Annotated in this window: 54 protein-coding genes, 1 other RNA gene and 1 riboswitch (1 of these 56 running past the window's edge); of the genes, 41 read left to right on the forward strand and 14 right to left on the reverse strand. The window is 47.2% G+C overall.

What is annotated here, in order from left to right; all coding sequences use genetic code 11:
• Positions 1–329: phytanoyl-CoA dioxygenase family protein (locus ATL39_RS14005; protein ID WP_211326998.1), on the reverse strand; the 329-nt coding region annotated here is incomplete at its 3' end.
• A gap of 725 nt (positions 330–1,054) precedes the next feature.
• Between ATL39_RS14005 and ATL39_RS14010 the strand changes: the two genes are divergently transcribed.
• Together ATL39_RS14010 and ATL39_RS14015 are read left to right on the forward strand one after the other, a co-directional pair.
• The gene (locus ATL39_RS14010; RefSeq protein ID WP_170146939.1) at positions 1,055–1,819 is read left to right on the forward strand and encodes an alpha/beta fold hydrolase; all 765 of its coding nucleotides are present in this window, start codon (positions 1,055–1,057) and stop codon (positions 1,817–1,819) included.
• A 227-nt stretch (positions 1,820–2,046) separates the two neighbouring features.
• Positions 2,047–2,460: a DUF2512 family protein gene (locus ATL39_RS14015; protein ID WP_170146940.1), complete on the forward strand. Its 414-nt coding sequence runs from the start codon at positions 2,047–2,049 to the stop codon at positions 2,458–2,460.
• A gap of 90 nt (positions 2,461–2,550) precedes the next feature.
• On the opposite strand, the gene ATL39_RS14020 is transcribed toward ATL39_RS14015, so the two are convergent.
• The 3 genes from ATL39_RS14020 to ATL39_RS14030 form a co-directional block, all read right to left on the reverse strand.
• On the reverse strand, positions 2,551–2,925 hold the full coding sequence (locus tag ATL39_RS14020; RefSeq protein WP_120193998.1) for a DUF2512 family protein: 375 nt from the start codon (positions 2,923–2,925) through the stop codon (positions 2,551–2,553).
• A gap of 312 nt (positions 2,926–3,237) precedes the next feature.
• Complete coding sequence (locus tag ATL39_RS14025) at positions 3,238–3,699, reverse strand: Hsp20 family protein (RefSeq protein WP_120193999.1); 462 nt, start codon at positions 3,697–3,699, stop codon at positions 3,238–3,240.
• 179 nt (positions 3,700–3,878) lie between these two features.
• Complete coding sequence (locus tag ATL39_RS14030) at positions 3,879–4,715, reverse strand: YihY/virulence factor BrkB family protein (protein WP_120194000.1); 837 nt, start codon at positions 4,713–4,715, stop codon at positions 3,879–3,881.
• A 441-nt stretch (positions 4,716–5,156) separates the two neighbouring features.
• Here ATL39_RS14030 and ATL39_RS14035 point away from each other — a divergent pair, with 441 nt between their 5' ends.
• Positions 5,157–6,032: a manganese catalase gene (locus ATL39_RS14035; RefSeq protein WP_120194001.1), complete on the forward strand. Its 876-nt coding sequence runs from the start codon at positions 5,157–5,159 to the stop codon at positions 6,030–6,032.
• 248 nt (positions 6,033–6,280) lie between these two features.
• On the opposite strand, the gene ATL39_RS14040 is transcribed toward ATL39_RS14035, so the two are convergent.
• Complete coding sequence (locus ATL39_RS14040; protein WP_120194002.1) at positions 6,281–7,207, reverse strand: bile acid:sodium symporter family protein; 927 nt, start codon at positions 7,205–7,207, stop codon at positions 6,281–6,283.
• Positions 7,208–7,416: 209 nt separating this feature from the next.
• Here ATL39_RS14040 and ATL39_RS14045 point away from each other — a divergent pair, with 209 nt between their 5' ends.
• From ATL39_RS14045 to ATL39_RS14055, 3 genes are all read left to right on the forward strand, one after another.
• On the forward strand, positions 7,417–9,552 hold the full coding sequence (locus tag ATL39_RS14045) for a glycoside hydrolase family 3 protein (protein WP_120194003.1): 2,136 nt from the start codon (positions 7,417–7,419) through the stop codon (positions 9,550–9,552).
• Positions 9,553–9,588: 36 nt separating this feature from the next.
• Positions 9,589–11,043 carry an N-acetylglucosamine-specific PTS transporter subunit IIBC gene (gene nagE / locus ATL39_RS14050; RefSeq protein WP_120194004.1) on the forward strand — a complete coding sequence of 485 codons (1,455 nt, stop codon included), beginning with the start codon at positions 9,589–9,591 and terminating at the stop codon, positions 11,041–11,043.
• 138 nt (positions 11,044–11,181) lie between these two features.
• Complete coding sequence (locus ATL39_RS14055) at positions 11,182–12,171, forward strand: class F sortase (protein WP_120194005.1); 990 nt, start codon at positions 11,182–11,184, stop codon at positions 12,169–12,171.
• A gap of 52 nt (positions 12,172–12,223) precedes the next feature.
• Here the strand turns inward: ATL39_RS14055 and ATL39_RS14060 are convergent, their stop codons facing one another.
• Entirely contained in the window at positions 12,224–12,934 is a 711-nt protein-coding gene (locus ATL39_RS14060; RefSeq protein ID WP_120194006.1) for a GntR family transcriptional regulator, read from the reverse strand.
• A gap of 174 nt (positions 12,935–13,108) precedes the next feature.
• Between ATL39_RS14060 and ATL39_RS14065 the strand changes: the two genes are divergently transcribed.
• Together ATL39_RS14065 and bglA are read left to right on the forward strand one after the other, a co-directional pair.
• Complete coding sequence (locus ATL39_RS14065; RefSeq protein WP_120194007.1) at positions 13,109–15,022, forward strand: beta-glucoside-specific PTS transporter subunit IIABC; 1,914 nt, start codon at positions 13,109–13,111, stop codon at positions 15,020–15,022.
• A 13-nt stretch (positions 15,023–15,035) separates the two neighbouring features.
• On the forward strand, positions 15,036–16,475 hold the full coding sequence (gene bglA / locus ATL39_RS14070) for a 6-phospho-beta-glucosidase BglA (RefSeq protein WP_120194008.1): 1,440 nt from the start codon (positions 15,036–15,038) through the stop codon (positions 16,473–16,475).
• A 41-nt stretch (positions 16,476–16,516) separates the two neighbouring features.
• Here the strand turns inward: bglA and mobV are convergent, their stop codons facing one another.
• Positions 16,517–17,731, reverse strand: a complete 1,215-nt coding sequence (mobV, locus tag ATL39_RS14075) for a MobV family relaxase (protein WP_120194009.1) — start codon at positions 17,729–17,731, stop codon at positions 16,517–16,519.
• Between the two features lie 309 nt (positions 17,732–18,040).
• On the opposite strand from mobV, the gene ATL39_RS14080 reads away from it, so the two are divergent.
• The 3 genes from ATL39_RS14080 (at position 18,041) to ATL39_RS14090 (ending at position 19,681) form a co-directional block, all read left to right on the forward strand.
• Positions 18,041–18,793: a sugar phosphate isomerase/epimerase family protein gene (locus ATL39_RS14080; RefSeq protein ID WP_120194010.1), complete on the forward strand. Its 753-nt coding sequence runs from the start codon at positions 18,041–18,043 to the stop codon at positions 18,791–18,793.
• Between the two features lie 22 nt (positions 18,794–18,815).
• Positions 18,816–19,388 (forward strand): thioredoxin family protein, encoded by a 573-nt coding sequence (locus ATL39_RS14085; protein WP_120194011.1) that lies wholly within the window; start codon positions 18,816–18,818, stop codon positions 19,386–19,388.
• Positions 19,389–19,462: 74 nt separating this feature from the next.
• Complete coding sequence (locus tag ATL39_RS14090) at positions 19,463–19,681, forward strand: WYL domain-containing protein (protein WP_120194012.1); 219 nt, start codon at positions 19,463–19,465, stop codon at positions 19,679–19,681.
• A 23-nt stretch (positions 19,682–19,704) separates the two neighbouring features.
• On the opposite strand, the gene ATL39_RS14095 is transcribed toward ATL39_RS14090, so the two are convergent.
• The 3 genes from ATL39_RS14095 to ATL39_RS14105 form a co-directional block, all read right to left on the reverse strand.
• On the reverse strand, positions 19,705–20,574 hold the full coding sequence (locus ATL39_RS14095) for an SDR family oxidoreductase (RefSeq protein ID WP_120194013.1): 870 nt from the start codon (positions 20,572–20,574) through the stop codon (positions 19,705–19,707).
• A gap of 113 nt (positions 20,575–20,687) precedes the next feature.
• Positions 20,688–22,208, reverse strand: a complete 1,521-nt coding sequence (locus ATL39_RS14100; RefSeq protein ID WP_120194014.1) for an NCS2 family permease — start codon at positions 22,206–22,208, stop codon at positions 20,688–20,690.
• Positions 22,209–22,229: 21 nt separating this feature from the next.
• A complete protein-coding gene (locus ATL39_RS14105) occupies positions 22,230–22,820 on the reverse strand; it encodes a xanthine phosphoribosyltransferase (protein ID WP_120194015.1) in 591 nt (196 codons plus the stop codon).
• Positions 22,821–22,910: 90 nt separating this feature from the next.
• A riboswitch (purine riboswitch) is annotated at positions 22,911–23,012 on the reverse strand.
• Positions 23,013–23,152: 140 nt separating this feature from the next.
• Between ATL39_RS14105 and ATL39_RS14110 the strand changes: the two genes are divergently transcribed.
• The 6 genes from ATL39_RS14110 to ATL39_RS14135 all read left to right on the forward strand — a co-directional run bounded on the left by ATL39_RS14110 (position 23,153) and on the right by ATL39_RS14135 (position 29,661).
• Positions 23,153–23,575 carry a hypothetical protein gene (locus tag ATL39_RS14110; protein WP_120194016.1) on the forward strand — a complete coding sequence of 141 codons (423 nt, stop codon included), beginning with the start codon at positions 23,153–23,155 and terminating at the stop codon, positions 23,573–23,575.
• Between the two features lie 64 nt (positions 23,576–23,639).
• Positions 23,640–24,446, forward strand: coding sequence for an ABC transporter ATP-binding protein (locus ATL39_RS14115; RefSeq protein WP_170146941.1), 807 nt, complete (start codon positions 23,640–23,642; stop codon positions 24,444–24,446).
• Between the two features lie 90 nt (positions 24,447–24,536).
• Positions 24,537–25,334 carry a SurA N-terminal domain-containing protein gene (locus ATL39_RS14120; RefSeq protein ID WP_120194018.1) on the forward strand — a complete coding sequence of 266 codons (798 nt, stop codon included), beginning with the start codon at positions 24,537–24,539 and terminating at the stop codon, positions 25,332–25,334.
• Positions 25,335–25,470: 136 nt separating this feature from the next.
• Positions 25,471–26,358: a chemotaxis protein CheV gene (locus ATL39_RS14125; protein ID WP_120194019.1), complete on the forward strand. Its 888-nt coding sequence runs from the start codon at positions 25,471–25,473 to the stop codon at positions 26,356–26,358.
• A gap of 90 nt (positions 26,359–26,448) precedes the next feature.
• Positions 26,449–28,752, forward strand: coding sequence for an EAL domain-containing protein (locus ATL39_RS14130; protein ID WP_120194020.1), 2,304 nt, complete (start codon positions 26,449–26,451; stop codon positions 28,750–28,752).
• A gap of 84 nt (positions 28,753–28,836) precedes the next feature.
• On the forward strand, positions 28,837–29,661 hold the full coding sequence (locus tag ATL39_RS14135; protein ID WP_120194021.1) for an MBL fold metallo-hydrolase: 825 nt from the start codon (positions 28,837–28,839) through the stop codon (positions 29,659–29,661).
• 47 nt (positions 29,662–29,708) lie between these two features.
• Here ATL39_RS14135 and ATL39_RS14140 read toward each other — a convergent pair whose 3' ends face one another.
• Entirely contained in the window at positions 29,709–30,011 is a 303-nt protein-coding gene (locus ATL39_RS14140) for a rhodanese-like domain-containing protein (RefSeq protein WP_120194022.1), read from the reverse strand.
• Between the two features lie 18 nt (positions 30,012–30,029).
• The gene (locus ATL39_RS14145) at positions 30,030–30,413 is read right to left on the reverse strand and encodes a DUF302 domain-containing protein (protein WP_120194023.1); all 384 of its coding nucleotides are present in this window, start codon (positions 30,411–30,413) and stop codon (positions 30,030–30,032) included.
• A 159-nt stretch (positions 30,414–30,572) separates the two neighbouring features.
• Here ATL39_RS14145 and ATL39_RS14150 point away from each other — a divergent pair, with 159 nt between their 5' ends.
• The 12 genes from ATL39_RS14150 to ATL39_RS14205 all read left to right on the forward strand — a co-directional run bounded on the left by ATL39_RS14150 (position 30,573) and on the right by ATL39_RS14205 (position 43,198).
• Positions 30,573–31,799: an acyl-CoA dehydrogenase family protein gene (locus ATL39_RS14150; RefSeq protein WP_120194024.1), complete on the forward strand. Its 1,227-nt coding sequence runs from the start codon at positions 30,573–30,575 to the stop codon at positions 31,797–31,799.
• Positions 31,796–32,569, forward strand: coding sequence for an SDR family oxidoreductase (locus tag ATL39_RS14155; protein ID WP_120194025.1), 774 nt, complete (start codon positions 31,796–31,798; stop codon positions 32,567–32,569). The genes ATL39_RS14150 and ATL39_RS14155 overlap by 4 nt, the downstream gene beginning before the upstream one ends.
• Positions 32,570–32,588: 19 nt before the next feature.
• Positions 32,589–33,446: a 3-hydroxyacyl-CoA dehydrogenase family protein gene (locus tag ATL39_RS14160; protein ID WP_120194026.1), complete on the forward strand. Its 858-nt coding sequence runs from the start codon at positions 32,589–32,591 to the stop codon at positions 33,444–33,446.
• Positions 33,447–33,456: 10 nt separating this feature from the next.
• On the forward strand, positions 33,457–34,521 hold the full coding sequence (locus ATL39_RS14165) for a phosphotransferase family protein (protein ID WP_120194027.1): 1,065 nt from the start codon (positions 33,457–33,459) through the stop codon (positions 34,519–34,521).
• Complete coding sequence (locus ATL39_RS14170; RefSeq protein ID WP_120194028.1) at positions 34,518–35,234, forward strand: 2-phosphosulfolactate phosphatase; 717 nt, start codon at positions 34,518–34,520, stop codon at positions 35,232–35,234. The genes ATL39_RS14165 and ATL39_RS14170 overlap by 4 nt, the downstream gene beginning before the upstream one ends.
• Positions 35,235–35,256: 22 nt before the next feature.
• Positions 35,257–37,026 (forward strand): acyl-CoA dehydrogenase family protein, encoded by a 1,770-nt coding sequence (locus ATL39_RS14175; RefSeq protein WP_120194029.1) that lies wholly within the window; start codon positions 35,257–35,259, stop codon positions 37,024–37,026.
• A 12-nt stretch (positions 37,027–37,038) separates the two neighbouring features.
• Positions 37,039–37,797, forward strand: coding sequence for an SDR family NAD(P)-dependent oxidoreductase (locus ATL39_RS14180; RefSeq protein ID WP_120194030.1), 759 nt, complete (start codon positions 37,039–37,041; stop codon positions 37,795–37,797).
• Between the two features lie 18 nt (positions 37,798–37,815).
• Entirely contained in the window at positions 37,816–38,808 is a 993-nt protein-coding gene (locus ATL39_RS14185; RefSeq protein WP_120194031.1) for a quinone oxidoreductase family protein, read from the forward strand.
• Between the two features lie 25 nt (positions 38,809–38,833).
• Positions 38,834–39,409, forward strand: coding sequence for a TetR/AcrR family transcriptional regulator (locus tag ATL39_RS14190; RefSeq protein WP_120194032.1), 576 nt, complete (start codon positions 38,834–38,836; stop codon positions 39,407–39,409).
• Between the two features lie 154 nt (positions 39,410–39,563).
• Positions 39,564–40,520, forward strand: a complete 957-nt coding sequence (locus tag ATL39_RS14195) for an ABC transporter substrate-binding protein (protein ID WP_120194033.1) — start codon at positions 39,564–39,566, stop codon at positions 40,518–40,520.
• Positions 40,521–40,536: 16 nt separating this feature from the next.
• Positions 40,537–42,261: an ABC transporter ATP-binding protein gene (locus ATL39_RS14200; RefSeq protein WP_120194034.1), complete on the forward strand. Its 1,725-nt coding sequence runs from the start codon at positions 40,537–40,539 to the stop codon at positions 42,259–42,261.
• 406 nt (positions 42,262–42,667) lie between these two features.
• Entirely contained in the window at positions 42,668–43,198 is a 531-nt protein-coding gene (locus ATL39_RS14205) for a macro domain-containing protein (RefSeq protein WP_120194035.1), read from the forward strand.
• Positions 43,199–43,399: 201 nt separating this feature from the next.
• Here the strand turns inward: ATL39_RS14205 and ATL39_RS14210 are convergent, their stop codons facing one another.
• A complete protein-coding gene (locus tag ATL39_RS14210; RefSeq protein WP_120194036.1) occupies positions 43,400–44,275 on the reverse strand; it encodes a LysR family transcriptional regulator in 876 nt (291 codons plus the stop codon).
• A 121-nt stretch (positions 44,276–44,396) separates the two neighbouring features.
• Between ATL39_RS14210 and ATL39_RS14215 the strand changes: the two genes are divergently transcribed.
• From ATL39_RS14215 to ATL39_RS14260, 10 genes are all read left to right on the forward strand, one after another.
• Positions 44,397–45,491, forward strand: coding sequence for a citrate synthase/methylcitrate synthase (locus ATL39_RS14215; RefSeq protein WP_120194037.1), 1,095 nt, complete (start codon positions 44,397–44,399; stop codon positions 45,489–45,491).
• 232 nt (positions 45,492–45,723) lie between these two features.
• Entirely contained in the window at positions 45,724–46,971 is a 1,248-nt protein-coding gene (locus tag ATL39_RS14220) for a YeeE/YedE family protein (RefSeq protein WP_120194038.1), read from the forward strand.
• 419 nt (positions 46,972–47,390) lie between these two features.
• Positions 47,391–49,688, forward strand: coding sequence for a DEAD/DEAH box helicase (locus tag ATL39_RS14225; protein ID WP_120194039.1), 2,298 nt, complete (start codon positions 47,391–47,393; stop codon positions 49,686–49,688).
• Positions 49,678–50,925: a ribonuclease H-like domain-containing protein gene (locus tag ATL39_RS14230; RefSeq protein WP_120194040.1), complete on the forward strand. Its 1,248-nt coding sequence runs from the start codon at positions 49,678–49,680 to the stop codon at positions 50,923–50,925. The genes ATL39_RS14225 and ATL39_RS14230 overlap by 11 nt, the downstream gene beginning before the upstream one ends.
• Position 50,926: 1 nt before the next feature.
• Positions 50,927–51,472: an SLOG family protein gene (locus ATL39_RS14235; RefSeq protein ID WP_120194041.1), complete on the forward strand. Its 546-nt coding sequence runs from the start codon at positions 50,927–50,929 to the stop codon at positions 51,470–51,472.
• Between the two features lie 97 nt (positions 51,473–51,569).
• Positions 51,570–51,908 (forward strand): cell division regulator GpsB, encoded by a 339-nt coding sequence (gene gpsB / locus ATL39_RS14240; protein ID WP_120194042.1) that lies wholly within the window; start codon positions 51,570–51,572, stop codon positions 51,906–51,908.
• 9 nt (positions 51,909–51,917) lie between these two features.
• Positions 51,918–52,325 carry a reverse transcriptase-like protein gene (locus ATL39_RS14245; RefSeq protein ID WP_120194043.1) on the forward strand — a complete coding sequence of 136 codons (408 nt, stop codon included), beginning with the start codon at positions 51,918–51,920 and terminating at the stop codon, positions 52,323–52,325.
• Positions 52,326–52,382: 57 nt separating this feature from the next.
• An RNA gene (rnpB, locus tag ATL39_RS14250) (RNase P RNA component class B) lies at positions 52,383–52,764 on the forward strand.
• 116 nt (positions 52,765–52,880) lie between these two features.
• A complete protein-coding gene (locus tag ATL39_RS14255) occupies positions 52,881–54,023 on the forward strand; it encodes a THUMP domain-containing class I SAM-dependent RNA methyltransferase (protein WP_120194328.1) in 1,143 nt (380 codons plus the stop codon).
• Positions 54,024–54,128: 105 nt separating this feature from the next.
• The gene (locus tag ATL39_RS14260) at positions 54,129–54,437 is read left to right on the forward strand and encodes a hypothetical protein (RefSeq protein ID WP_120194044.1); all 309 of its coding nucleotides are present in this window, start codon (positions 54,129–54,131) and stop codon (positions 54,435–54,437) included.
• Between the two features lie 31 nt (positions 54,438–54,468).
• On the opposite strand, the gene ATL39_RS14265 is transcribed toward ATL39_RS14260, so the two are convergent.
• Positions 54,469–54,771 carry an iron-sulfur cluster biosynthesis family protein gene (locus ATL39_RS14265; RefSeq protein ID WP_120194045.1) on the reverse strand — a complete coding sequence of 101 codons (303 nt, stop codon included), beginning with the start codon at positions 54,769–54,771 and terminating at the stop codon, positions 54,469–54,471.
• Between the two features lie 131 nt (positions 54,772–54,902).
• Here ATL39_RS14265 and ATL39_RS14270 point away from each other — a divergent pair, with 131 nt between their 5' ends.
• A complete protein-coding gene (locus ATL39_RS14270) occupies positions 54,903–56,420 on the forward strand; it encodes a carboxypeptidase M32 (RefSeq protein WP_120194046.1) in 1,518 nt (505 codons plus the stop codon).
• An 87-nt stretch (positions 56,421–56,507) separates the two neighbouring features.
• Positions 56,508–57,671, forward strand: partial view of an acetyl-CoA C-acetyltransferase gene (locus ATL39_RS14275; RefSeq protein WP_120194047.1) — the 5' portion only. Its footprint extends 15 nt past the window's final position; 1,164 of the gene's 1,179 nt are visible here — the first part of the coding sequence; the start codon lies at positions 56,508–56,510; the stop codon falls past the right edge of the window.

Raw genomic sequence — 57,671 nt, forward strand, 5'->3', positions numbered from 1 at the left:
ATGCGCGACTGCGTAATGTATACCTCACTGCCCAGAAGCTGCTGAGCCGCCTGGACGATGCGGTCGTTTTGCGCGAGCGACTCAAAAAAGCCGCTGTCTTTATGAATTTCAAACACGGTACGGATATCGTTGCTTTCCGGCTCTTTGATCACTTCGACCGAGTCGCGGTCCTGGTTGCGCTCCATCGTCTGCTTGAGCTCGCGGATCATCGCTTTGATTTCATCAGGCTCAAACAGGTTTTCAAACAGCAGGTAGCCGTTTTCGTCGTAGAAGTCCTCGTCCGCCTTCGTCAGCGGTCCCTCGGAAAAGTCGGGGTTTCGGTAAGTCACCGGGTCCTTGCGTTCTGTGATGGACGCCTCGGCCTGGTGACGGGATGGGTATCGATCGGTAGTCATAATGTGATGCACTCCTTTATTTTTATTTTACCCTTAAAGGGCTTCACCGTTTGACACTGCTTTAAACGGCAGGATTCATTTCGGCCGGCCGGAGTTTTCGAGTAGTCTGCGTGAGCCACAGATGAGGTTTGTATACCACGTAAAATCTCTTGTGTAACGAAAAAAAGCCGAAAAGAAGCAAGGCTTCTTTTCGGCTTATGGTCAACTCTATGTTTGACTCACTGCTGCCGGCGGTTATAAAAATGTCGGTAGGGTGGGTGGATGATTGTGCTTATGGACATGCATACGTTAATTATATGCCTGCTCTTCTATGGATACCTGCTTTTAGAGGAAAATAAACATAAATATTAAAAGCTATAGGTTTATCAGGAAAATAGAGAGGGGAATAATGTACTTTTACGCAGGCAGTACTAAGATAAATGCTGGACAGCTTTCCGTAAAAAACTACAGACGTAATTAATATGAATGTTTTTTAAGTCGGAAGGAAACGATAGATGCTTCTATTTGATAAAAGCCGCCTGAAGGTGCAGAATATAGAAGTCAAAGAAAAGAATGATACTTTTAGAAAGACTGGTTCCGGATGCTATAGCATCATAATAAAGTAGTTGATTTTTTAATCAAAACATATCAGCTGACTACAAAAACAGAGGATGAATGATTTGCCATATTTTAAAGCAAAAGATGCAAAAGTATATTATGAAAAAAGAGGAAGCGGACCGCTTCTATTGTTTATATCCCCTCCTGGTTTAGGAGCTCCGGTATTTGAACAGCAGAGGGATCTTGAGAACGATTATTGTGTCGTAACATTTGATCCTCGTGGAAATGGAAAAAGCGAAAGCGGAAATAATCATACCTCTGCTTTGGAAAACTGGGTGGAAGATACAGCGGACTTGATCGATCACCTTGGCGGAAGTGTGATTCTCTGCGGTTATTCGCTCGGCGGCACGCCGGCGCAGATCACAGCGCTTCAGTATCCCGAAAAAGTAAAAGCCCTTGTGCTTATTAATGCTTTTCCTGTCGTCAATACGCTCCTGCTGTTTGTGAAGTTCAAACTGGGAATCTGGAGTTCCTATGAAGATCTGCGCAGCGTGATAGCGAAAGTGCTGTCGATTTCCCATACGAAAAAAAAGGATCAACAGCAAAGAATTTCAGCTAATATCAAAAAAAGCAGTTCAACTGTGATGAAAAAAATGTATAAGGAAGGGAAAAGTTACGACGGGCGGGTAAATCTCCCCAATATTTCCTGCCCGGTATTTGTAGTCTATGGAAGTGCAGACATACTAACGCGTAAATATGTCAAAGATTTCCGAAGGGCCATTCCTTTGCTTTCTACTATCTGCATAAAGGGCGGCACCCATCAGCTGCCTACAAAAAATGCAGATGAAATGAACGGAGCTATAACGCAGATAAAAAACAACTTATAACAAATGAATGCTTTCCTAAATATATGTGTTCGTGTTTTATTTAGCAGCCAAGAGGGGAAAAGATTACTATATTTTACATTACTTCAGGCGGAAACCCGGAGACTAAAAGAGCTGGCGGGTAAGCCGGAAAAAGACATGTGTCTTTTTTCGGCTTTTTTATGCGATGAACTTTATAAATCGGCCAGCTTGTCAAAAGGTACTGCGATGAAAATAAAAGGAGGGGTTTTTTGCATCACGTTATCGCATTATTAATAAAAATTGGATTTACTGTTTTTCTTATAGGAATAGTACTGCTTATTATTTTAAATGAATTTAATATTGCTGAAACAGCTGCCGTCTCTCTTTTAATCGCTTTATTTTTGTATATTTTTGATTTAACGATCATGCCCCGGATCAAAAATATTTATTCTGTGCTTGCAGACACAGTGACTGTTTTTCTCCTGCTTTGGTTCCTAGGTTCGTGGATGGGAAGAGAACCCGTGGAATATTATATAGGATTTGCGATTGTATCTGTGAGTTTAGGGGTATTTGAATTTTTTTACCACCGCTTCTTACTAAGCCGGATTTTTCCGAAAGACGAAGAAGGCGAACAGTCCAGGTACGGCGAAACACGCGAAAATACTAATAAAATAAACGAATAAAATAATGAAAAAGAAAGACGACTGTATCAAAGTCGTGCTAAAACCATAAAAAAAGAACCCGGCCGGGTTCTTTTTTGAAGCTTAATCGAATCAACGACCGACTCGCACCACATTAGTGGCCGATAAAACATGAGTGGCTAAATAAATATGAAAAAAATATTCGACGATCGACATACCTACTGTGACAAGCAAAGCAGCTGAAGCGATAGAAGCTAAAGAAGAAGAGAACAGCAGCATGCCTAGAAATATGATAATAAACGTTATAATTCCATCAAGCAGTAAAGCGGTGGTATTTCCTTTTTTCGGAAGTACCGATAAATCGCCAAGAGGGTAGGACACTGCACCGAGCACAAGAGCAAACCCAACTACGTACAAAAAAGAAATATTATAAATGATCGTTAATACTAGAAACAATACAACCAAAGTAGCTGCGCTTTTTAATGTTAATGCCTTTAAATGAGCCATAATTATTCCTCCTTTCTTTAAGTAATAAAAAAAGCCAGAACAAGACGTGGTCTTGGTTCTGGCTTATGCACCGGCTCTGCTGTCCGGTGATCGACGCCGCAGTTATTATTTTCTTTTCAGGATACTGCTTATTTAACCTGAAAAGATGGAAGCTAAACATCTAGTTTTTCTGAAACAGAGTGCTTTTTTATTCATACTGCGCTCAACTGCCGGCGGCTGAATGACTTAGATGTGCATAGTTCATAAGCGGTTAATTTAAATAAATTGTGGTAGGAACTTTAGACGAAACAGTTCCAACATTAGGCTTATTTTTTACTCGATCTTGAGCTGTTTGAATGTAAATTGCTTTCTGCTGTTTGATTTAGGAATCTGGATAGAAAGCATTTCTTTTTGAAAAACTACTTTGATTTTTTCTTCTTCCACATCTCCTATATAAAAACACCGCAGAAATGTATCAAACGAACGTTTTTTACGTATATACGTTCTGTTTTCTTCTTTTAATGTTTTTTGCGACTGTTTTTCTCCACGCATAGTAATATAGCCATTTTCATATTCTACGCTGATAGAATCTTTAAGAAACCCCGGCAGTTCTGTTTCCAGTCCAAATATCTGGTGATTTTCCCAAATATCTACTTGAGGGAGGCCATAGCTTTTTGTCCAGTCTTCTTCCAGGTTCTCCCTAAAAGGCTGGGCATAAAAAACATCTGGTATTATGGAATCAGGCACAGCTGTCTGCTGATTTTTTCTTTTCTTTCCGGGTAGTAAGTTAGTCATTTTTCATCTCTCCTTTATAAAAATAAAAAAAGCCGAAAAGAAAGAGCACCTGCTCCTTCTTTTCGACTTATGTCCGGCTCTATAGTCCAAACGATTGCTGTCGGTTATTTGTTTTTTATAACGTAATAGTTTTATATTCCCCCGTTTAAAAATGGTTTAAACATGCGGGAGGAAAAATATTAATTATCTTCCTTTTTTTCAAGCATTTTTCTTCGGTGTATAACTACGTTGGTTTCAGCGCCGACCATTAAAACAAGTCCGGTTAAAAACAACCACAGCAGCAAAATGATAACAGCACCGATACTGCCGTAAGTAGCCGAATAGTTTCCGAAATTGTTAACGTAAAAAGCAAATCCCAGTGACACTACCTGCCAGAGTAGAGCTGCTACAAGAGATCCCACTATTATTTCTTTCCATTTCAACGTTTTATTAGGAGCAAAACGATAAAGAATAAGAAGCATGGACGTCATAATAACAACGGCAACAACCCAGCGCAGGATTTGGAATAATATTTCTGTCTGCGGCGGCAGGCTTAATAAAGAAGTAATAAAGGAAATAATCACATTTCCAAATACAGGAAGAACTAAAGCGACGATTAGTGCCAGTACTAAGCTTATAGTTAACCCTAATGCGATAAGACGTACTTTAATAAAAGATCTGCTTTCCTCCACATCGTATGCCTGATTCGAGGATTTGATGAACGCATTTACGCCGTTGGAAGCAGACCACAGCGCCACCAGCAGACTGACTGCAGATAAAATGCCCTGCGGCTCCTGAACTAATGTTGTTATATTTTCTTCGAAAAGAGATACTGCATCAGCCGGTGCTACATCTCCGAGCACGGTGATCACGGTGTCTGGATTAAGGTTCAAAAAAGGCAGTATCGTTAAAGCAAACAGCAGCATTGGAAAAATCGATAAGATATAATAATAGGCCTGGGCAGCTGCTAGTAAAGGCACGTCATCTTTTTTGAATTCTTTCATGAAGTCAGAAAAAAATGCTTTTAATTTTTTCAACTAATATCTCTCCTTTCCTAATTTTACATGTATAAAAACTATAAAAATCCTCCTCTCTCCGTGGAACTAAATTGAAACGATCCAAGTTTTTAGCTTATACCTTACATTTTTATAAAATAAACATTATTTTAAAATAAATGGCTTTTTTTCATTCCAGCTGAAAAAGGTTTACAGAATGGTTTTAGTGGGAAGTTTACTAGAAGCCGGCGCTACAAAAACAACGGCCTGATTTTTCAAGTGAAACTACGCAGCGGAAATTTCCAGACAATAGAGCTGAGAAATAAGCTGGAACAAGACCTGGTCTTGTTCCAGCTTTTTTTGTGTGAAAACACCAAAAAAGCCTATGTTTTTAATGCTGTTATTAAAAAGGAAGGAGAAAGAACATAAAAAGAAAGGTATTAAAATAAGGGAAAAATAAAAAATCGAAGAGGTGGTCATAGTATGTTTTTTCATCAAAAAGAACTGCAGTTTCATTCCAAACCTGATCGTCCAGATCCATTATACGCCAAAAAGCTTCAGGAGATCCTCGGAGGCCAGTTTGGTGAAATTTCGGTAGCAATGCAGTATATGTTTCAGGGCTGGAATACCCGCGGCAATGAAAAATATAAAGATTTGGTAATGGATACCGGTACAGAAGAATTTGGCCATATTGAAATGATCGCAACAATGATTGCCCGTCTTCTTGACGATGCTCCGGTCAATCAGCAGGAAGATGCAGCCAGCGATCCAGTAATCGGCGCGATAATGGGCGGTATGAATCCTCATCATGCTATTGTCTCCGGGCTCGGCGCTACACCTGAGAACAGCGCAGGAGTACCTTGGAACGCAGGATATATCGTTGCCAGCGGCAATCTGCTTGCTGATTTCAGAACAAATTTAAATGCGGAATCCCAGGGCAGACTTCAGGTAGCAAGATTATATGAAATGACAGAGGACAAAGGCGTGCGAAAAATGCTTTCTTTCTTATTGGCACGCGATACCATGCATCAGAACCAGTGGATTGCAGCAATTAAAGAACTAGAGGAAAAAGATGGCGTCATCGCTCCGGCCACGGTACCGAAAGAATGGGAAGCAACTGAATTCTCCCATACATTATTTAATTTTTCCGCCGGAGAAGAAAGCAAAGCAGGAAGCTGGACTGAGGGCAGAGCGCCGGACGGAGCCGGCAATTTCGAATATGTAAGCAGCCCGGAAGCGCACGCTGAAAAACCGGTGCTGAAACCAGCGCCAAAATATATGCATAATACGCTGCCATTAGATGAAGAAAGTACGGAAAAGTCTTCTACTTTGGACAAATTGCTTGGAAAAGACGAGTAAAAAGATAGAAGGGAAAAGAGGAACAGCGCTTTTTCAATAAACTAAATGATACAGCCCTCTGCGATTGACTTTGCAGGGGGCTGTTCTTGCAGCCTGCTATAAATATAAGAAGGAGTAATATAAATCAAAACAGCATAAGTATAGACTACACTTTTTATTCCATCGATACATACATCTGATAAGGAAGAATCCCCAACATTTATTTAGATTCAAAATGCCGGAAGAAGTCGTTCATCTTTATCGTTTTATTAGGATATATATTTAAACCGATTGGAAACCGCCGAACCGATCGATAAATTAAATATCATGTTAATAATAGGAGGAACAGCACCGATATCCCCGATAAATTCAAAAGCAAGAATAGCGGCTAGAGCGGTGTTGCAGAGGCCTACATGAAAAAGTACGGCTCTCGCATCAGCTTCGCTCAGACGGAGCTTTTTCGCGGCAGCATACCCAAGCGCCATCGGGATCGTTACCTGAATAAACACAACGACTGTAAGCAGCGACATGATGGAAAGGTGGTTTCTGAACGCATCTGATCCTTCGCCTGTTATAAGATGGACAATGAGCAGAAGAGAAAGGGACGAACCGAGCCGGGTTAACGGCTTGGAGTAGATGGCTGCCCCGGAGAACATGCGCTGGGTCAGCAGGCCGAGCAGTATCGGAATCACGACAATCAATAAAAAAGATTGAAGCAGATTCCAAAATGAAATGGACACCTGGCTTCCTTCAATGCCAAACATAGCAATAATCACAGCAATCGGGCTGATTGCGGTATCAAGCAGGGAAGAGACAACGACGAGCGAGGTACTGCCGCCGGCCAAAAAGGTGTACAGAGCCGCTGCGGTAGCACTCGGCACGGTTCCAGATAAAATAATGCCGGCTGCAATCTGCGGTTCGCCGGCAAAAAACGAATAGGCAAGAATCATGGAAATACCGGCGGTAAGCGACCATTTTAATAAAGCAGCAATCACTATCTCCCGTTTTTTATAGCGCATGTCCCGCAGGCTGCGGCTGTCCATAGATAAACCGGTGAAATAAATAACAATACCCAGAAGCAGGCCGGGCACCCAGGAGTAGGTAACAATATAATATGGAGAAAAGTATGTAAGAACGGCTGTTAGAACGATAAGTAACGGCAGATAGGCAGACAGCAGTCTGGAAATGAAATCCATAGCAATGTCCTTTCTTTGGTGAAGGCAGGAGTGTAAGCGAATTCTATTTTACCGGATAAAAATGGAAAAACATAGTGCGGATCAATCAAAAGAGACAGAATCATATAAAAGCCTTTACATTCAAATTGGTATAGACTACTATATAAGAATGAGCTGTATATTATTCTAACGAAAATTTACCTACTCAAAGAACGGGAGGGAGATTGCCTATGAAATACCCTATTCAACTGGGACTGGTTATATTATTGATAGGTCATGTATGGTTGCCGGGATATCTCCAGGCAGGAACATCTAATCCACCGGAGGGAGACCTATTTCTTCTGGAAAATGTTCCGTACTTAGAAAAAGAATCCTTACAGAATATTAAGGAAGATCATGTTTTAACAGTTCTTCGATATACTTCGGGGGGCGCTTATGAAGAGGTGACGGAGAATATTAAGTGGCGGTCTTCCAATCCTTCTGTGGCAAAAATAGATAAACAGGGCAGTCTTTCATTGAAAAAATCCGGTAGAACGAAGCTTACTGTCTCAAGTGGAACAAACAAAGATTCTATCATATTGGATGTGGACGAAGACCAAGCATCTTTAACACCAGTTGAAGGAAATGGCTATGCCATGATTGATAGAGCACTGAAAGAAATGACGCTTGAAGAGAAAATAGGGCAGATGATGATGCCGGATTACCGGACATCAAACGGTGAAAATGTAACAAAAATGAATGAAGACATCAAAAAAGAAATACAAGACCACCATGTGGGAGGCACTATTTTATTTTCTGAGAATGTAGAATCGACGGAACAGACGGTAGACCTCGTGCAGGATTATAAGGAAACACCTGATAAATTCGGTATGCTCGTGACAATTGACCAAGAAGGAGGCATTGTTACACGCCTTCAGGAAGGAACGGATTTACCCGGGAACATGGCAATCGGTGCCGCTGATTCAGATGAACTGGCCCAACAGGCAGGAAGCGTTCTCGGAGCGGAGCTTGCATCGCTTGGTATCAACATGAACCTGGCCCCGGTTATGGACGTTAATAATAATCCGGACAACCCGGTCATTGGGGTGCGCTCATTTGGAGAAAATCCCGTTCGCGTGGGAGAACTTGGAAATGCATATGCAGCCGGTCTGCAGGAAAACAATATAGCAGCAATCGCCAAGCATTTCCCCGGGCATGGGGACACATCGATGGATTCTCATATCGGTTTGCCGGAAGTGCCGCATGACAGGGAACGGCTGTTTGATGTGGAGCTCGTTCCTTTCCTCGCTGCGCAGGATAAAGAAATGGATGCCATTATGACCGCCCATGTCACTTTTCCTAATATAGATGATACGGTCGTCTCCTCACGGGAGGATGGATCGGATATTGCACTGCCTGCAACATTGTCTAAAAAAGTGCTGAGCGGTTTGATGCGCGAAGAAATGGGTTTTGAAGGGGTGGTCATGACGGACGCGATGAACATGGAGGCAATTAATACTCATTTTGAACCAGTGGATGCTGCCATACGAACGATTAATGCCGGCACAGATATTGTTCTCATGCCGGTCGGTCTTCCAGATGTATATGACGGAGTATTGGAAGCCGTAGAAACAGGAGCTATTAAACAGGAACGAATTGATGAAGCAGTGAAGCGTATTCTGCTGCTTAAAATGAACCGCGGCATTTTTGCACAAGAATCGCCTCCAGACCGTAGTGAGTTGAAGAAAGATGCGCTGGCTGTTGTTGGATCAGAGGAACACCAAAAGATAGAACAAAATATAGCAGAACAATCAATAACGGTTGTTAAAAACAATGATAATATTCTTCCGCTTAAAGCAGACAGTGAGCAGGTCGTAACGGTTATAGATTCTTCCACCAGCAGCATAGAAGAGGAAGTAGTGGCAGATACGCAGACAGGCTCGCCGCTTGCAGATGAAATTAACAGCCGTGCAGCAACAAGCCACCATATAGAGCTGGAGCCGGATCAGCATTCGTTAAGCAAAGAAGATACAGCAAAGGTCGAAGAGTCCGACGTGCTTATTATCAGTTCGATGACCTCCACCTCAGATGAAAGAACAGATGATAATCCTAATATGATGCTGTTTAATCAGCTAATTGATATGTACGATATACCGGTGATAGGAGTAGGGATTCGCAATCCATACGACTTATCAGGCTATGAAAAGGCTGATGCATACGTGGCACAGTATGGATTCCAGGATGCAAGTTTTGCTGCAACGGGACGTGTGTTATTCGGAGAAGTGGCGCCGCAGGGACACCTCCCGGTAAGCATACCTGCTGCAGACGGAACGGTGCTATACCCGCAAGGCCATGGCCTTACGTTTAATATAGAAAAATCCGAATAAAGTAAAACTCTATTAAAATAAAAGGGGCGGGTATGTATGATGAAATATGTACAAAATATCGGACGGTCGTTGATGTTGCCCGTTGCTGTACTTCCGGCAGCGGCTGTACTCTCGGGAATAGGCAACTGGATCATTGGTTTTGACGAAAGCAATGTAGCCGGCTTATTTTTATTGAACGCTGGACTTTCTATTATTGATCACATCGCCATTTTATTTGCGATTGGTGTTGCCATCGGTATGTCACGCGACAAAGACGGAGCAGCAGCCCTGAGCGGACTTGTCGGTTTTCTTGTTGTCACACAGCTCTTGAGTGTTGATTCAGTAGCAGGGCTCACGGGAGTTGCGGTGGAGGAAGTGCCGTTAGCCTATGAGGCAACGGAAAATGTATTTATTGGTATTATTACAGGTTTAGTAGCGGCAGCTCTATACAACCGCTACAGTCAGGTGAAGCTTCCTGATGCACTTGCTTTTTTCAGCGGAAAACGATTGGTACCGATTGTAACCGCTGCGGCCTCAGTAGGCCTGGCAGCCATCTTTTTCTTCATTTGGCCGGTCGTATATAACGGATTAGTTGTTTTTGGAACGACTTTGAGTGACATGGGAGCCGTTGGTGCGGGCCTTTATGGATTTTTTAACCGTCTTTTAATCCCAACTGGCCTTCACCATGCGCTTAATCAAGTTTTTTGGTTTGACCTGGCCGGTATTAATGATTTTGGAAACTATTGGAGCAGTGAAGGCGAACAGGGAATTACCGGACGGTATATGGCAGGATTCTACCCGATTATGATGTTTGGGCTGCCGGCAGCAGCGCTGGCAATGTATCATACTGCTAAAACAAAGCAGCGTAAAACCGCTGCATCCCTGCTTTTAGCGACAGGTTTTGCCTCATTTTTCACAGGTGTAACCGAGCCGCTTGAATTTTCGTTTATGTTTTTAGCACCGTTATTATATGTCGTACACGCTGCACTTACCGGGCTTTCTTTATTTATAGCTGCTAACTTTGAGTGGATTGCAGGCTTTGGATTCAGCGCCGGTCTGGTCGATTATCTGCTTGCCTTTGCGATGCCGCTGGCAAGCCAGCCTTACATGCTGCTTGTACAGGGACTCTTCTTCGCTATTGTGTATTATGTATTATTTCGCTATTTAATTGTGAAATTAGATCTCTTAACACCGGGACGAGAGGAAGAAACAGCTTTGGCTACAGCTGGTGGAAGCCCTGAAGCAGAAATTGATCAGCAGGATGCGACTGCTGTTCAAGCCGCAGGAATTATTGAAGGCCTGGGAGGTGCGGCTAATATTGCCGCCATTGATAGCTGCGCGACGAGACTCCGCCTGGAAGTAAATGATATGAACAAAGTAGATGAGGCACGAATTAAGAAAACCGGCGTACCGGGTACGAATATTGTAGGTAAGCATAATATTCAGGTAATCGTCGGAACAAGTGTACAATTCGTTGAACAGGAAGTTAGAAAGCAGGTAAACAAAGAATAGTATGTAAACCGGCCTTAAACAAAGGCCGGTTTTTTATATATAATATGTATTGAGTGATCCATCCGCTCTTTTTATACGTTAGCTTACTATCAATCAATGCGAATAGTATAAAGGATTAAATAAGGTGGGGAGCGGCTTATGACACGCGTCGAACAAAATAAAAAAGCCAGGAAAAAAGGCAGTATTATAATTCTGCTGGCAATGCTGATTTGTGCTGGAATTGCGGGCTATTCAGGTTTCCAGGTGTTTGCCTCCGGCAGTCCGGAAGCAGAGAATATCGAGCCGGCATCACAGGAAAACGCAGAACCGGCAGGAGAGAATATGGGAGAATCACTGGAAGCGATTGAAGAAGAGTTTGTGCTGTTGAATGACGCAGAAGCAGAGATGGCGCTTGAAGCGGAAGCGGAGCAGACTGTGCCGACAGGTCTATCCATCCCTTCGATCGATGTTTCCGCTGAGCTGGAACCTAAAGGAGTCCTCGATAACGGGCAGATGGGCGTGCCGTCCACCGAAGACGGGGTTGCCTGGTTTGAACCAGGAGCAAAGCCTGGTGAAAAAGGCAACGCAGTAATGGCAGGTCATGTCGACAGCCGAACCGGTCCTGCTGTGTTTTATGATCTCGATAAGCTGGATGCTGGCGATGAGATTGAAGTGACGGATGAAAAAGGAGAAGTGCTGACGTTTGAAGTAAAGCGTGCCGTCAGCTATGACAGAACCGATGCACCGATTGAAGACATTTTCGGTCCGTCGAATACCCGCAGCCTTAATCTCATTACGTGTACCGGCACGTTTGACCAGGCCGAGGGAACGCACGATCAACGCCTGGTCGTATATACGGAGCTTCAGGAGGAAGACGTGCAGAAAATAGAAAACGGGGATCCTCCCGAAGCACCCGGCAATGTGGTGCTGGCAGGAAGTCAGCTTTCGTTTCATGCCGTTCGTGATGAAGATGTAGCCGGATACCGCGTGTATGAGAAGAATCCAGAGGGAGAGAACCGGCATATAGAAAGCATTGCGGTTCATGAAAGAAAAAGCTACAGTTCGCCGGATCTGGCTGGAAGCGAGTACTACGTCACCACAGTAGATGTATACGGCCAGGAGTCGGAGCCGTCTGAAACCGCAGAATAGAAAACGAGCCCCTGCATGAGATTTTCTCTGTGCAGGGGCTTATTTTATGTGTTTATAAAAAATAGTTATTTGCCTGAATAAAAAACTGCGACTGCTCATAGTTGTAGGTGATTTTCGAAAAATCAAAAGGCTGGCCGTTGGTAAGGTGAAAAATCTGCTCCATAAATAAGCCGGGGGAAGCATCAGGCAGACGAAGCAGCTCTGCTTCCTTTTTATTGATCTTCCCAACGTTGAAATACAAATCAGAAAATCCTATATTGAGTCCCAACGCATCGCTTATATAGTTAAAGATGGATTCAGAAACAATTTCATTATTTAAATACGAAACAACGGATTTATTATAGTAGGATTCTTCGATGCAGAGCGTCTGGCCGTTTATATAACGAACCCTTTTTACATAATACACGCTCTCCTCGGGATTGACTGCCAGGTTGCGTGCGGCTTCCGCTGTCGGCCTGCGGATATCAAGAGCCAGTACTTCAGAAGTAATCTGAAATCCGTCCAGCTCTTTTTTGAACCCTTGATTGGAGAGAAGACTAATATAGCCTCTGCGTTTATGCCGCCTGACAAAAATGCCGCTGCCGCGCACCTGATACACAATCCCCTTTTTTTCCAGAAGATCCAACGCTTTAGTAATGGTGCTTTTGCTGACGTCAAATTGTGCCATAAAAGCATCCAGTACGGGAAGCTTATCTCCCTGCTGTAGATCTTTATCTACGATTTCCTGTTCAATATCGGCTGCAATTTGCTGGTATTTTAACATGGACATTCCTCATTATCGTCTAGTTTCGCGCTTCTTTGTGTACCAATTCTACCATAATTAAACTGAAAACAGCATAATTTAATTATGCGTGTATTAAAAATTTATATGGTATTTATTTAATTGTTACGGTACAATATAAAATGTAAACGCATAACAGTTGAAGGAGGATGGAATGTGGCGGAAAAAGTAAGGGATTATCCAAAGCTGGCAAAAGATATATTAGAGGCTGTAGGAGGGGAAGAAAACGTTCTCAGCGTGACAAGATGTGCGACCAGGCTCCGGATTGTGCTCAAGCGCTCCAAGCCGGATGCGAAACAGCTTGTGTCTTCAATGCCCGGGGTTATTACGGTTGTGGAAAACAGCGGCCAGTTTCAGGTCGTGATCGGTCAGCATGTTGGAGAAGTACATGACGAATTTACTTCTCTTGTAAACATTGATGAATCAGAGGAGCCGGAGGCGAGCAAAGGAACGGTTGTAAACCGTGTCATTGCTACCATGTCTGCAGTATTTGCTCCATTTATCTACATATTGGCAGCGGCAGGTATTCTGCAGGGTATGCTGATACTCATTAATTTATTCTCGGACTCATTTGCCAATACAGGCACATATCAGGTATTCAGCTTTATATCATGGGCTCCATTTACGTTTCTGCCTATTTTCATCGCCATTACAGCCTCCAAACATTTTAAAACAAATATGTATATAGCGGTGGCTGCCTGCGCTGCGCTCGTTACTCCGGAGTGGGCCGGCATGGCCGCCGAAATATCAGAAGGAGCGCAGACGACGTTTGCCGGCCTGCCGCTATCGGAAACGGTGTACACGTCATCCGTGCTTCCGCCGTTATTTCTGGTATGGATATTGTCTTATTTGGAACGGTTTTTAAATAAGCGGATTAATGAAGTTATCCGCCCTTTGTTTGTTCCATTAATCTGCCTGGTCGTTATGGTGCCATTAACAATTGTGCTGATTGGGCCGATCACTACATTGGGTGCCAACGGCATTGCCAACGGCTATAATTTTCTTGCGGAATATGCCCCGGCACTGGCGGGTGCTATTATCGGAGCGTTCTGGCAGGTACTCGTTATCTTTGGCGTTCACTGGGGTATTACGCCGATGGTCCTGGCTAACTTCGAGCAGTACGGACGGGATTCATTCCAGGCTTATCAGACCATTGCCGTTATGGCACAGGTCGGGGCCGTACTAGGTGTTATTATTAAAACAAGGTCACAGGAAATAAAGAAAGTAGGAACTTCAGCAGGTATTACGGGTATATTCGGCATCACCGAGCCGGCTATTTACGGCATCACCCTGCGCTTTAAAAAGCCATTTATATACGGATGTATCTCCGGCGCGGTCGGAGCGATTGCAGCCAGTTTCTTTAACCCGTATTACTTTGCCTATGCCGGTCTCCCCGGACCGCTTACGATTGTAAACGGTATTGATTCGGAATATCCGATGTCGATCTGGGGTATTCTTCTGGGAGTCGGCATTGCCGTTATTCTGCCGATTATTTTGATTCAGCTGCTTGGTTTTGGAGAAGATACTGCCAAACAGGCAGGAGACAGCACGCTGGTGAAGGAACAGGACGGCCGTGATCAGGCGGCGGCAGCAGTAAATGAAGAGACAAGAATCAACGAAGAAACAATCAGTGCGCCTTTTGAAGGGGATATCATTCCACTCGATCAGGTACCGGATGAAGTGTTCAGCTCCGGCGCTATGGGGAGCGGGCTTGCGATCCGGCCAGCAGGGAACAAAGTGTACGCACCTTTTGACGGCACCGTCGTCATGACAGCACCTACAAAACACGCGGTTGGCCTGCGTTCCCATGTCGGGGTGGAGCTGTTGATACACGTGGGATTGGATACCGTAAATCTGCAGGGCAGGCCGTTTACTCTCAAGGTAGAAGACGGCAGCACCTTCAAAAAAGGAGATCTGCTGCTCGAATTTGACAAACAGTCCATTGAAGCAGAAGGGCTGGATACCATTACGCCGATTATCATCACGAATTCCGGCGATTATGAAGAAGTTATATTTAACGATAAAAATAAAAGCGCATTGGATCAGGAATTATTTACGGTTATAAAATAAGGAGGACATATACATGTCAACGATGCCAAAAGATTTTCTATGGGGAGGGGCCCTGGCGGCCCATCAATTTGAAGGAGGCTGGGATCAAAGCGGAAAAGGACCCAGCGTGGTCGACGTAATGACAGCGGGAGCCCACGGGGTGGCTCGCGAAATTACAGAAACGGTAGAAAAGGATAAATTTTATCCGAACCACGAAGCGATTGATTTTTACAGCAATTACAAAGAGGATATTGCATTATTCGGGGAAATGGGGTTGAAATGTCTGCGTACGTCGATTGGCTGGAGTCGGATTTTTCCAAACGGAGATGAAGCCGAGCCAAACGAAGAGGGGCTGCAGTTTTACGATAATGTACTGGATGAATTAATAAAGCATGGTATTGAACCCGTTATTACATTATCCCATTTTGAAATGCCGCTCCACCTGGCCCGGGAATACGGCGGATTCCGCAGCAGAAAAGTGGTCGATTTCTTTGTCCGCTTTGCGGAAGTTTGTTTCAACCGCTACAAGGATAAAGTGACATACTGGATGACATTTAATGAAATCAATAACAAGATGGATGTGGAAAATCCATTATTTCTATGGACGAACTCCGGCGTTATTGTAAAAGAAGGGGAAAATGCGAAAGAAATCATGTATCAGGCAGGTCACCACGAACTTATCGCAAGTGCGCTGGCTGTAACAAAAGGAAAAGAGATCAATCCTGCATTCGAAATCGGAGCCATGGTATCCCATGTTCCCATTTATCCATACTCCTCCAATCCGGAGGACGTAATGCTTGCAGAAGAGTCAATGAGACAGCGTTATTTCTTTCCGGACGTTCATATCCGCGGGGCCTATCCGAGATACGCATTAAAAGAATTTGAAAGAGAAGGGTATAACATTCCATTTGAAGATGGAGATGAAGAGATTCTCAAAAACGGCACGGTCGACTATTTAGGCTTCAGCTATTATATGTCGACTACTGTAAGAAGCGGAGCCGCAAATAACACAACAGGAAACATTGTAAACGGCGGTCTGGCAAACGGAGTGGAAAATCCATATATTCAGTCGAGCGACTGGGGATGGGCAATTGATCCAACCGGCCTGAGATATACGCTTAACCGCTTGTATGACAGATACCAGATTCCCTTATTTATTGTAGAGAACGGCTTTGGTGCCGTTGATACGATGGAAGAAGACGGAGCAATTCATGACACGCAGCGAATTGAATATTTAAAGTCGCATATTGAAGCGCTCGAAAAAGCCGTAGAATACGATGGGGTGGAGCTGTTGGGCTATACGCCGTGGGGGATTATTGATATTGTATCCTTTACGACCGGTGAGATGAAAAAACGCTACGGCATGATTCACGTAGACCGTGATAACGAAGGAAATGGTTCAATGAAGCGTTCGAAAAAGGAATCGTTTGACTGGTATAAAAAAGTAATCGAAACAAACGGAAAGCAGTTATAAAAAAATAGGAAGGATCTCCAGTCGGAGAGCCTTCCTGTTTTTTATGATTCAGGATAATCCTGGTCATCGAGCGCCACCTCTTCGGGAAATAAGCGTTGAAACTGCAGTTTCTCCTGGCGGGTGAGAGACTGTTTGCCCTGCTCAAAAAAGTCTCTCGCGCCTTCCAGTTCCTCGGGATTTTCCCTATCGTAAAAATCAATCGGTACTTCTTTGGTTTTACCCGATAAGTGGGCAGAAGCCTTCGCATGGCCAATCGCCCAGTCAAGGTGTTCGTAGGAATCAGAAAACATCTGCTTAAAATGCTGCAGGGTTTCACGCAGCAGCTCCGATTCTCCGGTTAAAACACGTCCGTAGGCAAGAGCCTGATCTTTTGTCTGCTTTACTTCACGAAGTCTGCTGCGCACATCATTTAATTCAGCCAGCGTCTGCTCGTATTTTTGCTTATAGGAAGCTGCATCCCGGCGCCTGGTATAGGATTGAAGCGCCAGCGTGTAAAGTTCTTTATAGTCTTCTTTAGGTATTTCCATGACTGATTTTGTCTTAAAGCCTTCAGAAAGCTGAAGAGAACTTTTTTCTTTAGCGCCGCCCGTTAATTTTTCGAACTCTCCGAGAAAAGTCCCGCCTTCATTTAAACGCTGCTCCATCTGGTTAATTTCTTCACGCAGAATCAACAGATCCCGTTCGTACACTTCCAGATGAAGATCCTCTATTTTAGGATCCGGGCGGTCCAGGTCAAAATTGTGCTGCTTTAAAAAGGTATGAAAATCAGACTGAAGCATATATAAATCTTTGTTCTGACCGAAGAAATCCTTGGCAGAAAGCCGGTCATCTTCTGTAAAAGGAATAAAACCGATATGAATATGAGGAGCACTCTCATCCTTATGTACTACTGCATACATTATGTTTTTCTGGCCGTGCCGTTCTTGAAAAAACAGCAGACACGTATCAAAAAAGCGTTTTTCTTCTTCAGGAGAAAGGCTGTCAAAAAAAGAAGCATCATTAATGACCGTAACGTTGCACAGTTTAATTGCATCTTTACTGATTGCTTTCTGCCCGGTATAACGCTGATCGATTGTTTTATTAATCACTTTTTTGTAATCAAAGGGGTGCTCGTTCACTAAATCCACATTTAGTATTGTCCGGCGGCGGTCAATCCCGTCACCTGGAATTTCCTCTTTCTCTCGCTGATTGTGGGCCTGTACTTCCTTTAATTCAGAGCCTTTTACTTTCTGCAGATGAAGCACGGGGTAACTCATGATGAATCCTCTCCTTTCGGCAGGGACAATATGTATACCCACAAGTGTAGCATATTTTAAGGGAAAAAGAGGGAATAGAAATGGCAGATTGCCCTGTACTATGAAAGGGAGGTTTATACTCAGAGGACAGGGGGCAGTGATTAATTACCGGTGCCGGGGTTCTGAAATACAATTTCACTATATAGGTTAAAAAAGAAAGCAAAGCTAAATAATTTCACGTACTATATTATTTTAATAACATAAATCTCAACAAAACAATCAAAAATGGTAAACTATACCCAGCGCACATAAAAGAAAAGAGGGAGCATAATGACAAATACCGCACTGCAGCTGTATACGCTGCGAAAGGAACTGGAAGAAGATTTTGAAGGAACCCTTCATCAAGTCTCCAGAATGGGATATAGAGGAATTGAGCTGGCAGGGAATACAGGAGGAATGTCTGCAGAAGCACTTCATGTGTTTTTAAAACAAATTCACCTGGAAACAGCCTCGATGCATGTCTCTCTGGAAGAACTCGAAACAAATTCATCCTATCACATTGATTTTGCTCATGCGCTTGGCTGCAGACATATCGTCTGCCCATATTTGGAACCGGAGAAGCGCCGGAGCATTCAACAGTATAAAGAATTAGCAGCCTCGTTAAACCGGATAGGTGAAACCTGCAGAAAAGAAGGAATTACATTCTCATATCACAACCATGATTTTGAACTGGTGGCGTTGGAAGGTGAACTCCCGCTTTCCGTCATTATGGAAAATACAGATCCGAAGCTGGTTATGATTGAACTGGATACATACTGGGTACAGAAAGCAGGAGAAGATCCGCTGGTCTGGATGGATCGCTGCAAGAACCGGATGCAGCTTGTGCACCTTAAAGATATGACCCGGGACGAAGAGGGATTTTTTGCAGAGCTCGGAACGGGACGCATGGATATAGAAGCGATTTTGAAACAAGCCAAACAACAGGAGGTTGCCTGGCAGATCGTGGAACAGGATGAATCACGCGGGGAACCGATTGAAAGCGTAAAAGAAAGCCTGCAGTATTTACACCAATTATCGATTTAATACTATAGGAGGACAATGTCATATGCCTACGAATCAGAACATTGCAGATATGATCGGAAAAGGAATCACGGTGGATGCTTTTGTATCACAGATGAAACCGGAATATCAGGAAAAAATGAATGAATGGCAGGAAGGATTTACCTGGGTGGATCATTCCCAGGAAGTGCTGAGTTTTATGCGTACCAGGTCTGACCTCCACTGTTCTATCATTGCCTCAGACTGGTGTGGTGACGTGCATCGTAACTTTCCGGTCGTCATAGAGGTGATGAATCAGGCAGCCGTACCGGTTGAGGTGTTTGTGCAGGAAGACCATCCGTCCTTTATCGATGTTTTTCGCACACTGGGCGGGAAGTCTGTTCCTAAAGTGATTGTCACCAATACTTCAGGAGACGTACATTTCACCTGGGGACCGCGGCCTTCTTTTATTCAGGAGCCCATGGCTTACTTTAAATCACTTCAATTAAAAGATTCGGACAGCGAATATGCAGCCGAGCGAACAAAAGCCTATGAAGGGATACAGGCTCGGTATGGTGAGGATTTTAACTATCAGAAGCTTGTTGTCTATGAACTAACCAATCTGTTATCACAGACGTAATCAGCAAAGCAGTTTGCTTTACATCGAACGTTTGTTCTTATATAATTTAGTTATATAAGAAAGGAGCGGGGGAAATGGAAGGCATACTGGAAAGAGCAATGGAGGAGCAGGCACCGGTTCAGCTCGTGTACGAAAGCAAAAGCGGGATCACGCAGCGGACCATTACCATATACAAAAACGATACAGAACGCATCATAGCATACTGCCATTCCAAAAAAGCGGTCCGGTCGTTTCGGAAACGCTGTATTCTGGCGGTACAGCCAATAAAAAAAAGATACCCCGCTGTTATTTAAAACAGGCAGGGTATCTCTTTTTTTTAAGTGGTTACAAATCGTCCGCCGTTAACGTGAATGACCTGGCCGGTCATGTAGCTGGAGTCCTGGGAACCGAGCAGGACGAATGCCGGTGCCAGTTCAGCCGGCTGGCCCGGACGTCCCATCGGCGTATTCGTTCCAAAACTTTCGACCTTATCCTCTCCAAAGGTGGATGGGATAAGCGGTGTCCAGATAGGACCCGGCGCTACTCCATTTACGCGGATGCCTTTAGAAGCAAGCGAGGTAGAAAGAGAGCGTATGAGAGTGGTGACCGCTCCATTTGTAGCAGAGTAGTCAATTAAGCCGGCTGATCCGTCGTAGGCTGTCACAGATGTTGTATTTATAATTGCGGCCCCTTCTTTTAAATGAGGGAGCGCTGCCTGAATGAAATAAAACATGGAAAATACGTTGGTGCGAAACGTTTTTTCCAGCTGATCTTTAGAAATATCCTCAATTTTTTCCTGCGGGTGCTGTTCCGCTGCATTATTTATTAATACATCAAGCTGTCCAAACTCTTTAATCGTATCTTCCACTGCTTTTTTGGCAAACTGATCGTCCCCGCCATCACCAGGAAGCAGCAGACAGCGGCGCCCGTAGCTTTCAATTTCTTTTTTGGTTTGTTCAGCATCTTCATGTTCATCCAGGTAGACAATTGCCACATCCGCTCCTTCTTTAGCGTACGCAATGGCTGCAGCTTTTCCAATACCGCTGTCGCCTCCGGTAATGAGCGCCGTTTTATCTTTTAGTTTATCGGACCCTTTATACTCAGGGTTATCATGTACCGGTTTCGGATCCATCGGTTCCACTTCTCCGGGTTGTTTGTTCTGCTGCTGCACGGGCTGGCCGTCCTGCTGTTTTTCTTTAAATTCCATGTATTTCTGCCTCCTTGTTGTTAGTTGAATATAATAGCCAAGTACCCCTGCGGCTGCAGACTCAAACAGAAGCCGAAAAAACCGGGCCCTTTTTATAAAGGAACCCGGTTTTTCTATGACACCTGACGTTCTTGCTTATCCGGTTGTTCTAATTGAGACTGATGCCTGTGCTGCCAGGCGCAGAAACCAAAGAACACAGCAACTGCAAGATAACCTGCCGTGAAATCCGGTGCAGCATTCCAGGCAAGGGCAGGAGCATGCATGAATCCGGCAAAAGAAAAGACGGCCGCCGTTAACGTAAATATAACGGCACGGCGCCATTCCCGGTCAATAATAGAAACGGTCACTGCTCCGAGCAGAATCGCGGTGAAAAGGGCGCCCTGGCCGAGAGGAACAATTCCCTCCGAAATATCAGCCACCACGTCACCTGCCGGGTTATTAAAGCGCGTCATGGTGTAATTAGCCAGATACGGCAGCATAGCCAGTGCCACAGCCGGAAAATATCTGCTGGAGGTGGTGGAAAAGGCAGCCGCCACCATGGACATACCGACAAATACCAGCACCGGTGCAATCGCGGCGAGCGGAATCAACGCAGACAGTGCAGCAATCATGCCGGTCACAGCCGCTGCCAGTATAACAAAGGCGTTTAAAATACTGTAGCCGCGTCCGGCTCCCATTTCTTTGGAACCAATCGTTGCAATGTAGACAGTAGTAGGAAACAGTCCGCCGAAAACAGCGCCAAGCATAGTTCCTGTACCGTCAACAGCCTGACATTCACGTACATCATAAGAGTCTCCTACAGCGGCCATCGCTTCCACGTTATTCATCGTTTCAATTGCATTATAAATCGTGATAGGCAGCAGCACACCAAGCAGACCGACTGCCGTCCCAAACAAAAGTGTCATCCCGTCAAACGCGGCCAGACTGGGAACAATCGGATAGAAGCCTACATTGGATAACCCTTCGGATACCTCTCCCGGACTCTGATGGCCCAATGCGAATGCCAGAATAGTTCCAACCACGACAGCGAGTAATGATGCCGGCATTCGAAAAGGAAAGACTACTTTTCCTACAAATCCGACCAGGATAATCGCCAGTGCGACAAGTCCGACTACGGGGATGGCAAACGTATGAAACAGCATTTCACCGGCAATAAACGAAAAAGCAACACCCGCCAGTGCACCTAGCAGCGCAGGACGGGGAAGGTGGTCCCGGATCCAGTTTCCGGTTAAGCTGACCATTGCTTCAATAAGCCCGCTGATAAAAGCGGCTGCTACGGCAATTTTCCAGGCAAGATCCGGATCATTCGTTAACGCAAGTGCCGGCGCAAGCACGCCGAATAAAAAAACAAACATAACCGGCGTACTGATTCCATAAGAAAGCGCCGTTACATCACTTCGGTTTTCTTTTTTGGCCAGCCGGGAAGCCATAAATGAGTAGTACAGATTTCCTGCCATGACGGCTACGGCCGTCCCGGGAATCACTTTCCCAAATACAACAGAAGCAGGAAATCCCATACCAAGCATCGTTACGGTAATTACAACAAAGTTGGCTAGGTTATTTTGAAACAAGGCAAAAAATGCATCAAGATCCTGCCGCTTAAACCATGGATAATGAACCGACTGAGCGTTCATGAACTGCTTCACCTTCTTTTCTTATTTAATAGGGGCCTCTGATTCCACAAAGGTGACGCGGCCGTTCTCGAGCGAGGCCACTCTAGCGAGAGACTCGACCCGGTAGCCGCTGTTAATGAGCTGCTCCCGCCCGGGCTGAAAGGATTTCTCAATCACAATGCCAACACCGGCGACAACCGCCTCCGCTTTTTCAACAATCTCAATTAATCCTTTCGCCGCCTGGCCGTTCGCAAGAAAATCATCCAGAATAAGCACCCGGTCTCCGGACGCAAGAAAATCTTTGGAAACGGCAATTTCCGATTCTGTCCGTTTAGTAAACGAGTAGACGCGGCTCGCATACACATGCTCATCCATCGTTAAAGACTTCCGCTTTCTTGCAAATACGAGAGGTACCTCGAGCTTCGAGGCTGCCATAAAGCTTGGCGCAATCCCCGATGACTCTATCGTGAGGACTTTCGTAATTCCATCCTGCTGAAAAATACGGGCAAATTCTTCTCCAACCGCAGCCATCAGCCCGGTATCAATCTGGTGGTTAAGAAAGGTATCCACTTTAAGGACGTGCTCCGAAAGGACAATCCCACGCTCGACAATTGCCTGTTTTAATCGTTCCATTGTTCCACTCCTTTTTTCTTTAACTGTTATTTTTTAAAACAAAAAAACCTGCCGCCCGAACGTATCGAGTGACAGGCTGACCGCATACAAAAAAGCCGACGCTGCACTCGTAGTCAGGCCGTTTAAGGCAGCCTGGTAGAAACGCGCGGACCATATTTCCGCAGTTATACGAGTAAAGTATATGTTTATAGATAAGAGTCTATTATAGACGAACAGTCTACCGATGAGAAGCCCGATTTTATTAATTCGAACAGCAGTGCCGTTTAAAGAGACGCAGGTAAGGGAATGCAGTACCCATCCAGAACAAATCAGGGAAAAAAGGGGCTGTTTTTTTGAATTACGAAGATTTTAAAACATTGATTGTCCATAATGGGAACAGTGAAGACTGGCTGTATGATGAATTTCATCAGGCATATACACTCAAAGAAAACCTGAACGTATCCATTCATTTTTGTGAAGAGCGGGGCACAGAAGAAGTAAGCAGGGACTGGTTTTCCAAAACGGGAAGCAGCCGGGGCCGTGAATTGTTCTTTGATGTGCACTTTGGAGCCTCATTGATTGAACAGCTCCGATTTTACGAGATTGATAATGGAAATATTCTCATGCCGGAGGCAGACACGCTGAACACCGTGTCCGAGTATCATTACAGCCTGACCAGGGCACTCAATAAGCCCAATGCCAAACCAAATGACTCCGTCATCGACGAGTATTTTGAGCGGCTGGGCTGGAGCATCTATAAAACGTCAAATGAATAACGAAGAGACCCGGCAGGCGCCGGGTTCTTTTTTTGGTATACTGATACAAAAAGGGGGAAACATCGTGCCGGAACCATTATTTCAATTGCAGAATGTCAGCGTACGGACCGGGGGTCAGTCCAGACTGCAAAATATCAACTTATCTTTAGAGGATGGCATACATACCGGACTGCTCGGTTTAAACGGATCCGGAAAAACAACAATTCTACAGCTGTTAACAGGCTACGTATGGCCGACAGAAGGAACCGTGCACAGCTGGATGGGACAACATGGCCGGGTTTCAATGCAGACGCTGCGACGCGAAATTGGATGGGTTAGCGATGCACTAGATGACCGCTACCGGGCCCGAAGCAGCGACACGGCACTCGAGGTGGTGATCAGCGGTTATTTTGCATCGGTGGGTCTTTACGAGGAACCAGCGGATGAGGTGACCGCCTATGCACGGAAATGCCTGGAGCTGTTTCAGGTAGGAGCCTATGCCGAAAAGCCATACAGCCGGCTCTCCCAGGGAGAAAAGCGGCGCGTGATGCTGGCCAGAGCCTGGGTTATCCGGCCGAGGCTGTTAATTCTGGATGAACCGTGTACCGGTCTGGATGTGAAAGGAAGAGAAGAACTGCTTTCTATTCTTGAACGCGCGCTTAGTGAACCGGGAGCCCCAACGCTTTTGTATGTAACCCACCATATAGAAGAACTGCCTCCGGCTATCGTAAATATGGCCCTGTTAAAAAATGGGCAGATGCTCGAGCACGGGTTTAAAAAAGAAGTCTTGTCCAACGATCTTATTTCTGAAGCCTTTGACGTACAGGCTTCTATCAGCTGGGAAGAGGAACGGCCGTGGCTTCGTATTAAAAATAAGATGAAAAATCACTGAAAACGCAGGTGAGAGCAGGCGTTCCGTTATCTTTCCACCCGGGAAGTATGATACAATACGGAACAGCATAGATATGAAAGGAGCTTTTCTTTGAGTAAAAAATGGTTATTAACAGCCAGTATGGCAATTTCTCTTTCCGTTATTGCAGCATGTGGAGGAGAATCTGAAGAAGAGGCAGGATCGGATGAGGAACAGCAGCAGGAAGAAAGCGCAGAATCCGAAGGTCAGGAAGCGGAACAGGAACAGCCCCAGGCACCGGAAGTGAATCTTGACGATGTGCCCGACGTGGTGGCTGAAGTGAACGGCGAAGAAATTACAAAAGATGAATTTGAATCGGCATATACAACAACCCTGTCCATGTTTTCCATGCAGGGGATGAATCTCGAAGAGCAGGATGAAAACGGCGAAATGGAAGCAGAGCTCAAAGCCTCTACAGCAGAGCAGCTTGTCGGCCAGCGCCTGCTCGTACAGGAAGCGGAAAACCGGGATTATGAAGCAGATGCAGATGAAGTAGATGAGATTTTAAACCAGCAGAAAGATCAGTTTGAAAACGATGAAGACTATCAGGCTGCATTGGAAGAGCAGGGCTTCACAGAAGACGACTTCCGTGCACAGATTGAAGAGTCGCTTCGTGTCGAACAGCTGATAGAAGAAGAATCCCAGGATATTGAAGTAAGCGAAGACGAGATTGATGAACAAATAGTAGCATTGGAAGAACAGCAGGCGGCGGTGGCCGAACAGGCCGGCGAAGATGCTCCGGAAGCACAGACGCCTGAACGGGATCAGGTAGAAGAAGAGGTTCGTTCCCAGAAGGAAAACGAACGGGTACAGGAACTGGTAACGGAACTTCGCGATGAAGCAGACGTTACGATTAATCTTGATAATTAAAGCGATTTTAAAACAAACTGACCTTTACTGGCCGGTTTGTTTTTTTTTTGCCTAAAATTCTTCTTGTACTATTTTTAAAATAGGATAAAATAAAACAAAAGTCCTATTTTTTTTAGAAAATAGAGGAGGAAAACGAATGATATCCCGTGAAAAAGAAGATATATTGCTTGAAAGTGGAACAAATGAACTAGAAATTGTCATGTTTTCTATTGGAGAAGAAACGTACGGTATTAACGTCTTAAAAGTAAGAGAAATCATTCAGCCGCTGCCGGTCACAAAAACGCCGAATGCGCATCCCCATGTAGAAGGGATTATCCGTCTGCGCAACGAAATCATGCCGGTGGTCAACACGGCCAAAGTACTGGGCTACACCCACGAAACAGCCGGCACGGATAAGTTTATTATTTGTGAACTCAATCAAATGAAAGTTGCTTTTCACGTGGAATCTGTTTCCCGGATCCACCGGATTTCCTGGAAGCAGATTGAAGAACCCGAACAGCTGATTCAGGGCGATCATTCACATACTATCGGCGTGATTAAACGGGAAGAAGGCATGACGCTTCTACTGGATTATGAAAAAATGATCAGCGATATTAATCCCAAAGCCGGCATCCAGCCTCAGACGATTGTACGGGGGCTCCGCCCTGAGAGAGCATCCAAGCGTGTGCTCGTAGCAGAGGATTCGCCGATTCTGCAGCAGCTTATTCTCGACACCCTCGAGCGTGCCGGCTATGAGCAGATTGCCAAAAGCACCAACGGCGAAGATGCCTGGAACCAGCTGGCGGCCGCAGAGAAAGTACCGGATATCGTAATATCTGATATAGAAATGCCAAAAATGGACGGCCACCATTTAACGAAAAAAATCAAAGAGCTCGCAAAAACAAAAGATATACCTGTTATCTTGTTTTCTTCTCTCATTACAGATGATCTTTATCATAAGGGAGTAAAAGTCGGGGCGGACGAGCAGGTAAGCAAGCCGGAAATCGGGACGCTGATTCAAAAAATGGACAAGCTGTTGTTTTAAATAGCTGCCTCATCGATTTACATAAAAGCCGGTATTTAGAAGGATATAAAGAACCGGCTCCTTTTCTTCAGAGAGGAGAGGAATAAAGAGATGGGTATAAAGAAAAGACTGATATGGATCGTTGCCGGCAGCGGCTTTTTGTTATTCTTTCTGCTCGTGGTTATTTTTTATCCAATGCTGCTGCAGCAGTTCCGCTCAATTGAAGAACAGGCGGCACGGGAGAGTATGGATCGTCTGGCCGAGCAGATCCAGCAAGAACAGGAACAACTGTTAAATTTCAACCAGGACTGGTCATCGTGGGATGATACTCTCGCTTTTGTGGAAAGAGGAGGGCAGGATGAATCCTACATAGAAAGTAATCTGGACGGAGAATCGCTTAATAATGGTAATCTTTCCTTCATGATGATTGTGGATAAAAATGAAGAAATTCTCTTCAGCCAAAGCCAAAACGAGGCAGGAGAAGCAGAAAGTGGATTCGAGGCGCTTGCTTTAACGGAAACCGAGGTGCTGGACACGTTCAGCCGCTTGATTATAGGCGAAACCAATTTATATCAGTACGGGGATAAGGCATATATGGTATCCGCCCTTCCTATTCAAGCCACAAGTACAAACAGCGGTTCAAACGGCACGATGATAATGGGAAGAGAGATAAACGGCAGCTATATTGAGATGCTCGCTGATTCCATGCAGGTGCCATTAACGTTTCAAGTGCTTGCGGAGGAAGAAGCTGATGGAAATGCGAGCCGTATCTCCAGTTCGGATCGTAACCTGGTGCACAGTGAGTACCGCCTGCCCTATGCGAACACTTCCAATGCCGCTTCGTTTGTATTTGAACAGCCGCGTACGATTTACAATCAGGGCGCAAAAACGATAAATCTGTTATTGGTGTCCTTTACAAGCGGTATGATTCTATTGACGGTCTTGTTAATTTTTCTATTAAATCGTTCCATTTTGAAACGAATTGCTTTTCTTTCCGGGAATTTAAACACCATTGAACAAAAGGGCGTATTTGAGGATACGGTTACCGTAGACGGAAACGATGAAATAACGGTACTGCAGAAGTCGGCTAACAGACTAATTTGTTCCCTTCGCAGTTCCCACCAGGAAATGTATGACCTGGCCTATCGGGATCCAGTAACCAATCTTTATAATCGCTATTATTTATTAAAGGAGCTGAGCAGTCAGACGAATCAAAAGCAGCCCTTTTCGCTTTTATTTATCGACCTGGATCATTTTAAAAAAGTAAACGATACTTTCGGGCATCACGCGGGAGATGAAGTGCTGCGGGAAACAAGCAGGCGTATGAATACATGTGCTCCGAATGGAACGACCGTCATCCGTATGGGAGGCGACGAATTTGTCATTATCGTCCCCTCTTTTGCTGAGTTTCCCTACGAAGTGCTTCTCCAGGCATTAACAAAGCCCTTTTTGGTGGATAACCATCGTGTATTTATTTCCGGCAGTATCGGTATCAGCACCTACCCGGAAGATGGCACTTCCTATGAACAACTGCTGCAATCAGCGGACATTGCCATGTATGAAGCAAAAAAACAGGGGAAAAACAGCTACCGCTACTATACCGACGTAGAAAACAAAGCCTATTACAAAGAGTATGTGTTTCATGAAAATGACATTCGCCGGGCATTCGCCAATAAAGAATTTGTTGTTCATTATCAGCCAATTGTAAATGGAATCGATTTATCGGTAAAAGGAATGGAAGCCCTCGTAAGATGGAAGCATCCGGAACGGGGACTGCTCGCCCCGGGTCAATTTCTTCCTATGATTGAAGAACTCTGTTTAATGGATGAGCTTGGTATGATGGTTCTCGAGACCAGCTTGAAGCAGATGACGTTATGGAATATGGGAAGAAAAACCCCGCTTTTATTATCCGTTAATGTAGCAAAGACTCAAATGAAAAACAGAACGTTCTTTTCACGCCTGGATGCCATTCTGGAAAATATAGATCTCCAGCATACGCCGCTCCAGCTTGAAATTACGGAAGAGATGCTGAGTGATCATTTGAAAACGACGATAGATTTTGCCGAAGAACTGGGGAAAAGAGATATAAAACTGGCATTGGATGACTTTGGAACCGGGACGTCGAATCTTCTTTACTTAAAAGAGATTCCTATTAATACGCTAAAGCTGGATCAGGCTTTTGTGAGAAATCTTCCCTTCGCCCCTTTTGACGCCGCTTTATTTGCATCTGTGCATAAGCTCTGCATGAAATTAGGTATTGAACTGGTGGCGGAGGGAGCCGAAACAGAAGAGCAGATCTATTTTCTGACCAAAACGTATCCTTCGACTATTCAGGGCTTCTGGTTCAGCCCGGCCCTGGCTCCGGAAGATGTTACGATTTATCTTGCACAGGAGAACGAGCGCAGGCTGATATAGCAGAAGAAGAGAAAAGCACGTTTAACGTAAGGCAAAGAGGTAAATAGGATAAGTAACCGTACTTTTAAAGGAGGTTTCTTTCTTATGAAAAATAATTATATGCCGATTACGTCGGAAATATCCAATACAGGCCTCGCAGTGGCACCGGACGTTTACATGTATACGACTCAGATTGCTAATCTGTATATGCTTGGCAACCCCGCAAAGCATAAAGACTGGATTATTGTAGATACGGGTATGCCCGGAACGCTTGAGCGCGTTAAGCATGCGATGAACCAGCGCTTTGGTTCCAATATTGGTCCTAAAGCCATTATTTTGACACACGCCCATTTTGATCATGTGGGAAACCTGCATCAGTTAATTAAAGGATGGGAAGAAGATGTTCCTGTATATGCCCATACGCTGGAACTGCCTCATTTAACCGGCGAGGAAGATTACCCAAAAGCAGATCCAGGCGCAGACAAAGGACTAGTGGCGAAAATGTCGCCGGCTTTTTCCCGGGAAGCGGTAGACATCAGCGATCATGTTCACCCGCTCCCAGAAGACGGCAGCATTCCGTTCTTCCCGGAATGGACCTGGTATCATACTCCGGGCCATACGAAAGGGCACGTTTCCCTGTTCAGGGAAAAAGACCGGATTCTGCTGGCCGGCGACGCGTTTGTTACGGTAAAGCAGGAGTCCCTGTACAAAGTAATGGCCCAGGAACCGGAGCTCAGCGGTCCTCCTAAATATTTAACAGAAAACTGGAGCGACGCAGAGGCTTCCGTGAAAAAGCTGGCCGGACTTGATCCGGAAACAGCCCTGACAGGACATGGTAGAATGATGGAAGGCGAAGACCTGCGCAGCAGGCTGCGTGACCTCTCCGACCATTTTGTCGAAAAAGCCGTACCGAAAAAAGAGAAAAATTAACGCAGAAGGAACAGCCTGTTTAGACCAGGCTGTTCCTTTTTTGCGTTCTATTTCGTTTTTCCGCTCCATTCAAGCATACCGCCCTGCATATTTTTCACACGATAGCCGCGTTCCTGCAGCCATTCAGCGGCGAGACCGCTCCGGCTTCCGGACCGGCAGACCATCGTATACTCGGTATCTTTATTTAATTCATCCAACCTCGTTAACAGCTCACCAAGCGGAATAAGATCGGCTCCGGGAATATGCCCGGCTGCTGTTTCATTCGGTTCTCTCACATCAATTATCCGGGCATCCGCGGAAGCTTCCACCTTATTCGGGGTGATTTGTCTAATCGTCTGTTTCTCTGTCATTCGTTTTGTCAGCCTTTCTTATTTAGAGTTATCAATGCTTTGCTGCATACGCTGTTCTACGTCTTCGGCAATGCTTTTTAATTCCGGATCCTCTATAAATCCGATTAAAACGGTCGGGCGGGGCATTCCAATATGAGTCACTCCGTTGTCTTCGTACACTGTAATTTTGCAGGGCAGAAAATTCCCGGCCGCTTTATGGCGGCGTAATACCTTTTCTGCCTCTTTAGGATTACATACTTCCAAAATACGATAGGCCTCCGGAAATTCAACTCCTTTTTCAATCAGCTTAGCCTGCAGGTCAAAATCCCACAGCACGCCGAATCCTGCGGTCTGCAGATGCTTCTCCAGGGAAGCTGCGGCATCTTCTACGGTTTTGGTCGATTCAACAGTATAATGAAACATCGTTTGGTGCCTCCTTAAAGTGAATTACTATTCGTAATAATATACCCCATGGAGTATATTGTCAAGCGGAGACGTCACTAAAAAATATTTTGTATACGCTTACATATTTTGCTATACTGTCAACATACCGACCGGTTAGTACACAAGAGGAGGAAGCAGATGGACTTTTCTTATTCACCAAATGTACGTAAGCTCCAGGAGCAGCTCACAGCGTTTATGGAGGAGCATGTATACCCCAATGAATCCGTGTATGAGCAGCAGCTGAATACAATGAATACACGCTGGAGCGCAGTCCCTCCCGTAATGGAAGAATTAAAGAAAAAAGCGAAACAAGCCGGATTATGGAATTTGTTTCTGCCTGACCGCGAGCATGGAGCCGGGCTTACCAATCTGGAATACGCGCCGCTCTGTGAAATCATGGGCCGTTCGTTAATCGGCCCGGAAGTATTCAACTGCAGCGCTCCGGATACAGGAAATATGGAAGTGCTCTCTAAATACGGCAGCGAAGAGCAGAAACAGCAGTGGCTCGTGCCGTTGCTTCACGGCGAGATACGCTCCTGCTTTACGATGACAGAACCGGATACCGCCTCCTCAGACGCGGTTAATATTCAGGCACGTATTACAAAAAAGGATGGGAACTATGTGCTCAATGGCACAAAATGGTGGTCCTCCGGCGCCGGAGATCCACGCTGTAAAATTGCCGTATTCATGGGAAAAACCGATCCCGAAGCCCCGCGCTATGAACAGCAGTCGATGATTCTCGTTCCATTGGATACACCCGGCATTACGATAGAGCGCACCCTGTCCGTGTTTGGGTATGATCATGCGCCGCACGGACATGCAGAAATTACGTTCAGCAATGTTCAGGTGCCGGAGGAAAACATGATTTGGGGCGAAGGTAAAGGCTTTGCCATTGCTCAGGGCAGACTCGGTCCGGGCCGTATTCATCACTGCATGCGCCTGATCGGGGCAGCCGAACGGTCGCTTGAGTACATGTGCCGACGTGTCCAGGAGCGGGAAACATTCGGGAAAAAGCTGTCCGAGCAGGGGGTGGTGGCCGAATGGATAGCCGACTCCCGCATAGAGATCGAACAGGCCCGGCTGCTGACGATGCGCGCAGCCTACATGATGGATACGGTTGGCAATAAAGAGGCAAAAACAGATATTGCAATGATTAAAGTGGTAGCGCCTTCCATGGCGCTCCGCGTGATTGACCGTGCTATCCAGGCGTTTGGGGGAGCCGGCGTATCGGACGACTTTCCGCTGGCCGCCCAGTGGGCAAATGCGAGAACGCTTCGCCTTGCCGACGGACCCGATGAAGTACACCGGGCCCAGATTGCCCGTCTTGAACTGAAAAAACACAGGCCGAAGGAGGAGAACAAATGAATGTACAGGAGTTATTTTCACTGCAGGGCAAAACGGCAGTAGTGACCGGGGGAGGAAGAGGACTAGGCTTTCAGATCGCCGAGGGGCTGGCGGAGGCCGGGGCCAATATTGTGCTTTGTTCCCGCAAGCTCGAAGCCTGTGAAGAAACGGCTGCCCTCCTCGAAAAAAAGGGCGTGCAGACCGCCGCCTTTGCCTGTGATGTAACCAGCCAGGACCAGGTGGAACATGTAATAAGCGAAACAAAAAAGCGATTTGGAACGATTGATATTCTCGTAAATAACAGCGGAGCCACCTGGGGGGCACCGGCCGCTGACATGCCGCTGGAGGCCTGGCAGAAAGTTATGAATGTGAATGTTACCGGAACTTTTTTAATGAGCCAGGCGGCCGGACGCGTCATGATTGAGCAGCAGGCCGGAAAAATCATCAACATTGCCTCGGTCGCCGGACTGAAAAGCTCCGCACCTGAAGTTATGGATACGATTGGCTACAATACGAGCAAAGGTGCCATTATTACGTTCACAAAAGATCTGGCTTCCAAATGGGGGCAGCACAACGTCCATGTAAATGCAGTCGCTCCAGGCTTTTTTCCAACAAAAATGTCCAAAGTTATTATGGAGCACGGCGGAGAAGCGATACTGGCCAATACCCCGCTCGGACGATTTGGCGGACCGGATGAATTAAAAGGAGTAGTCTTGTTTCTCGCTTCCAGAGCGTCTGACTATATCACAGGGGATGTTCTCATTGTAGACGGCGGTTCGCACGTACGTTAACCATAAAGGGGGAGAAAGCATGAATGAAATAAACACGATCACTGTGGTCGGGGCCGGTCAGATGGGACATCAGATAGCTATGCTCGGAGCACTTGGAGGGTATCGGACCATCCTCTGCGATATCGAAAAAAATAACCTGGAAAAAGCCGGCGCGACGCTGGAACAGCTGATGAACGGCTGGGTCCGAAAACAGAAAATCTCTGAACAGGAGAAGAAGGAAGCATTCGAACGGCTGTCTTTCACAGAAGACCTGCAGGCTGCCGCAAAGCAGGCGGATTTTGTAATTGAAGCGGTCGTAGAAAAACTTGAAGTAAAGCAGGAGGTGTTCAGCCGGCTCGACGAATGGGCCCCGGAACATGCGGTACTGGCGACAAACAGCTCCACGATCGTCAACAGTCTTCTTTTTACAAACCGGCCGGACCGCGTGGTGAATATGCACTTTTTTTACCCGCCGCTCGTTATGGACTGTGTGGAAGTAGTGATGAGTGATGCCACATCTGAAGAAACGGCGCAGGCGGCCATGACCGTCAGCCGCCGGATGAACCGGACCGCGGTACTGCTTCGAAAAGAAATATCCGGCTTTGTGGCCAACCGCATTCTCGGCGCCCTGCAGAAAGAAGCCGTTCATCTTTATGAAGAAGGCATTGCCGATTACAAAGACATTGATACGATTGTTAAAAAAGCACTCCGCCACCCGATCGGCCCATTTGAGCTGATGGATCTATCCGGGATTGATGTGGGCTACTTCGTGCAGCAGCAGCGCTTCCGGGAAACCGGTGATCCCGAAGATAAGCCGGCCGCCTGTATCGAAGAAAAAGTAAAACAGGGACACCTCGGACGAAAAACTGGCCAAGGCTGGTACACGTACTCTTCTTAGGAGGCAGGATATGACAACAATTCCCGTTCGATCAGGAGAAGAACTAAACAAAGACCGCCTGGAAACCTTTCTGCGTATCCACATGGAAGAGCTTCCGACCGGCACGCTTCATGTCACCCAGTTTGCCGAAGGCCACTCCAATTTAACCTATGCGCTGTCCATAGACGGCTGGGAAGCCGTACTGCGCCGGCCGCCGCTTGGGCCTGTCGCACCTAAAGCGCACAATATGGAACGTGAATTTACGTTTTTAAAAGAAATCAAACCGTTCTTTGATGCTGCTCCGGATCCTTTTCTATATACGGAAGATACGTCTGTCATTGGCGCCCCGTTTTTTATTATGGAGCGCAAGCATGGCGTAGTACTGGATACCCGGTTTCCGGAACAGATAGAGCCCGACCCTGCCTTATGCCGGCATATTTCCGCGCAGATGGCAGAACGCCTCGCGGATCTGCACCGGATAGATTATACCCAAACCGGCCTGATGAATATAACCCGGCCGGACGGTTTTTTAAAAAGACAGGTGGAAGGCTGGATCTCCCGGTACCAGCGGGCGGCAACCGATGATATACCCGCGGCCGATCAGCTGATGAAATGGCTGCAGGACCATCTGCCTGACTCAAAAGAAACGACCGTCATTCATTACGATTACAAATTAAATAATGCGATGTTTACGAATGATTTACGGCAGATGAAAGGGTTGTTTGACTGGGAGATGGCCACGGTAGGTGACCCGCTTGCTGATCTTGGCGTGGCGCTGAGTTACTGGATCGAAGCGACGGATCCGGATGAGGTAAAGCATGCGCTCGGCGGCACACCGGTGACCACGCTTCCCGGTTTTTATACCCGGGACGAATTTATGCAGCAGTACAGTTTACACAGCGGCAGAGATCTGGCGGGGGTGCATTACTATTTTGTTTTTGCCTACTTTAAGCTGGCCGTTATCGCCCAGCAGATTTATTACCGCTATCAAAATGGCCAGACGTCGGATCCGCGCTTTGCTTCCTTTGGCCGGACCGTTAAGACGCTGATGAAGGAAGGCGAAGAGTTACGTTCTCATAAAGGCGGCCGTTCGTGAATATTCATGTACTGACGCGTAAAGAAGACATAGAAGAAGCGCAGCTCGTCCGCGGCTCGAAAATCGCTGTCGCCGTCGATGTCCTGCTGGCGACTACAACAATTGCTGCCTGCCTTGAAAAAGGAGCGGTTCAGGTGATTCCCGCGGCTACGCGCGAAGAAGCTCTCAAGCATGCAGCCTCTCTTCCGGATGATTCCTATATTCTGGCCGGGGAAGAACAGGCGCGTTCTATAGAAGGATTTGTTTATCCGGGGCCCGTTCATTTGGCTGCCCGGGCACGGGGAAAAACCATTATATTAATGACGACGAACGGGACGGCCGCACTCTGGAAACTCCAGAACGCGGAGGAGGTATATGCAGGATCACTTTTGAATGCCCGTGCGCTTGCTTTCGTACTGGCTGCTAAACCAGAGGAGGCGACTCTTCTTATTACGGCGGCCGGCAATGCAGGGGATATCAGCCTCGAGGATATGTACGGGGCAGGATGTTTAATTGATGCGGTGCTGAAAGAAAAAACCTGTACGTTAACGGATGCTGCCCGCACTGCGCTGAGCGTCTATGAGAATGGGCCAAACGCCCGGCACGTGCTCGCGTCATCCCGCGTAGGGAAAAAACTGCTGGCCTATAATATGGACAAGGACCTGGACTATGCTTCAACCGTTAACAGCAGTACAGCTGTATGCCGGTATATAAACACCGGCATATCCAAATAGACTTTTTTATAAGGAGGAACCTATGCAGCACTCAACGATCAAACATCCGGGCGGCTCATTTATGACCGGCAGTACCAGTCCGGACAGCGTATTCGTCCCTGAACTCATGACCGAAGAGCACCGAATGATCGCCAAAACAGCCGAACGTTTCGTAGAAAACGATGTGCTCCCGGTAAGGAACAGGATTGAAGAGCAGGACTTTACGACAACGACCCATCTGTTAAAAAAAGCAGGAGAGCTCGGCCTGCTTGGGCACAGTATCCCTGAATCCCACGGCGGACTTGGGATGGATAAGATAAGCAAGGCCGTCGTCGGAGAGGCGGTGGGGGGCACGTCGAGCTACGGGGTGGCTCATTCCAATCATACGTGCATCGCTACGCTTCCGATTACCTATTACGGGACCGAAGATCAAAAGCGGCGCTATCTGCCCAAACTGGCTTCCGGTGAATACCTGGGCGCATATTGCCTGACCGAGCCTAATGCCGGATCGGACGCACTTGCTTCACAGACAACCGCCGTCTGGTCGGAAGCCAAACAAAGCTACCTGCTAAACGGAACCAAACTCTATATTACCAATGCCGCATTTGCGGACACATTCATTGTGTACGCAAAAGTAGATGGAGAGCACTTTACGTCCTTTATTGTTGAAAAAACATCTGCCGGTCTGTCGCTTGGCCCCGAAGAAAAAAAGATGGGCATTAAAGGATCGTCAACGAGAAGCATCATACTTGAAGATTGTATAGTTCCCCGCGAAAACCTTTTGGGAGACGTGGGACAAGGGCATCTGATTGCATTAAATGTCCTCAATCTGGGACGGTTTAACCTCGGATCCGCCTGCGTCGGGGGAGCCAAAGCGTCTTTTAAAAAAACGGTGGCGTTCATATTAGAACGACGGCAGTTTGGCAGCAGGATTGCGGATTTTACGGCTACAAAAGAAAAAGCTGGCCGGCTGGCGGCCAGACTGTACGCGGCGGAGAGCATGCAGTACCGGACAGCTGGCCTCCTCGAAGACGCCCTTGGAAGCCTGTATACGGAGACGGACCATCACTTCATTAACCAGCAGCTGAGGGAATACGCCGTTGAGTGTGCGATCTGTAAAGTATATGGTTCGGAAACATTGGACCTGGTCGTGGATGAAGCACTGCAGCTGCATGGAGGAGCAGGATTTATTGAAGAATATGAAATCGAACGCGCTTACCGTGATTCCCGCATTAACCGTATTTTTGAAGGAACCAATGAAATCAACCGGCTGCTGGTGCCGGCGCCGCTGTTCCGCCGGGCCGCAAAAGGAGAAATCGATCTGGGTACCCTCGCACGTGACGCCGCCCAAAAACTTCAAAAGCCGAAGCCGACAGCTGATGGCACGCTCGCACCGGAACAACGGGCGGTCGAGGCGATCAGGGAAATGCTTCTCGTCTGTTCAGGAATGGCGCTGCGAAGCTACGGCAAAGAAATAAAAAATGAACAGGAAACGCTTCTAAGCCTGGCGGACCTCTCCATTCAGCTGTATGCTGCGGAATCGGCGCTGCTTCGAACAATGGCCGCGGTACAAAAAGAAAAGGAAGCACCACGAAAGCAGGCGCTGACGTCTGTGTGTCTATACACGAGCCTGGAAGAGGCCGAACGTACCGCACGTGCGCTTATTTTGGAAGTTGGGGAAGAACAGGAAAAAACAGCGCTCACAGAGGCTGTATATAAAGTTTGTGCAGCATATCAGGAGGCCCGGCCGGTACGGGAGGCCCTGCGGTTCATTGCGGACGAACAGTATGCAGCCGGACGTTATCAGGGATAGGGGGACACCAGTATGCGTTTTGAGAACAGAACCGCCGTCATCACCGGCGGCGGAAGCGGCATAGGGAAAGAAACAGCTAGAAGACTGGCGCAGGAAGGAGCCTCTGTTATTCTTGTCGGACGGAGTCTGGACAAACTGGAAGCAGCAGCAAAAGAAATTCCAGGCGCCGCTGTATTTGCAGCTGATGTGACGAATGCCGAGGACGTACAGAAGCTCGCTGCCTTTATCGAAAAAGCCGGAGGCGGGCTCCATGTTTTAATTAATGGAGCAGGTGCTTCCAGGCATTCCCGAATTATGGATACGACCGAAGAGGAGTGGGACGCGGTCCAGGATGTGAACGTAAAAAGCGTGTTTCTCGTTTCAAAGGCACTCGCCGCTGTCATGTGTGCGGAAGCTGAACAGGAAACGAAACAAACAGGCCGGGCGGTCGTGACGATTGCTTCATTGTCCGCCCATAAAGCCGGGGCGTACATTCCCCATTATAGTGCCGCCAAAGCAGGCGCCATGCATTTTACAAAAGCCCTGGCGCTGGAGCTGGGTCCTTACGGCATCCGTGCCAACTCTATTTCTCCCGGATTTATTGACACCCCGTTAATTGAAGAAAATTTAAAAAATGAAAAGTTTCAGAAGGCGATAGAGCACAACACCGTGCTGAAAAGACCGGGAACCGCTGCAGAAATCGCCAATGTCGCCGCATTTATAGCTTCTGACGAGGCGTCGTATATGACAGGCTCAGACATACTCGTGGACGGCGGCTGGATGATCAAATAAAAAACAGGAGGCGCTCCTATGAAAGCTATACAGTATAAAGCTTACGGCGGACCGGAAGTTATTGAAGAAGTAGAAAAAGAGCAGCCGGTTCCATCACCGGCCGAAGTGCTCATACGTGTGCACTCGATTGGCATGAATTACGCCGATATTGCACGGAGGCAGGGGGCCTATGTCGTGCCGACGCCGCTGCCATTTTTCCCGGGATCGGAAATTGCCGGTACGATTGAAGCAGTTGGCGGAGAGGTTACCCGTCTGCAGCCGGGAGACCGGGTCGCGGCTCTGATTACCGACGGCGGTTATGCCGAATTTGCTGCTGTACATGAACAGGCGGTTATCCCGATTCCGGATTCACTGGATTTTGATCAAGCCGCTGCTTTTCCGCTGCAGGGACTAAGCGCATATCATGTGCTGAAAACGATGGGAAGGCTCGAGCAGGGGGAAAACGTCCTTGTGCATGCCGCCGCAGGCGGTGTCGGCGGGATAGCCGTTCAGCTCGCCAAACGGTTTGGGGCCGCTAAAATCATTGCGACCGCAAGCACCCCGGAAAAGCTGAATTATGCCAAAGAGCTCGGAGCGGATGTTTTAATTAACTATACGGAAGCCGGCTGGGAGCAGAAAGTACTGGAGGCCACCGACGGCAGAGGAGTTGATGTCGCGATGGAAATGGCCGGAGGGGAAATATTCAGCCGGACGCTGGACTGCCTGGCGCCTTTCGGCCGGCTTGTCGTTTTTGGATCGGCAAGCGGAGAGCCGAGCCGTCTGCAGGCCGGCCGGTTGATGGGAGCAAATCAATCGGTTATCGGTTTTTTTCTTCCCCAGATTATGAAGCGGCGGGATCTGATGCAGCAAAGCCTTGAGGAGCTGTTTGCCTTCATGGAAACCGGCGGCTTAAAACTGCCGATCGGGGATGTATTTCCGCTTGCAGAGGCGGCGCGGGCTCAATCACTGATGCAGGAACGAAAAACAACCGGGAAACTCATTCTACGCCCCGACCCTTCTTCTTCATCATAATCCGGAAAGCAGAGGAAACAGACATATGCGCAATAACATCAAACAGCAGGCTATTTTTTTATTTCAGAAAAAGGGATTTTCCGAAACGTCCATTCAGGACATTGTAGAAGCCGTCCATGTGACCAAAGGCAGTTTTTATTATTATTTTACGAGTAAAGAATCGCTGCTGATGGAAATTCATATGGACTATATTGAAAATCTTCTGGCGGAGCAGCACAGGCTGTACGAACCGACGTCGCAGTCGGCCCGCGAAAAGCTGACGGGCACGGTCGTACTGCTGCTTACAAAAATTAAAGAAGACGGGGCGAGCGCCAGAATATTTTACAGAGAAATGAGGCATCTGCAGGAAGCCGGCTACTCCCACATTGTCGAGCGCCGGAATCAATTCCGCCGGCAGATCGAGGAGGTTATTACGGAAGGAATCCATAACAGGGAATTCCGGCAGAATCTTAATCCGGCTTTAACTACGCTTGCTCTGTTAGGCATCACCAACTGGAGCTATCAGTGGTTTGACCCGGATGGCGAACTCAGTGACCGGGAGGCGGCAGCGTATTTTGTAGACCTGCTTTTGCACGGGATGTTACCGAAAGAGCATGAATAACACCTTACGTATTTTATGTAAAAAAGCTGTCCGCAGATGCGGGCAGTTTTTTTGTGCGGAGCTGCTTACTGAAAAAGAACTTGTTGTTTATGGATATCCTGTATATAATTGAGTGAAAACGATTCTCATTATCATAAATCAGGAGGACAATATAATGAAAAAGCATTGGAATATAGCAGCGGCGCTTGCAGCAGCCGGTGTATTAAGCGCGTGTGGAAACAATGGATCATCTTCAGGTGAAGAGGAGGACACGACGGAATCCCAGGAAGAATCCGGAAGCGAGGAGGAGACAAAGACAATAACCGATCCGACAGGACGGGACGTAGAGATGCCGGCATCGCCCGATAAAGTAGTCGCTCTCCAGAATGTAGCCGAAATGATTATATTGGAAGAAGAGCCGATCGGCACCACATCTTATTATTTAGATACATACGAGGATGACCTGGATACCGAAGAAACAGAGAACGTTGGGGACGATATGCCTGACGTGGAAAAAGTCAGCGGTCTTGAGCCTGATTTGATTATTATTTCCGACTACCAGGCAGATTCACTTGAAAACCTGGAGAAAATCGCTCCCGTATACATGACGGCGTTCGGTGCGACGCCGGAGGAGCAGCTCGCTGATATTACAGAAGTACTCGGTAAACAAGACGCGGAAGAAGAATGGATGACCCAGTTTGAAGAAAATGCCGAAGAAGCCCAGTCGCTTATCGAAGATGCTGAAGAAGCGGACAGCCAGGCGGCCGTGATTCAATTTTACGGCAAGGAGCTTTATATCCATGACCGCAGCATATTTGAAGGCCTGTATACAAAAGCCGGCGTAGAACCGTCTCCGGGAGTGCTGGAAAATGAAGAAACCCAGGCAGTATCCCTGGAAACGATTGCTGATTACACCGAAGGGGCCGATCATTTATTTATATTAACAGAGAACGGAGAAAGCACAGAAGATGCCGAAGAGCTTGTTAATACGCTGCTCCAGGATACAGAGGCCGTAGAAAACGAGCAGTACTACTACGTTGATAACACGAAATGGAGCGACTTTTCTCTAAAAGGGCAGGAATACCAAATGAAAGATGCCGTAGAGAAAATCACCGGTTCCCCGATGGAATAAACAGGAGGTTTATTAAATGATTCGTCGCTTTGCACAATACTATAAACCTTATAAAAAACTATTTTTCTTCACTCTTGCCAGCGGAGTACTCGCCGCTTTGTTTGAACTGGCTTTTCCCCTTGCGGTGAACCGCATTATTGATGATCTGCTGCCTAATGAAAACTGGGACTGGATCATCTGGGGAAGCGCCGCTTTGTTTATACTGTACGTGCTCAATGGCGGTTTTCACTACGTGATCGCCTATTGGGGCCATATGCTCGGGATTAACATCGAAACGGATATGCGGCGGGAGCTGTTTGAACGGCTGCAGCAGCAGCCCCTGTCCTACTACGATGAAACAAAAACGGGCCATCTGATCTCCCGTTTAACCAATGACCTGATGGATATCGGCGAAGTTGCCCATCACGGCCCGGAAGAGTTTATCGTCGCATTTATGACGCTGATCGGTGCTTTTACGATTATGCTCACGATTGACTGGCGGCTGGCCGTAATGACCTTTATTCTCGTACCGGTCTTTATTGCATTAACCTATGTGCTTGGAAAAAAGATGGCTTATGCAATGTCGTCGATGTTTACAAGCATCGGAAACTTTAATGCAAGAGTGGAAAACAACATTACCGGCATCCGTGTCGTTAAAGCGTTTGCTAACGAAAAATTTGAAATGGAGCGCTTTGCCGAAGATAATGGCAGGTTCCGCGCTACCAAGCTGGAATCTTACAAAATCATGGCTCTTCATGTGACATCCAGCCAGATTATGATGAAGTTTCTGCTGCTGTTTGTATTAATTGCCGGTACATGGTCGATTCTCAATAACCGTATCACCAACGGAGAATTTGTGGCGTTTGTTCTTCTCACCAACGTCATGATTAAGCCGATCCAGCAGCTAAACGCTGTAATGGAGATGTATCCGAAAGGGATTGCCGGCTTCAGGCGCTACCTGGATTTAATGGACGCTACAGAAACCGATCCGTCTGCGCCCACAGGGAAAACAGTCGAGCAGGTAAACGGCGATATCCGCTATGAAGATGTGTCGTTTTCCTATAACAGCCAGACCCCGGTGCTTCAAAATATTAACGCCTCGATTCCGGCGGGCACCACCGCTGCCTTTATCGGTCCGTCCGGCTCCGGTAAAACAACGATAAGCAATCTGCTTCCACGTTTTTACGAGCTGAACGGGGGACAGATTACGATAGACGGCATGGATATTCAGGAAATGGATATGGTGTCGCTCCGCAGCCATATCGGCATCGTTCAGCAGGATGTGTTTTTGTTTGACGGTACCATCCGGGACAACATTGCATACGGCAGACTGGACGCGCCGGACGAAGAGATCCTGGAAGCAGTAGAGCGGGCCCAGCTCACAGACGTAGTGGCGGCTCTCCCGGAAGGACTCGACACAAAAATAGGAGAGCGTGGAGTAAAGCTCTCCGGCGGTCAAAAGCAGCGCCTGTCGATTGCCCGTATGTTTTTGAAAAACCCGGCTATTCTAATCTTGGATGAAGCGACCTCTGCATTGGATACCGAAACAGAAGCGCTGATTCAAGCCGCCCTCGAAGAGCTGTCCGAAGGACGAACCACGATTATCATCGCGCACCGTCTGGCAACTATCAAGCAGGCGGACGCTATCTTCGTCATGACGAAGGAGGGCATTGTGGAACGAGGCTCCCACGGTGAACTAATGGCAGAAAACGGCCTTTATACACGCCTGTATCAATCCCAGTTCCCATTTGAATATGCATAGTAAAAAAGGAAGCCCTTGTGGTTTCTTTTTTTATGGTTATTATTCAGAATACTTAAAATTTATTTTTGAAAACGCTTGACTGTATTATAACAATAACCTATACTTCTAATTACACTATAACAAAAAACGAGGAGGTTTCTCTTATGAGAAAAGAAATGAGCCAGAGCAACGAAAGCAGGTACACCCCGAATCAGGAGGAACAGTCCATTATGCAGATGATTAACGATTACCACGGCCGCCGCTGATACGTATCTATCCAGAACCTGTCCGCCAGCGGACAGGTTTTTTTGTGTTTTATAACAGAAATATATAGAAATAGTCCATTTTCTAAAGAGAGATTTTATAAGGATAAAAAACCAACAAAACGGGAAGTGTTTTATAAAAATAGGATGGAAGCAGGGATAGCATGCAAAAGCAGATCAACGGAGTACTTCTGGAAGTCGTACAGGGAAATATTGCCTCCCAGCCGGATATGGATGCTGTTGTCAACGCCGCAAATGCTGCGCTTCAAACCGGGGGAGGGGTAGCCGGAGCGCTTCATGGGGCAGCCGGACCGGAACTGGCCGAAGCGGGGGGGAAATACGCCCCGATCAGTCCGGGAGAAGCTGTCATCACAGAAGCCTTCCACCTTCCCAATCAGTATGTCATTCACTGCCTTGGACCTGTCTATGGAAAAGACAAGCCTGAAGAGAAACTGCTTGCCGGCTGTTACATGGAGGCTTTAAATAGGGCGGAGGAGAATCATATTAAACGTGTGGCTTTTCCTTCCTTATCGACAGGAGCGTTCGGTTACCCTCTGGAGGAAGCAGCCTCAACAGCTTTGCATGCTGTTTTGGAGAAGATTCCATCTCTTCAGAACGTCAAGCATATCCGTTTTGTATTATTCAGTGATTCAGATGCCTCTGTTTATAAACGTTTACTCGAAGAATCTGCCTAAATATGTTTTGTCTTTATTTTCAGGGCAGCTCTTTAAGTCTGAATCAAACGTTCATCTTAATTAGTTATACTAACGTTGGAATCTATTTTTCTGTTCATCTGGATTCTTAGTAAAAACCGTCCAATTAAAAAATAAGGATATACAGGATGTTTACGCAAAAAGACCCCCTTCCTGCGATTTATCGTCGGAAAACTTATTAGTTTATACCAGCCTCCTAATTGTTGTTTCAAACGTAATCGCCTGTTTCTGCGGGTATTTGGACAGAATATAAGTCGAAGCCATTGGAAGTAGTAACTCTGGTGCATCTATTTCAAGCATTCTTCCTTCTGCCAGCTCCCGCCTCACTGCTGACCGGGGTAATATAGAAAATCCAATGTCTTCTTCGATAAATCGTTTTGCAACGTGAACTTGAGAAACCTTCATTGTTCGCAAGGCGGGGTATGCAAAATGGAGCTGTCTAAGAATCGGTTCCCAATATTCAGGATGATTATCTGTAAGCAGCACTTTTTCCTCGATCAGTGACCTAAACTCAATTGGCAGACTGCTTTCTTCTTCGCCACCGTCATGCGGCGCTACAACTTTTAATGGTTCCTCAAAAATCCGCGATGCTGTTACCCCTTTGATTTGACTGTCCATTCTGGATAAACCGATATCGGACAGCCCTTTATTTATTTCTTCTGCAATTAATTCTGATTCCATGACTCGAATTACAACATCAACTTGTTTTTCCTTTTTAACATAAGCCTTCAGCCAGTAAGGAAGGTAAGTGGTGGCGACAAGTGGGGAGACGGCAATCGTAAGTGTTTGATAATAACCTTGCTTGATTCGCTGCATCTCCATAAATCCTTCATCCAATTCTTTAATAATCTGCACGGCTTTTGGATAAAAGTATCTGCCATAAGTAGTGAGACGGACGTTTCTGCCATTTCTTTCAAACAAAAAAACCCCGAGCTCTCTCTCCAGTTGTTTCATCTGCACGGAAACTGCCGGCTGGGACATAAACAGCAATTCAGCGGTTTGATGATAATTTTCTTGTTTTGCAGCGGTTAAAAAGGTACGGAGCCATTGTGTATTCATTAGAATATCACTCCTTTTATTAATTATAATATGTTATCAATAAGCAGAAAAATACTTATTTTTATTAATTATAAGTATCTTTTACACTAAGGATAAGCAGAAAAAAAGGAGGATAATAAAAATGAATGTAAAAAATCAAGGGCTGGCAGGAGTAGTAACGACAGATACGGCGATCAGTTTGGTGGACGGAGAAAGGGGGAGGCTAATTTACAGAGGCTATGATATTCGAGAACTTAGCCTGCATTATGAGTTTGAAGATATCGCTTACCTGTTGTGGGAGGGAGTACTGCCCGAAAAAGAAGAAAAAAACGTATTAAAAGCAGAATTTAAGAAGCACCGAAAGCTTTCAAGCGAAATGATCAAAATAATTCAGCTGCTTCCCGTAAATATTCCGATGATGAGCGTTATTCGTACATGTATTTCTTTTTTGGGAGACGCCACATTTAATTGGCCCCCTACCGCTGCTCAGGCAGTAAAGTTAACGGCCGCAGTGCCTGTTATCATCGCAACGCGTTATCGTTGGCTTAAGGAAGGTCGTATTATTGAGCCGAAGGATACACTGGGGCACACTGCAAATTATCTATACATGCTACATGGTATGGTCCCGATAGAGTCGCATATTCGGGCAATGAATGCATATTTAATTTTAACGATGGAGCACGGTATGAACGCTTCCACATTCGCTTCCCGGGTTATCGCTTCTACAGAATCAGACATGGTTTCCGCGATTACCGGCGCAGTGGGAGCGATGAAAGGTCCATTGCATGGTGGAGCACCAAGCGAAGTAACAAAAATGCTCAGTGATATAGAGAGAAAAAGCAATGTGGAATCCTGGTTGCGGAGACAGTTGGAGCAAAGAAATAAACTAATGGGATTTGGACACCGGGTTTATAAAACGCAGGATCCGCGAGCAGAAGCTCTAAAGGAAATAACATCTTCCCTCGTAGAGGAGGATGCATGGCTCGAACTTGCACACGAAGTGGAAGAAAAAGCGATCCAACTGTTGGAAGAATACAAACCTGGAAGAAAGCTGTACACAAATGTAGAATTTTACGCGGCAGCTGTACTTCGGGCTGTGCAAATGCCGGATGAACTATTCACCGCTACCTTTACCTCGAGCAGAATCGTCGGCTGGAGTGCTAACGTTCTGGAACAGGCAGAAAACAATCGTATTTATCGGCCCCAGGCTCACTATACTGGCCTTGTGCCCCAGTAAGCTGGAAGAGAGTAAAGCGTTATTTCGCTTACTCTTTTTTTTACAATAAAAATGGAAAAGGTAAGATCTGCTGCATAGTTATCGTATTTGTTGTGTAGAGTAGAATACGGCTTTAAATAGGATATAAAAATAGGCAGCCTGCGCTGAATCCTGATTCTTGACATTGCTCTTCATTCGCCCTAAGATATAAAAGTAATTCTGACTTATAAGATAGGATTAAGGGGTGAAGTATATGTCTACTATTGTACAGCCGGTCTCACAGCAGGAGTCGGCTGAAAAGAAATCTTCTACGTTAAACAAGCCGCAGACCGGCTTAATTATAGGAGGACTGATCGCGGCGGCGGTGCTTTTTGTGTTTCTTTTGATAACACAGGACATCGTGCAGCCGATTCTTCTCGTGATTGGACTTCTGCTTGGCTATACGTTGTTTCATGCGAGGTTTGGATTTACCTCCGCTTTCCGCAGGCTTGCAAGTGTAGGTAACGGCCAGTCGCTTCGCGCCCATATGCTCATGCTTGCGGTGGCCGTCACGCTGTTTGCGCCGATTCTGGCACTCAGCTTTTCCTTTTTTGGAGGAACGCCACAAGGATATGTGTCCCCGGTTGGCGTGAGCCTTCTTGTAGGCGCCTTTATGTTTGGAATCGGCATGCAGCTCGGTGGGGGCTGTGCATCCGGAACGCTTTATGCCGTCGGCGGGGGCCGTTCGGTTATGTTTATTACGCTGCTGTTTTTTGTTGTTGGTTCTACCATTGGTGCCGCTCATTTTAATTTTTGGATGGAAGACATGCCGTCCGCTGAACCTTTTTCCCTGGCTACTTCTACCGGCCTTGGCTACAGCGGGGCATGGCTTGTATCGCTCGGAATCTTCGCAGCGGTGGCAGCGATTACGATTATTATTGAAAAAAAACGCCGGCCGCCGAAAATGGCAGCCGTGCCGTCAGAAAAAGGATGGCGCCGGATTTTCCGCGGTTCCTGGCCGCTGTTTGCGGCAGCCGTCATTCTAGCCGTTCTTAATGCATTAACGCTTGCCACACGTGATGCCCCGTGGGGTGTCACATCAGCTTTTACTTTATGGGGATCTAAAGCCGCCTACGCGATGGGATTTGACGTAGAAAGCTGGAGCTATTGGGCAGGAGACCTGGCAACTCTTCACGGCTCGATATTTGCAGACTCCACCACCATATTAAACTTTGGGGTGATTCTGGGAGCGTTTCTTGCTTCTGCTGCCGGCGGTTTGTTTTCTTTTACAAAAATCAAAGCCGGTAACGCGGCCGCGTCAGTTATTGGCGGCCTGTTGATGGGATACGGAGCCCGCCTTGCTTTCGGCTGTAATATCGGCGCGTATTTCGGTGGCATTGCCTCTTTCAGCGCCCACGGATACATCTGGGGCGTCATGGCGCTTGCCGGTACATTTTTAGCGCTTTTTCTCCGTCCTCTGTTTGGTTTGTCTGTGCCTAAACCAAAAGATACTTTCTGCTGATACAGGCACAATCAAATTCCAAAAACCTTCCTTCTGACGAAAGGGAGGTTTTTTTATGGCTAAATCGGCACAGCAGTAAAATAAATGAATTTTCAGAAATAAATCCTATAAAACACTTGACTGTATTATAACAATAACCTATACTTCTAATTACACTATAACAAAAAACAGGAGGCGTTCCATATGAAAAACGAAACGAAAAAAGAAGGCGAAAACCGTTTTATCCCAACGAATGAGGAACAGTCCGTACTGCAGATGATTAATGAATACCACGGCCGCCGCTGATTAACTAAATAAAAACAAAAGCCGGAGTCCAGGGGATTCCGGCTTTTTTGTGCTGTGTTAGGACAGGGGAAACCCCATCGAATGGAAAAACAAACGTATATTCGCTACAATAGAAACATAGAGGTGAACGATACATGAAAAAACAAACATTATCCGAGCTGATTTCTCTTATTAAAGAAGAAGGAAGCGATCAAATAGAACATTGGCACACCGTTGAGGAAACGCCTGCTAAAACCGCTGCCTTCCCGGATGAGCTGGATGCCCGTATCCGGGAGACGCTGACCAGAAGGGGAGTCGACTCTTTATACACGCACCAGGCTTCCGCCTTTGAGAAAGCCTACGGCCAGAAGCAGAGTTTTGTGGCCGTTACTCCAACGGCATCCGGAAAAACGCTCTGCTATAACCTTCCCGTACTGCAGTCTATTTTAGACGACAAAGAAAGCCGGGCGCTGTATTTATTTCCGACCAAAGCGCTCGCCCAGGATCAAATGCATGAAATCAATGCTTTTATCGATGAACTCGGGGAGCCGATCAAAAGCTTTACGTACGATGGGGATACCTCCCCTTCAATCAGACAGGCGATCCGCAAGGCCGGCCACGTAGTCATGACCAACCCCGACATGCTGCACTCGGCGATTCTGCCTCATCATACGAAGTGGGTGGCCTTGTTTGAAAATCTTAAATATATCGTCGTAGATGAGCTCCATACGTACCGGGGAGTGTTCGGCAGCCACGTTGCGAATGTCCTGCGCCGCCTGAAACGGATCGCCGCCTACTACGGAAGCGATCCTGTATTTATCAGCACGTCCGCCACGATCGCCAACCCTAAAGAGCTGGCCGAGACGCTGACAGGTAAAGAAACGGCGCTGATTAATAATAACGGGGCGCCGACCGGGAGAAAACATTTTGTGTTTTATAACCCGCCGATTGTGAACGAATCAATGAATATCCGCAAAGGCGCGACGTCCGAAGTGAACCGCTGGGCCTCCCGCTTTTTAAAAGAAAACATACAGACGATTATATTTGCCAGAAGCCGGACCCGGGTGGAGGTGATTCTCAGCCAGCTGCAGACGCTTGTCCGAAAAGAGCTTGGGATGAAAAGCATACAGGGCTACCGCGGCGGTTACCTGCCCAATGAGCGCCGGGCCATCGAGCGGGGGCTTCGCACCGGCGAGGTAATGGGGGTGGTCAGTACCAATGCGCTCGAACTAGGCATCGATATCGGCCAGCTCCAGGTCTGCATTATGACAGGCTATCCCGGCAGCATTGCCAGCGCCTGGCAGCAGGCCGGACGTGCAGGACGCCGGCAGGAGGAGTCGTTAATTCTGCTTGTCGCAAGCTCGGCACCGCTCGATCAGTACATGATGCAGCATCCGGAGTATTTATTTGACCAGAATCCGGAAACTGCCCGGATCCATCCGGAAAATTTGATTATTTTAGTGGACCATTTAAAATGCGCCGCCTTTGAGCTGCCGTTTAAAGAAGGGGAGACGTTTGACGGACTTGATATTGCTGATGTGCTGGAATACCTGGCTGAAGAACAGGTGCTTCACCACCGTGTGAATAAATGGTACTGGATGAGCGACTCGTTTCCGGCCCACGGCATCAGTCTTCGTTCGGCCTCCCAGGAAAATGTCGTTATCATTGACCAGACGGTACCTTCGCAGTCCAAAGTAATTGGCGAAATGGACCGGTTCAGCGCGATGACTCTTCTGCACGATGAGGCGGTCTACCTCCATCAGGGGATTCAATATCAGGTGGAGAAACTCGACTGGGAAGAGAAAAAAGCGTTTGTCGAAGAAGTACGCGTTGATTACTACACGGATGCCAACCTTGCTGTAGAGCTGAAAGTGCTCGAAGAAGACGAATCATCCGTGTTTGATTTTTACGAAGCGGCCTATGGGGACGTAATGGTCCATGCCAAAGCCACGATATTCAAAAAGATTAAGCTGGGCAGCTTTGAAAACATCGGGTCGGGACCAATTTACCTTCCCGAAGAAGAGCTGCACACGAACGCCTGCTGGCTGAGTTTCCCGGATCACGTGCTCGAACAGTTTGGAAAAGATCCTCTTGAACAGGCACTTACAGGACTTGCGCAGATTATCCGCCATGTCGCGCCGGTTCACGTTATGTGCGACCAGAGTGATCTTCACGTTGTACCGCAGATGAAGGCAACTCATTCCGAAAAACCGACGATTTTTATCTATGACCGCTATCCCGGCGGAACGGGACTTGCTTCGAGTTTATATAAGCAGCTCCCCCGCCTGATTAAAGAATGCCGTCAGCTGATACAAGGGTGCCCCTGCACGTCCGGGTGTCCTTCCTGCGTCGGCCTTGATACCGGCATGGAAGAGACCAAATGGCTGACGCTCCGCTTTATTGCCGAGCTGGAAAAAGCAGCAAAGCCGGAGGTGCCGGCCGATGAAACATAAGCTGCAGCGGATGAAAAACCATCTGTCGCTTCCGGATAAACAGGAGACCACAGACAAACCGGCCGCGGCCCAGCCCGCTTCCGGAGTGCCTTATCAGAAAGAGTGGGAGCAGGTGCAGGGATTTCCGCTTTATTTTGAAGATCAGTATATTATGAAGCGCGAAATTGACTATCCGCTTGATTACCAGCATGGCCGGCACCGCCTGAATGATATCTTTCCGGTGTTTGCACGCTGGTCGGAGACAGAAGAAGTACACCCGCTTCATCCGGAAGGACGCCGGCCGGAAGATCTGCTTTTTTTTGACACCGAAACCACGGGCTTGAGCGGAGGTACCGGCAACATGATTTTTCTTTTAGGCGATGCCCGCTTTAGAGAGAACCATGTGACGGTGACACAGTATTTTCTGCCGGGGCCGGAAGCGGAAGTGGCATTCTATCATCATTTTCTTTCCGACGTGCCTTCGATGAAGCACCTGGTCACCTACAACGGCAAGTCGTTTGACTGGCCGCAGCTGCGCACGCGTCATACGCTTCTGCGCCGCGAAGTGCCGAATCTGCCCCAGTTTGGCCATTTTGACCTGCTTCACGCCTCGAGGCGTTTGTTTAAATATTCGCTGGAGTCCTGCAAACTGTCGATTGTGGAACATGACGTGCTGCAATTTAAACGGGTCGATGATACGCCGGGCTATATGGCTCCGATGCTGTATTTTGATTTTTTAAATGATCCGAATCCTGGATTTATAAAAGGCATTATGCAGCACAATGAATGGGACGTGCTGTCGCTGATTACGCTCTACATTGAGCTGTCCCAGCGCGTACTGGAAGAAGCGCCTTCGGGCCGGGAATCGTACGAAATTGGGCGCTGGTTCGAGCAGCAGGGGGAAACGGGAAAGGCGCTCTGGTGCTACCGCAAAAGCGGTGCTGAAGAGCTGACCGGAGAAGAATGGCAGGAAAAATGCCTGCTCGCCGAGGCGGATCTCCTGAGAAAAGAAAAGCAGCTGGAAGAAGCCGAAGAAAAGTGGCTGCTCGTCTGGAGTGCCCAGCAGAACCTCGCCGTCTCAGCAGCCGTTGAGCTTGCCAAATACTATGAACATCAGATAAAAGACCGAAGCAGAGCCCTAAAGCTCGTTCAGCAGGCCGCGGCACTGCCGGAGGATAAGCTGTCCGACAAACAGAGAACCGATCTGGATAAACGGATGAGCCGGCTGGAACTAAAGCTCGGCCAGGGAGGAAAGTAACATGAAGACCGTTGCCGTAACAGGATACAAACCGCATGAACTCGGTATTTTTAAGCCGGACGCCAAAGAAATCAAATTTATAAAAAAAGCGCTCGAACGACGCCTCCTGAGCCTTCTCGATAACGGGCTGGAGTGGGTCATTATTTCCGGCCAGCCCGGCGTAGAGCTGTGGGCGGGTGAACTCGTTATTCAAATGAAAGAAGAGTGGGAGGATTTAAAGCTGGCCGTGCTGCCGCCTTTTCTGGAACAGGAAAAAATCTGGCCGGAGCCGGCGCAGCTGGCTTATGCGGAACTGTTAAAGCAGGCGGACTTTGTAAAGCCCATTTCAAATGCGAAATATACGAACCCGGGCCAGCTCCGTGCCAAAAATGATTTTATTATCGGACATACCGAGGGGCTTCTGCTTCTGTATGACGAGGACATGACGGGAACACCGAAATTTTACCTAGCTCCCGCGGAGACGAGGCAGGAGCATGACGGCTATGAAATTATCTGGGTCACTCCCCAGGACATTCAGGACGTAGTGGAAGAAGAGCAGTGGCTCTAAACCGGTGCATGAAAAATCAAGATCCAGGGTATAGGCAGACGTATGATATGATACAATCATTTGTGATACAGAATATTATGACATGAGGTGATCTTTAATGGAAAATACAAGATTAAGCGCAAAAGAGATTTTAGACAAAGACTTTAAAAGCAGCGTTAAAGGATACAATAAAGACGAAGTGGATCAGTTTCTGGACCTGGTAATCCAGGATTATGAAACGTTTGAAAACCGCATCAGAGATCTCGAGGAATCGAGCAACGGCTCCACTGCATCAGCTGCTCCAATTACGTCGTCCAGAGAATCCCGGCGCGAGCATTCCGAAGAGACAGAAAGCTCCTCTGCAGCCGGCAGCACCAACTACGACATCCTCCGCCGTCTGTCCAACCTGGAAAAAGAAGTATTCGGCAAAAAGCTGTATGACGAGAACTCCCGTTAAGAAATACCAATGAATACTATATATATCGATGGAGCAAGTGCCGGCAGCCCGGGGTATTCGGGTGCCGGCATTCATATTAAGCCGGGAGGCGGAGGAGCGGAAAGCCTGGCTGTCCCGCTTGGTATCCGGACGAATCATGAGGCGGAATTTATGGCCCTGCGCCTCGCGCTCGTTTACTGCGTGGAGCAGGGCTGGGAATCTGCGGTCATCTGTACGGATTCGCAGGTAGTTGATGACGCCGTGGCCAAACGCTACGTAAAAAACCCGGTGTTTGCTTCCCTGCTGCAGGAAAGCCTGCTCATTTTGGAGGAGCATCCCCTGTATTTTATTAAGTGGATTCCTTCGTCCAAAAATAAAGCCGCAGACCAGCTTTCCAAGCAGGCCGTGCTTGAAGAAAAAAGAAAGCATTATGCATAGTTGCGTAAATGCACAAGAACGGATATAATTGCACATGGTCTTAGATCATGCTGAAAGCATTCTAGGCAATCGCTGTACTCTTCGATGAGTGCAGAGGAAAGTCCATGCTCGCACAGCCTGGGATGGCTGTAGTGTTCGTGCCTGACGAATGCATAAGTCAGGGCATCTCTTTTAAGGGATGACGGCGGAGAAGTAACCTACGTCGTCAAGATATGGTTACGGTATCCTTAATGTGCCACAGTGACGTAGTTTTTCCGGAAACGGAAAAAGTGGAACGGGGTAAACCCCTCGAGCGAGAAACCCAAAATAAGGTAGGGGCGCCTTTCTGAAGGAACCAAACGGAAAGAAAGGGCAGATTCGTCTGCAGATAGATGATTGCCGCCGGAGTGCGAGGTTAAGAGCCGTTTTAGCACGAAGGAACAGAACATGGCTTACATGAATGCTTTCAGCATATAAAAACCCCTGTTTTCAGGGGTTTTTTCTATGTATATAATAGGTATTATACACAACATCTGGTTTGAAAAAGCAGCCGTGCAGGCTACAGGAGAGATAAATATGGAACAGAACGTAACCATTATTGCCACATCCACGATGGGCCTTGAAGCGATCGTGGCCAAAGAAGTAAAGGATCTCGGCTATGCGAATACCCAAATTGAAAACGGAAAGGTCATTATCGAAGCCCCGCTTTCGGCGATTCCGCGCCTGAACATGTGGCTGCGCACCTCCGACCGGATCAAACTGCGTATCGGCTTGTTTCAGGCGCGTACGTTTGATGACTTGTTTGAAAAAACAAAAGCCCTGCCCTGGGAAGATATTCTTCCGGAAAATGCATCGTTTCCCGTTACCGGGCGCTCGGTCAAATCCACTTTATACAGCGTGCCCGACTGTCAGGCGATTGTAAAAAAGGCAATCGTGGAGCGGTTAAAGCAGCGGTACAAAAAAGAATGGTTTTTTGAAGACGGCTTTTTATACAAAGTCGAAGTCGCTATCCTGAAAGACGAAGTTTCGATCACATTGGATACAACAGGCGTGGGTCTTCATAAGCGCGGCTACCGGTCGCTGCACAGTGCCGCTCCGTTAAAGGAAACGCTGGCCGCAGCAATGATTAAGCTCAGCCACTGGAAACCGGATTATCCGCTTGTGGATCCTTTCTGCGGCTCCGGCACGATTCCGATTGAAGCGGCCCTTATCGGCCGGAACATTGCTCCCGGTATCAACCGCTTTTTTGACTCGGAGGACTGGGGCATTTTAAAACAAGAGTGGTGGGATCAGGCCCGCGAAGAAGCTGATGATAAAGCGGACTACGACCGGCCGCTTGATATTACGGGCAGTGATATCGACCACCGTATGGTGGACCTGGCTGTCGAAAACACCGAAGAAGCCGGACTGCAGGATGCGATTCACTACAAGCAGATGCAGGCCGTCGACTTTACAACACCTAAAGAATACGGCTCGATTATTACAAACCCTCCTTACGGCGAACGCGTCGGCGAAAAAGAGGAAGTAAAAGAGCTGTACCGGAACCTGGGCAAAATTTGGAAGCCGCTCTCTACCTGGTCGGTTTATATTATTACGTCCGATGAGAAATTTGAAAATACGTACGGGGCGAAAGCCACCAAAAAACGAAAGCTCTACAATGGCAACATTCGCACCGATTACTACCAGTACTGGGGAGAGCGTCCGCCGCGCCGCAGTTAATACTGCAAAGCGCTCCTTATTCCAATAACGGAACAAGGGGCGTTTTGTTTCGCCCTGCCGGCTATAGGGAATATCATTTACTAGACAGCAAAGGAGGGGCAGAGAATGGAACAGCCGAAGCTTTGGAATATTTCCATTGAAAAAAATGGAGAATGGCACAGTGTTGGAAATGTCCACGAGGCCAACGTGTCTGATGATAAAAAGGAAGTCATTCAGCTGCGCGAAGAAGATGCGGCGGCGCTTGCCGGGCAAACCGGGAGGATCCGCCTGGACCGTCAGCGCCTGAGCCGTCCGGACCGCCCGGAAGGCATAGAAGAACTAATAGTTCATGACTGGAAACTGGAAGGGACTGCCGTCGTTGTAGAAAATACAGCGCGGGATATTACCCATTCGTTTTCTTCGATTGAAGGATAAAAAAAGCCGGCCGCTATGGCCGGCTTTCTATTTATTCCGGATGAGCGGTGTCTTCCATCCGTGGATTTGAAAAGTTCAGGTAGTCGATCGTTTCGTCATAAGTGATATCCATGCCGTCGATATACCACTGATCCTGAGTATTCACAAAAAACTGAATGCCGCTTTTTTCCAAGATATAAGCAGTATCTTCCGGTGTTTCCCTGCTTACACCGATCGAAAAACCGCCCGATCCGACGCCGCCGACCCGGACAAACAGCCTCAGGTAATCCCCTGGCTGCATCCCCATTTCCTTTTGATAATGCAGAGCCGCTGCTTCGCTGATGGATACGTGCATGTTATCCCGCCTTTCCTTCGCCCCCTCTTTATATCACGAATAGAAAAATCTTTCAAAACTCCTGCCGCATTGTTTATACTGATAAAGAAAGTATTTCCAGTAACGAAGTACTTATATAGGAGGATGAAACAATGACCACACTTAATTCGGATTTAGAACAGGCATTCCGCAGTCATTTAAAGAAAATAAGTTCGTACGAACAGGCAATCAGCCTGTTAAACTGGGATTCGCGTACAGGCGCTCCCAAAAAAGGCATGGACGAACGGGCCGACGTTTCAGGCACAATGGCTACTGAGCTGTTTAAAATTAAAACGTCCGATGAAACGGCGAAATATTTACACGCGGTACTCGGCCACCAGGGGACAGATGTATCCGCCACGTCCAAACAGGCCGCCGCGGAGCTGAAAAAAGAATACGACCGTATGACGAAAATACCGGAAGACGAGTTTCAGGAATACAGCATTCTAACAGCGAAATCGGAGAACGTCTGGGAAGAAGCAAAAGAGGCGGATGACTTCGCCATGTTTGCCCCGTACCTGGAGAAAATTGTAGATTTCAGCCGGCGCTTTGCCGAACACTGGGGCTATGAGTCTCATCCATACAACGCCCTGCTCGAAGACTACGAGCCGGGAATGACGGTGGAAAAACTGGATGCCATTTTCGCCAAGGTGCGGGAAGGATTGATTCCACTCGTGGAAGGCGTTACGTCTTCTGATAAAAAACCAGAGACTGATTTTCTATTTTCCACGTTTCCAAAAGACAAGCAGCGGGCGTTCAGCCTCGACGTATTAAAACAGATGACGTACGACTTTGAAGCCGGCCGCCTCGATGAAACGGTCCATCCCTTTGCGATCGGCCTGAATCCAAACGACGTCCGCGTAACGACTAAATACGACGAATCCGATTTCCGTACAGCGGTATTCGGCACGATTCACGAAGGCGGGCATGCGTTGTACGAACAGAACATTGGGGAGGAACTGGCCGGAACGATTTTAAGCGACGGCGCCTCGATGGGTATTCACGAATCCCAGTCCCTGTTCTGGGAAAACTTTGTCGGCAGGCATCCGAAATTCTGGGAGAAAAATTACGAGCTGCTTCAGACCTATGCACCGGACCAGTTTACCGGGGTATCGCTGCATGATTTCTACCGGGCCATCAATGAAGCCAAACCGTCGTTGATCCGGATTGAAGCAGATGAGCTGACGTACTGCCTGCACATTATTCTCCGCTATGAAATGGAAAAGCAGCTGATTGAGGGCAGCCTGAAAGTAAAAGATCTTCCCAGGGTATGGAATGAAAAAATGCAGGAGTATTTAGGCGTCATCCCTCCGTCCAATGCTAAAGGCGTTCTTCAGGATGTCCACTGGGCGTTTGGGGCATTCGGCTACTTCCCCTCTTATGCGCTCGGCTATATTTATGCCGCGCAGTTAAAAGCAGCGATGGATAAGGATCTGCCGGCATTTGACGAGCTTGTTGAAAAAGGAGACCTGAAGCCGATCCGCGAGTGGATGACAAAGAATATTCATCAATACGGCCGCAGCAGAACACCGATTGAGTTAATAAAAGAAGCCACCGGGGAAGACATTAATCCGGATTATTTACTGCAGTATTTATCAGAAAAATATAAAGACCTGTATCAGTTCAGCTGATCTGGCATACAAATTGCATAGTATAAAGAGAAAAGAGAAGAAAAAAGCACTTCTCTTTTTCTCTATTCTAAAAAGGAGTCGATAAGAATGAAAGAAGCTGTTATTGTAAGCGCAGCCAGAACACCGATCGGTAGTTTTGGAGGGGCGTTTCAGCATGTATCTGCTGTGGATCTGGGAAAAACCGCGGTAAAGGAAGCGGTAAGACGGGCCGGCCTCCCGCCGGAAGCGATTGAAGAAGCTGTACTCGGAAATGTCCTGTCCGCCGGACTGGGCCAGAACGTTGCCCGCCAGATTGCTGTTCATGCCGGGCTTCCTTATACCGTACCGGCGATGACGATTAATAAAGTATGCGGATCGGGCCTTAGAAGCGTCAGCATGGCCGCCCAGTTTATTAGAGCCGGAGATGCGGAAGTAGTGCTTGCCGGCGGCGCCGAGTCCATGAGCAACGCTCCCTATGTAATGCCTAAAGCACGCTGGGGTACAAGGATGGGGAGCGCGGAGATGGTGGACACGATGCTTCAGGACGGCCTGATCGATGCGTTTGAACCCATTCATATGGGCATTACCGCTGAAAATATTGCGGAGCGCTGGTCGTTCAGCAGAAGAGAGCAGGATGAATTTGCCCTGCGCAGCCAGCAGCGGGCAGCGGCGGCGATTGATAACGGCTATTTTGAAGAAGAAATTGTACCGGTGGAGGTACCGCAGCGAAAGGGAGAAGCGGTTACCGTTACCGTGGATGAACATCCCAAAAAAGATATGACGATGGAAAAGCTGGAAAAACTGCGGCCGGCGTTTAAAAAAGACGGCACCGTGACGGCAGGTAATGCATCCGGATTAAATGACGGGGCGGCGGCGCTCGTGGTGATGTCAAAGGACAGAGCGCAGGCTCTTGGATTAACCCCGTTGGCTACGATTGTATCGTACGGCAATGCCGCACTTGATCCGGCTGTTATGGGATATGGTCCGGTACCGGCTTCCCGCCAGGCGCTTGAACGGGCCGGCCTGACGATGGATGACATTGACCTGGTAGAAGCAAACGAAGCGTTCGCTTCCCAGTCGCTTGCGGTTGCCCAGGATCTGCAGATTGATGCCGATAAAATTAATGTAAACGGAGGGGCCATTGCGCTTGGCCATCCTATTGGCGCTTCCGGCGCCCGGGTTCTCACTTCGCTTTTGTACGAGATGAAGCGCCGGGACGTGAAAAGAGGGCTGGCGGCGCTCTGCATTGGCGGCGGCCAGGGCACTGCGATC

Origin of the sequence: Sinobaca qinghaiensis (assembly GCF_003610495.1) — a bacterium.
Lineage (GTDB): Bacteria > Bacillota > Bacilli > Bacillales > Marinococcaceae > Sinobaca > Sinobaca qinghaiensis.

Bases quoted from the DNA above. Each gene is read 5' to 3' on its own strand.
- ATL39_RS14145 (WP_120194023.1), bottom strand. From the start codon at position 30,413: ATGTTTCATTATACTGTTGAATCGACCAAAACCGTAGAAGATGCCGCA.
- ATL39_RS14165 (WP_120194027.1), top strand. From the start codon at position 33,457: ATGACAACAATTCCCGTTCGATCAGGAGAAGAACTAAACAAAGACCGC.
- ATL39_RS14020 (WP_120193998.1), bottom strand. From the start codon at position 2,925: ATGGCTCATTTAAAGGCATTAACATTAAAAAGCGCAGCTACTTTGGTT.
- ATL39_RS14135 (WP_120194021.1), top strand. From the start codon at position 28,837: ATGAAAAATAATTATATGCCGATTACGTCGGAAATATCCAATACAGGC.
- gpsB (WP_120194042.1), top strand. From the start codon at position 51,570: ATGGAAAATACAAGATTAAGCGCAAAAGAGATTTTAGACAAAGACTTT.
- ATL39_RS14080 (WP_120194010.1), top strand. From the start codon at position 18,041: ATGACAAATACCGCACTGCAGCTGTATACGCTGCGAAAGGAACTGGAA.
- ATL39_RS14055 (WP_120194005.1), top strand. From the start codon at position 11,182: ATGACACGCGTCGAACAAAATAAAAAAGCCAGGAAAAAAGGCAGTATT.
- ATL39_RS14220 (WP_120194038.1), top strand. From the start codon at position 45,724: ATGTCTACTATTGTACAGCCGGTCTCACAGCAGGAGTCGGCTGAAAAG.
- nagE (WP_120194004.1), top strand. From the start codon at position 9,589: ATGATGAAATATGTACAAAATATCGGACGGTCGTTGATGTTGCCCGTT.
- ATL39_RS14200 (WP_120194034.1), top strand. From the start codon at position 40,537: ATGATTCGTCGCTTTGCACAATACTATAAACCTTATAAAAAACTATTT.
- ATL39_RS14195 (WP_120194033.1), top strand. From the start codon at position 39,564: ATGAAAAAGCATTGGAATATAGCAGCGGCGCTTGCAGCAGCCGGTGTA.
- ATL39_RS14130 (WP_120194020.1), top strand. From the start codon at position 26,449: ATGGGTATAAAGAAAAGACTGATATGGATCGTTGCCGGCAGCGGCTTT.
- ATL39_RS14095 (WP_120194013.1), bottom strand. From the start codon at position 20,574: ATGGAATTTAAAGAAAAACAGCAGGACGGCCAGCCCGTGCAGCAGCAG.
- ATL39_RS14265 (WP_120194045.1), bottom strand. From the start codon at position 54,771: ATGCACGTATCCATCAGCGAAGCAGCGGCTCTGCATTATCAAAAGGAA.
- ATL39_RS14025 (WP_120193999.1), bottom strand. From the start codon at position 3,699: ATGACTAACTTACTACCCGGAAAGAAAAGAAAAAATCAGCAGACAGCT.
- ATL39_RS14160 (WP_120194026.1), top strand. From the start codon at position 32,589: ATGAATGAAATAAACACGATCACTGTGGTCGGGGCCGGTCAGATGGGA.
- ATL39_RS14190 (WP_120194032.1), top strand. From the start codon at position 38,834: ATGCGCAATAACATCAAACAGCAGGCTATTTTTTTATTTCAGAAAAAG.
- ATL39_RS14205 (WP_120194035.1), top strand. From the start codon at position 42,668: ATGCAAAAGCAGATCAACGGAGTACTTCTGGAAGTCGTACAGGGAAAT.
- ATL39_RS14040 (WP_120194002.1), bottom strand. From the start codon at position 7,207: ATGGATTTCATTTCCAGACTGCTGTCTGCCTATCTGCCGTTACTTATC.
- ATL39_RS14260 (WP_120194044.1), top strand. From the start codon at position 54,129: ATGGAACAGCCGAAGCTTTGGAATATTTCCATTGAAAAAAATGGAGAA.
- ATL39_RS14085 (WP_120194011.1), top strand. From the start codon at position 18,816: ATGCCTACGAATCAGAACATTGCAGATATGATCGGAAAAGGAATCACG.
- ATL39_RS14185 (WP_120194031.1), top strand. From the start codon at position 37,816: ATGAAAGCTATACAGTATAAAGCTTACGGCGGACCGGAAGTTATTGAA.
- ATL39_RS14105 (WP_120194015.1), bottom strand. From the start codon at position 22,820: ATGGAACGATTAAAACAGGCAATTGTCGAGCGTGGGATTGTCCTTTCG.
- ATL39_RS14100 (WP_120194014.1), bottom strand. From the start codon at position 22,208: ATGAACGCTCAGTCGGTTCATTATCCATGGTTTAAGCGGCAGGATCTT.
- ATL39_RS14235 (WP_120194041.1), top strand. From the start codon at position 50,927: ATGAAGACCGTTGCCGTAACAGGATACAAACCGCATGAACTCGGTATT.
- ATL39_RS14270 (WP_120194046.1), top strand. From the start codon at position 54,903: ATGACCACACTTAATTCGGATTTAGAACAGGCATTCCGCAGTCATTTA.
- ATL39_RS14090 (WP_120194012.1), top strand. From the start codon at position 19,463: ATGGAAGGCATACTGGAAAGAGCAATGGAGGAGCAGGCACCGGTTCAG.
- ATL39_RS14035 (WP_120194001.1), top strand. From the start codon at position 5,157: ATGTTTTTTCATCAAAAAGAACTGCAGTTTCATTCCAAACCTGATCGT.
- mobV (WP_120194009.1), bottom strand. From the start codon at position 17,731: ATGAGTTACCCCGTGCTTCATCTGCAGAAAGTAAAAGGCTCTGAATTA.
- ATL39_RS14215 (WP_120194037.1), top strand. From the start codon at position 44,397: ATGAATGTAAAAAATCAAGGGCTGGCAGGAGTAGTAACGACAGATACG.
- ATL39_RS14230 (WP_120194040.1), top strand. From the start codon at position 49,678: ATGAAACATAAGCTGCAGCGGATGAAAAACCATCTGTCGCTTCCGGAT.
- ATL39_RS14255 (WP_120194328.1), top strand. From the start codon at position 52,881: ATGGAACAGAACGTAACCATTATTGCCACATCCACGATGGGCCTTGAA.
- ATL39_RS14045 (WP_120194003.1), top strand. From the start codon at position 7,417: ATGAAATACCCTATTCAACTGGGACTGGTTATATTATTGATAGGTCAT.
- ATL39_RS14210 (WP_120194036.1), bottom strand. From the start codon at position 44,275: ATGAATACACAATGGCTCCGTACCTTTTTAACCGCTGCAAAACAAGAA.
- ATL39_RS14245 (WP_120194043.1), top strand. From the start codon at position 51,918: ATGAATACTATATATATCGATGGAGCAAGTGCCGGCAGCCCGGGGTAT.
- ATL39_RS14175 (WP_120194029.1), top strand. From the start codon at position 35,257: ATGCAGCACTCAACGATCAAACATCCGGGCGGCTCATTTATGACCGGC.
- ATL39_RS14155 (WP_120194025.1), top strand. From the start codon at position 31,796: ATGAATGTACAGGAGTTATTTTCACTGCAGGGCAAAACGGCAGTAGTG.
- bglA (WP_120194008.1), top strand. From the start codon at position 15,036: ATGTCAACGATGCCAAAAGATTTTCTATGGGGAGGGGCCCTGGCGGCC.
- ATL39_RS14060 (WP_120194006.1), bottom strand. From the start codon at position 12,934: ATGTTAAAATACCAGCAAATTGCAGCCGATATTGAACAGGAAATCGTA.
- ATL39_RS14225 (WP_120194039.1), top strand. From the start codon at position 47,391: ATGAAAAAACAAACATTATCCGAGCTGATTTCTCTTATTAAAGAAGAA.
- ATL39_RS14180 (WP_120194030.1), top strand. From the start codon at position 37,039: ATGCGTTTTGAGAACAGAACCGCCGTCATCACCGGCGGCGGAAGCGGC.
- ATL39_RS14125 (WP_120194019.1), top strand. From the start codon at position 25,471: ATGATATCCCGTGAAAAAGAAGATATATTGCTTGAAAGTGGAACAAAT.
- ATL39_RS14150 (WP_120194024.1), top strand. From the start codon at position 30,573: ATGGACTTTTCTTATTCACCAAATGTACGTAAGCTCCAGGAGCAGCTC.
- ATL39_RS14140 (WP_120194022.1), bottom strand. From the start codon at position 30,011: ATGACAGAGAAACAGACGATTAGACAAATCACCCCGAATAAGGTGGAA.